42 protein-coding genes and 1 pseudogene (1 of these 43 only partly in view) are annotated in these 52,019 nt (G+C 52.2%); 26 read left to right on the forward strand and 17 right to left on the reverse strand.

The window, feature by feature from the left end; translation table 11 throughout:
* Window positions 1-475: the 3' portion of a hypothetical protein gene (locus DXY38_RS08270; RefSeq protein ID WP_170952897.1), read on the forward strand. It extends 206 nt beyond the left edge of the window; only the last 475 of its 681 coding nucleotides appear in the window; its start codon lies off the left edge, out of view; it ends in the stop codon at window positions 473-475.
* Window positions 476-498: 23 nt separating this feature from the next.
* Here DXY38_RS08270 and DXY38_RS08275 read toward each other — a convergent pair whose 3' ends face one another.
* Window positions 499-1,446, reverse strand: a complete 948-nt coding sequence (locus DXY38_RS08275; RefSeq protein ID WP_115071229.1) for a glycosyl transferase family 90 — start codon at window positions 1,444-1,446, stop codon at window positions 499-501.
* Between the two features lie 179 nt (window positions 1,447-1,625).
* Here DXY38_RS08275 and DXY38_RS08280 point away from each other — a divergent pair, with 179 nt between their 5' ends.
* Window positions 1,626-2,393 carry a hypothetical protein gene (locus DXY38_RS08280; RefSeq protein WP_136988075.1) on the forward strand — a complete coding sequence of 256 codons (768 nt, stop codon included), beginning with the start codon at window positions 1,626-1,628 and terminating at the stop codon, window positions 2,391-2,393.
* Here the strand turns inward: DXY38_RS08280 and DXY38_RS08285 are convergent.
* Window positions 2,353-3,288, reverse strand: a complete 936-nt coding sequence (locus DXY38_RS08285; RefSeq protein ID WP_136988077.1) for a hypothetical protein — start codon at window positions 3,286-3,288, stop codon at window positions 2,353-2,355. The genes DXY38_RS08280 and DXY38_RS08285 overlap by 41 nt on opposite strands.
* 63 nt (window positions 3,289-3,351) lie before the next feature.
* On the opposite strand from DXY38_RS08285, the gene DXY38_RS08290 reads away from it, so the two are divergent.
* Window positions 3,352-4,578 carry a glycosyltransferase gene (locus tag DXY38_RS08290; protein WP_115071278.1) on the forward strand — a complete coding sequence of 409 codons (1,227 nt, stop codon included), beginning with the start codon at window positions 3,352-3,354 and terminating at the stop codon, window positions 4,576-4,578.
* On the opposite strand, the gene DXY38_RS08295 is transcribed toward DXY38_RS08290, so the two are convergent.
* Complete coding sequence (locus tag DXY38_RS08295) at window positions 4,512-5,756, reverse strand: glycosyltransferase family 4 protein (RefSeq protein WP_170952898.1); 1,245 nt, start codon at window positions 5,754-5,756, stop codon at window positions 4,512-4,514. The genes DXY38_RS08290 and DXY38_RS08295 overlap by 67 nt on opposite strands.
* Before the next feature lie 75 nt (window positions 5,757-5,831).
* Between DXY38_RS08295 and DXY38_RS08300 the strand changes: the two genes are divergently transcribed.
* From DXY38_RS08300 to DXY38_RS08325, 5 genes are all read left to right on the forward strand, one after another.
* Window positions 5,832-7,421 carry a glycosyltransferase gene (locus DXY38_RS08300; RefSeq protein WP_115071233.1) on the forward strand — a complete coding sequence of 530 codons (1,590 nt, stop codon included), beginning with the start codon at window positions 5,832-5,834 and terminating at the stop codon, window positions 7,419-7,421.
* Window positions 7,422-7,634: 213 nt separating this feature from the next.
* Window positions 7,635-8,627 carry a hypothetical protein gene (locus DXY38_RS08310; protein ID WP_244279059.1) on the forward strand — a complete coding sequence of 331 codons (993 nt, stop codon included), beginning with the start codon at window positions 7,635-7,637 and terminating at the stop codon, window positions 8,625-8,627.
* A gap of 6 nt (window positions 8,628-8,633) precedes the next feature.
* Window positions 8,634-9,851, forward strand: a complete 1,218-nt coding sequence (locus DXY38_RS08315) for a glycosyltransferase (protein ID WP_115071235.1) — start codon at window positions 8,634-8,636, stop codon at window positions 9,849-9,851.
* A gap of 137 nt (window positions 9,852-9,988) precedes the next feature.
* The gene (locus tag DXY38_RS08320; protein ID WP_115071236.1) at window positions 9,989-11,707 is read left to right on the forward strand and encodes a calcium-binding protein; all 1,719 of its coding nucleotides are present in this window, start codon (window positions 9,989-9,991) and stop codon (window positions 11,705-11,707) included.
* 14 nt (window positions 11,708-11,721) lie between these two features.
* Window positions 11,722-13,998 (forward strand): hypothetical protein, encoded by a 2,277-nt coding sequence (locus DXY38_RS08325; protein WP_136988079.1) that lies wholly within the window; start codon window positions 11,722-11,724, stop codon window positions 13,996-13,998.
* A 3-nt stretch (window positions 13,999-14,001) separates the two neighbouring features.
* On the opposite strand, the gene DXY38_RS13485 is transcribed toward DXY38_RS08325, so the two are convergent.
* On the reverse strand, window positions 14,002-16,188 hold the full coding sequence (locus DXY38_RS13485) for a glycosyltransferase family 41 protein (protein WP_170952899.1): 2,187 nt from the start codon (window positions 16,186-16,188) through the stop codon (window positions 14,002-14,004).
* Between DXY38_RS13485 and DXY38_RS08340 the strand changes: the two genes are divergently transcribed.
* From DXY38_RS08340 to DXY38_RS08355, 4 genes are all read left to right on the forward strand, one after another.
* A complete protein-coding gene (locus tag DXY38_RS08340) occupies window positions 16,182-17,942 on the forward strand; it encodes a tetratricopeptide repeat protein (RefSeq protein WP_115071238.1) in 1,761 nt (586 codons plus the stop codon). The two genes, DXY38_RS13485 and DXY38_RS08340, sit on opposite strands and share 7 nt — an antisense overlap.
* A complete protein-coding gene (locus DXY38_RS08345; protein WP_115071239.1) occupies window positions 17,939-18,685 on the forward strand; it encodes a peptidylprolyl isomerase in 747 nt (248 codons plus the stop codon). Before DXY38_RS08340 ends, DXY38_RS08345 begins: the two co-directional genes overlap by 4 nt.
* Window positions 18,682-21,684, forward strand: coding sequence for a peptidase domain-containing ABC transporter (locus tag DXY38_RS08350; RefSeq protein ID WP_115071240.1), 3,003 nt, complete (start codon window positions 18,682-18,684; stop codon window positions 21,682-21,684). Before DXY38_RS08345 ends, DXY38_RS08350 begins: the two co-directional genes overlap by 4 nt.
* 85 nt (window positions 21,685-21,769) lie before the next feature.
* Complete coding sequence (locus tag DXY38_RS08355) at window positions 21,770-23,020, forward strand: HlyD family efflux transporter periplasmic adaptor subunit (protein WP_244279067.1); 1,251 nt, start codon at window positions 21,770-21,772, stop codon at window positions 23,018-23,020.
* On the opposite strand, the gene DXY38_RS08360 is transcribed toward DXY38_RS08355, so the two are convergent.
* The 3 genes from DXY38_RS08360 to DXY38_RS08370 are packed head-to-tail and all read right to left on the reverse strand — an operon-like array spanning window position 23,004 to window position 26,718.
* Window positions 23,004-24,152 carry a glycosyltransferase family 4 protein gene (locus DXY38_RS08360; RefSeq protein ID WP_115071241.1) on the reverse strand — a complete coding sequence of 383 codons (1,149 nt, stop codon included), beginning with the start codon at window positions 24,150-24,152 and terminating at the stop codon, window positions 23,004-23,006. The two genes, DXY38_RS08355 and DXY38_RS08360, sit on opposite strands and share 17 nt — an antisense overlap.
* Window positions 24,149-25,639, reverse strand: a complete 1,491-nt coding sequence (locus DXY38_RS08365; RefSeq protein ID WP_115071242.1) for a glycosyltransferase family 9 protein — start codon at window positions 25,637-25,639, stop codon at window positions 24,149-24,151. Before DXY38_RS08365 ends, DXY38_RS08360 begins: the two co-directional genes overlap by 4 nt.
* Complete coding sequence (locus DXY38_RS08370; protein ID WP_115071243.1) at window positions 25,636-26,718, reverse strand: hypothetical protein; 1,083 nt, start codon at window positions 26,716-26,718, stop codon at window positions 25,636-25,638. Before DXY38_RS08370 ends, DXY38_RS08365 begins: the two co-directional genes overlap by 4 nt.
* Between DXY38_RS08370 and DXY38_RS08375 the strand changes: the two genes are divergently transcribed.
* Complete coding sequence (locus tag DXY38_RS08375; protein WP_115071244.1) at window positions 26,717-27,895, forward strand: glycosyltransferase family 9 protein; 1,179 nt, start codon at window positions 26,717-26,719, stop codon at window positions 27,893-27,895. The genes DXY38_RS08370 and DXY38_RS08375 overlap by 2 nt on opposite strands.
* Here the strand turns inward: DXY38_RS08375 and DXY38_RS08380 are convergent.
* Both DXY38_RS08380 and DXY38_RS08385 read right to left on the reverse strand, forming a co-directional pair.
* The gene (locus DXY38_RS08380; RefSeq protein ID WP_115071245.1) at window positions 27,869-28,558 is read right to left on the reverse strand and encodes a glycosyltransferase domain-containing protein; all 690 of its coding nucleotides are present in this window, start codon (window positions 28,556-28,558) and stop codon (window positions 27,869-27,871) included. The two genes, DXY38_RS08375 and DXY38_RS08380, sit on opposite strands and share 27 nt — an antisense overlap.
* Window positions 28,559-29,413: 855 nt before the next feature.
* Entirely contained in the window at window positions 29,414-30,175 is a 762-nt protein-coding gene (locus DXY38_RS08385; protein ID WP_244279060.1) for a sulfotransferase domain-containing protein, read from the reverse strand.
* 158 nt (window positions 30,176-30,333) lie between these two features.
* On the opposite strand from DXY38_RS08385, the gene DXY38_RS08390 reads away from it, so the two are divergent.
* The 5 genes from DXY38_RS08390 to DXY38_RS08410 all read left to right on the forward strand — a co-directional run bounded on the left by DXY38_RS08390 (window position 30,334) and on the right by DXY38_RS08410 (window position 35,480).
* Window positions 30,334-31,320, forward strand: coding sequence for a hypothetical protein (locus DXY38_RS08390; RefSeq protein WP_136988083.1), 987 nt, complete (start codon window positions 30,334-30,336; stop codon window positions 31,318-31,320).
* Complete coding sequence (locus tag DXY38_RS08395) at window positions 31,317-32,417, forward strand: glycosyltransferase (RefSeq protein WP_115071248.1); 1,101 nt, start codon at window positions 31,317-31,319, stop codon at window positions 32,415-32,417. The genes DXY38_RS08390 and DXY38_RS08395 overlap by 4 nt, the downstream gene beginning before the upstream one ends.
* Before the next feature lie 526 nt (window positions 32,418-32,943).
* Window positions 32,944-33,729, forward strand: coding sequence for a glycosyltransferase (locus DXY38_RS13690; RefSeq protein WP_170952900.1), 786 nt, complete (start codon window positions 32,944-32,946; stop codon window positions 33,727-33,729).
* Window positions 33,730-33,852: 123 nt separating this feature from the next.
* Window positions 33,853-34,671 carry an ABC transporter ATP-binding protein gene (locus tag DXY38_RS08405; RefSeq protein WP_244279061.1) on the forward strand — a complete coding sequence of 273 codons (819 nt, stop codon included), beginning with the start codon at window positions 33,853-33,855 and terminating at the stop codon, window positions 34,669-34,671.
* Window positions 34,671-35,480, forward strand: coding sequence for an ABC transporter permease (locus DXY38_RS08410; protein ID WP_115071250.1), 810 nt, complete (start codon window positions 34,671-34,673; stop codon window positions 35,478-35,480). Before DXY38_RS08405 ends, DXY38_RS08410 begins: the two co-directional genes overlap by 1 nt.
* Here the strand turns inward: DXY38_RS08410 and DXY38_RS08415 are convergent.
* From DXY38_RS08415 to DXY38_RS08425, 3 genes are read right to left on the reverse strand one after another with little or no spacing between them, the layout of a single operon-like run.
* The gene (locus tag DXY38_RS08415) at window positions 35,477-37,015 is read right to left on the reverse strand and encodes a glycosyltransferase (RefSeq protein ID WP_115071251.1); all 1,539 of its coding nucleotides are present in this window, start codon (window positions 37,013-37,015) and stop codon (window positions 35,477-35,479) included. The genes DXY38_RS08410 and DXY38_RS08415 overlap by 4 nt on opposite strands.
* Window positions 37,015-38,028, reverse strand: a complete 1,014-nt coding sequence (locus DXY38_RS08420) for a glycosyltransferase (protein WP_115071252.1) — start codon at window positions 38,026-38,028, stop codon at window positions 37,015-37,017. The genes DXY38_RS08415 and DXY38_RS08420 overlap by 1 nt, the downstream gene beginning before the upstream one ends.
* A gap of 27 nt (window positions 38,029-38,055) precedes the next feature.
* A complete protein-coding gene (locus tag DXY38_RS08425) occupies window positions 38,056-39,315 on the reverse strand; it encodes a hypothetical protein (RefSeq protein ID WP_115071253.1) in 1,260 nt (419 codons plus the stop codon).
* Window positions 39,316-39,394: 79 nt separating this feature from the next.
* Between DXY38_RS08425 and secA the strand changes: the two genes are divergently transcribed.
* Window positions 39,395-42,247, forward strand: coding sequence for a preprotein translocase subunit SecA (secA, locus tag DXY38_RS08430; protein ID WP_115071254.1), 2,853 nt, complete (start codon window positions 39,395-39,397; stop codon window positions 42,245-42,247).
* An 11-nt stretch (window positions 42,248-42,258) separates the two neighbouring features.
* Here secA and epsC read toward each other — a convergent pair.
* Window positions 42,259-42,999: pseudogene (gene epsC / locus DXY38_RS08435) on the reverse strand (serine O-acetyltransferase EpsC); the annotation flags it as partial.
* A 77-nt stretch (window positions 43,000-43,076) separates the two neighbouring features.
* Complete coding sequence (locus DXY38_RS08440; RefSeq protein WP_038014178.1) at window positions 43,077-44,066, reverse strand: GntR family transcriptional regulator; 990 nt, start codon at window positions 44,064-44,066, stop codon at window positions 43,077-43,079.
* Window positions 44,067-44,169: 103 nt separating this feature from the next.
* Here DXY38_RS08440 and DXY38_RS08445 point away from each other — a divergent pair, with 103 nt between their 5' ends.
* Window positions 44,170-44,964 (forward strand): dienelactone hydrolase family protein, encoded by a 795-nt coding sequence (locus tag DXY38_RS08445; protein WP_115071256.1) that lies wholly within the window; start codon window positions 44,170-44,172, stop codon window positions 44,962-44,964.
* On the opposite strand, the gene infC is transcribed toward DXY38_RS08445, so the two are convergent.
* Together infC and miaA are read right to left on the reverse strand one after the other, a co-directional pair.
* A complete protein-coding gene (gene infC, locus DXY38_RS08450; RefSeq protein WP_115071257.1) occupies window positions 44,955-45,593 on the reverse strand; it encodes a translation initiation factor IF-3 in 639 nt (212 codons plus the stop codon). The two genes, DXY38_RS08445 and infC, sit on opposite strands and share 10 nt — an antisense overlap.
* 53 nt (window positions 45,594-45,646) lie before the next feature.
* The gene (gene miaA / locus DXY38_RS08455; protein WP_115071258.1) at window positions 45,647-46,591 is read right to left on the reverse strand and encodes a tRNA (adenosine(37)-N6)-dimethylallyltransferase MiaA; all 945 of its coding nucleotides are present in this window, start codon (window positions 46,589-46,591) and stop codon (window positions 45,647-45,649) included.
* 117 nt (window positions 46,592-46,708) lie between these two features.
* On the opposite strand from miaA, the gene gyrB reads away from it, so the two are divergent.
* The 4 genes from gyrB to DXY38_RS08475 are packed head-to-tail and all read left to right on the forward strand — an operon-like array spanning window position 46,709 to window position 49,830.
* The gene (gyrB, locus tag DXY38_RS08460) at window positions 46,709-48,676 is read left to right on the forward strand and encodes a DNA topoisomerase (ATP-hydrolyzing) subunit B (RefSeq protein ID WP_006853937.1); all 1,968 of its coding nucleotides are present in this window, start codon (window positions 46,709-46,711) and stop codon (window positions 48,674-48,676) included.
* Entirely contained in the window at window positions 48,676-49,014 is a 339-nt protein-coding gene (locus DXY38_RS08465; RefSeq protein ID WP_115071259.1) for an SH3 domain-containing protein, read from the forward strand. Before gyrB ends, DXY38_RS08465 begins: the two co-directional genes overlap by 1 nt.
* Complete coding sequence (locus DXY38_RS08470) at window positions 49,007-49,417, forward strand: CrcB family protein (protein ID WP_115071260.1); 411 nt, start codon at window positions 49,007-49,009, stop codon at window positions 49,415-49,417. The genes DXY38_RS08465 and DXY38_RS08470 overlap by 8 nt, the downstream gene beginning before the upstream one ends.
* A complete protein-coding gene (locus DXY38_RS08475; protein ID WP_115071261.1) occupies window positions 49,417-49,830 on the forward strand; it encodes a CrcB family protein in 414 nt (137 codons plus the stop codon). The genes DXY38_RS08470 and DXY38_RS08475 overlap by 1 nt, the downstream gene beginning before the upstream one ends.
* Here DXY38_RS08475 and DXY38_RS08480 read toward each other — a convergent pair.
* Window positions 49,820-50,299, reverse strand: coding sequence for a glutathione peroxidase (locus tag DXY38_RS08480; RefSeq protein ID WP_006853933.1), 480 nt, complete (start codon window positions 50,297-50,299; stop codon window positions 49,820-49,822). The two genes, DXY38_RS08475 and DXY38_RS08480, sit on opposite strands and share 11 nt — an antisense overlap.
* 77 nt (window positions 50,300-50,376) lie before the next feature.
* On the opposite strand from DXY38_RS08480, the gene mgtE reads away from it, so the two are divergent.
* Together mgtE and DXY38_RS08490 are read left to right on the forward strand one after the other, a co-directional pair.
* Window positions 50,377-51,831: a magnesium transporter gene (gene mgtE, locus DXY38_RS08485; protein WP_115071262.1), complete on the forward strand. Its 1,455-nt coding sequence runs from the start codon at window positions 50,377-50,379 to the stop codon at window positions 51,829-51,831.
* A gap of 52 nt (window positions 51,832-51,883) precedes the next feature.
* The coding region (locus DXY38_RS08490) for a sigma-70 factor domain-containing protein (RefSeq protein WP_305791123.1) at window positions 51,884-52,019 on the forward strand (136 nt) is incomplete at its 3' end.

Here is a 52,019-nt window from a genome sequence, read left to right on the forward strand (position 1 = left end):
CGCTGCTGTCTTTGCGAATCAACGTGGCCCGTACTACGACCTGTGGGCGTTGCGCCACCCGCAGCGTTGTCCGGTTGATGTGTGGCAGCAAGTTTTGGAGTTGCACTGCCGGCAGCCGCAGCTCAGTGATCTTGAATTAATCGAGCAGGCTTTTCAGCCATGGCAGTTCAGTCTTGATCCATTGGCAGCGCCTGAGCGGGTGAACAGCGCTTTTGGAGGTTTGGGATTTTATAAAATGGAATGGCTACGGCGCAATGAGGGCGCCTATTCAGGGTCGATGAGTCGCTGGATTGATCATCCCGATCGTGGCCTCCGTTTGATTCGCTGGCAGGTGGCTGAGCATGTTGCTTTTCATGCTGGTTTGCGCGCTGCTGGTGGATCGTTGTGGATTCACCCTGGGCTGATTAATTGGACAACGGCAGCATTGCCAGATTTGCGACCTGATCCATCGAGCTGGCGGCATCTTTCGTTTTGAACAAGAGGATGGGATAGTTCGCTTCAAAGTTGTTTCCCTAAATGATCTATAGCGGAGACAACTCTGCGTCCAAGCTGTTTGATTTCGTTCATTGCTAATTGACGCCCTGCTGCGGCAATCCTTTCGCATTGATCGGTATGGCTCTGGCACCACTGCAGCTTCTCGATCAGGTCGGAAAGATTACGAGCGACTGGTACAAAATGCGTGAATGGTTGTAGCTCAGAGTGATACCACTGCCGCCGGTTGCTCTCAACGCGTAGTACGCAGCTTCCGCTGAGTAATTTCCAAAGCAGGCCCCATGAGTTGACATTCCCATCAATTTCGATGAGGAAACGATGCTGGGCAAACGTCCAGGGTTCGCTGCGGGGCGCGAGCAGGCTGTCGCGATCAAGGGTGTCCTGCACGAGTTGCATTGCCTCTTGGTCGCGGCATTGCACCACGGAGGTGAGGCGTGCATCCAGAATTAAAGGATGCAATTGGCTCAGTTGGCACAGCTGGTAACGAGGGTTTTGAGGGAGCCGGCTCACAGTTAATGCTTTGATGCCCGTGCTGGAGCCACGCCAAAAGGCGATTGGCCACCTCTTCTTCCAGGCGGGAAGCGGATGGTGGCTGAGTTGGTCGCGGAAGAGTTTGTAACCCTGAGATCCAAGCGCATAGGGATCTGGCAGCAGGATTCCCGAATCAGAGGCGGCTGCGTCGAAGCGCAAACAGGTGTGGTGTGGCTGCTCGTCGTGCACTTGGATCTGGAAACGCAGCTGGGGCTTCTGCTTCCCCAGCCGCCAGGCAGCAACGCTGGCCACTTGCAGCAGCGGCTCGATCCGTCCGCTCATCCGGTAGGTGTCCTCTGGAACCACAACCAAAGGCGCCTCTTGCCCGCGCAGTTGTACGTCAAGAACAGAGCAAGCACTGGTTGGTTGCAGCCTCCAATAACGCCGATGAAGAGGGGGCCAGCTGCAATGGATGGTGCTCATGGCGGGCTCAGCGTCGTGAAATCAGGCATCCTGGAGAGCTCTTGCGCGACAGCATGAAAATCCTGGTGGCCATCGTGCATCACTGGAATCCTCAAGGCGGTGGTCGGCATGCATCGCTGCGGGCTGATCCTGAACCACGCCGGCGCGCGCTTCAGGATCAGCTACTGGCCCTAAGGAGGATGAGTCATCGGCAGGGTGTGATTGATGTGGGCGAAATGCAAGTCAAAAATGCGAATCAGGCGATTCGTCACCAGTTTGATCTGCGTCTTGTCACTGATGGTTCCAACACCGTGATCTCCCACTTGGATGAGCCCTATCGCGAGCTGATTCGAGAAGAGGTGTATGAGCCAAGTTCACCGATGCATTTAGGGTTTGAAGCGCAGAAACTGCTTGCTAAGAATCGTGATCAAGATTTTGATTTACTTGTTTATCTCGAAGATGATCTACTAATTCTTGATCATTACTTTTTTCATAAGATCATCAGCTTTACGCAGAGTTTGGGGAGTGAGCATCTCTTGCTTCCGCATCGTATGGAGATGAATTATGTGCCGTTTATGGTGGATAGATTGTTTATTGACGGGCCTATCCCTGAGAATGAACAACGCTGGCTGATCCCTGATCCATCGCCACCACTTACGATTGATTCACCGGCTGGCCGGCTCTTTTTTGAATCACCGAAAAATCCCCATTCTGGTTGTTTCGTGTTAACTCCTGAGCAAATGGATCGGTGGTGCAATCATGATTGTTGGCAGGATGGAGACTGTTCGTTTATTTCACCCTTGGAAAGTGCAGCAACGCTTGGCCTAACCAAAGTTTTTAAACTTTATAAGCCTGCTTTGATATGCGCTAGTTGGCTGGAGTTGCAACATTGGGGCACTGCATTCCGCTCATTAATTGGCGGTGTGATCAAGCCTCCGGTGAGCGAGCTCCCCGAAGCCAGTTGCTGAGTCGCACCGAGCGCCTCTGCTCTAAGCACGAAAGTTGGTGGTGGAGCGTTTCGTTTTTTTCGCTGAGGTCACTGAGAGTTCTACCCATCACTGATTCGGCTAGTTGCAGTTGCTGCCGGATCGTTTGAGGCAAATGGATGAGTTGCTTTTCACCTTGTGCTTCTGCAAGAAGCCAGGCGTGCAGTTGTAAGGCCATGGTTAAAAGTAAGGATCCATGGCTCGCGGATGTTGCTGCTGGCGGTTGATCTTTTGAGCTGTTTTCTTGGGTTGCTTCGATCTCTAAGAGTGTTTTGTGGTTACGTTCTGGTAGAGAGAGTTGCAACGCAGATTCGATTCGGTTGAGTGCGGCATCTAAATCCCAGCGCACCTGCTCGCTGTCAACGACGACGCGTTTCTTGCCTCTGCTGTGTCGTTCCATCGCCAGAGTGCTTTGCAGCCAAATCAGCAGGGCATGATCACGATTCCAGCCATGGCTGCTGCGGAATTGCTCAGCCACGTCCAGCGGATGGCGCACAACGAGTAGATGGCAGTAAGCATGGTTATTTGACTCCAACGCGCGCTGCCAGAGAGGGAGCACGCGCTCCATTCCATGCAGGCAGGCCATGGAGTATTGATCGGGGGAGGCCTGAACGAAAGCTTCAGCGAGCGTGCTTTCAAATTCGGTTGCTTGTTTGCTAGCAAAGCAACGATCGGGGAGTTCAAGAGGGCTATCCCAGCCGTTCCCCAGGCCGCTTAGTAAATCGTGCTGTGCATGGGCAAGACTGCTGGCGGTTTCGGCTTGGGCACCACAGCGTCGCAAAACATCACTGACTGCATCGGTGCCGCATTGCGGCAAGCCGAGCACGAGCAGTACGGCGGGAGTAGTTGCGAGCACAGCAGTTGCGGCGTTAACCACCAGACCGTACCGCTTCTAAAACCACCCAGCCAGCAAGAATGCTTCGCAGCGGTTATGTCAAGCGTGCGGATTCTGTTGGTCCATCAGAATTTCCCAGGTCAATTTCGCCAGTTGCTTCCCCGCCTGCAGCAGCAGGGTCATGACGTGCGTGCGATTTGCAGTCATCAGCGCCCCTTGCCAGATGGGATACAGGTCCAGCGCTATCCGGAACCTGATCTTGCTGCATTGCAGCCATCGATTTCAGGCCTGGGCTATTGGGCGGAGGGCCTCTCGCGTGCTCCTCAGGTGCGTTGTATTGCCTCGGATTGGCAACAACAAGGTTGGTCGCCGCATCTGATTCTTGGCCATAGCGGTTGGGGTGAAACGTTGTTGTTGCATCAAGTGTGGCCCGCTGTTCCCCAGGTGCTATGGCCTGAACTTTGGGTGCAGGCCTTGCATCTTGGGGTGCTTGAACCACCCGATGGGCCCGGCTTGAGCGCAGAGCAATGCGCCGATCAGCTCGCTCGCAATCAGCTCACGCGTGCGGCGCTACAGCATGCGGCTGCTTGGGTGTTGCCAACCGAGCATCAAGCCGCAAGCTTTCCGAGCGATTTGGTTTCCAAGCGCTTGCATGTGATCCATGAAGGCATAGATGCCAGCATTGCCTGTCCTGATCCGAATGCTGAGTATGTTGTAAGAGGGATTGCGATCAATAGAAGCACTCCAACAATCACATTTGTGAATCGTAATTTAGAGCGCTTGCGTGGCTTTGATCAATTCATGCATTCACTCCCAAAGATATTAAAACAACACTCTTCTGTTCGTGTAATGATTGTTGGCGACAATGGCGCAGGTTATGCGGGTGGTCAGTCAGATGGTCCGTCACTGAAGCAGCAAATGTTGGCCGAATTGGGAACACAGCTTGATCTGGAGCGTGTGCATTTTTTAGGCAGAGTGCCGTATCCAACTCTTCTAGCCTTGCTTCAGGCGAGTTGGGTCCATGTATACCTTAGCCGGCCATTTATTCTTGGCTGGAGTTTGCTGGAGGCGATGGCTTGTGGCTGTTGCGTGGTGGGCAGTGAGGGAATTCCTGTTTCTGAAGCGATTCAACATGGCAGGAATGGAATGCTCGTGCCCTTCACGAGGCCTGATCAACTTTCAAGGGTGGTACTTGATCTTTTGGCGAATGCAGCCTTGAGGGAGCAGTTGAGTGTGCAGGCCAGGCAAGATGCGCTGGGTTGGGATCATAATGTGATGTGGCCTAAATTGTCTAACTTATTTGCGTTGTTAACATCTGGCCGAGAAGCTTGAAAGAGTTGTTCGAGTTGAGCTGCTGCTTTCTCAACGCTGAATTGTGAGCGTATGCGCTGTTCGCCGTGTTGTGCGATCGAGCGCAGCTGCTCTGGCGTGAGTGTGCAGATCTCTTCCAGTATTTTGGCTAAATCTCCGGAATTCCCTGGTTTGAAGCGAAAGCCACTCACGCGATCCTCGATCAGTTCAGCAGCACCTCCCACGCCACTCGTGGCTAAAATAAGACCACTAGCGATCGCTTCTGCGGCCACAATCCCGAAAGCTTCTGGATGGACAGAAGGGAAGATTGCAACATGGTGAAGACCAAAAAAGCGTGCTAGCTGGCTGCGGGAGAGCTGCCCAAACCATTGCACATCATCTTGAAGATTGTGTTGGTTGAGATAAGCCTGGATCGCTTCTTTATAGCCCTCTTGAAAGCTATCTCCAGCGAAGGAGAGCTTGGCATTGATGCCACGTTGTTTGAGGGAGAGAAGGGCTTCGGCGATGGTATGGGGGCTTTTTGTTGCCATCATCAGGCCAGCGAAGCAGATCCGTAGAGGATGCCCTGGTTGCCCCAGGGTGATTTCGGGAGAATTGCTGCGATTTAATGGTGCTGGAAGGAGGCGTTTTGTGGCGGATGGGCCAAACAGATCACACCGTGCCCCCGGATACACCACTGGGATTGTTTGTGTCTGTAGCGCCTGATTAGCCAAGCAGTGTTTTACAGCTTCGCTCGCAGCCACCATGCGGTAATTGTTTGCCGATGGGTGTTGATTGGCTGGAAATGGTGCAGTGGTGTAACCAATGTGATGCAGGAGTGGCAGGTTGGTGCGAAGGAGTGGCTTCAGGATCTCAACGCCGATCAAATCAAGATTGCCCAACAGCACGCCGTCGTATGCAGTGGTGTTGATCACAGCTTGGATCTGTTGTTGATTGTGCTGGTCAATGTGATGCCGTGCGGATGGATCGTTGAGATGATGCACGCCATTGAGAAATGTTCCTTTTAAGTGCAAACAACGCTGCACATTCGCCTGGAGTTGAACTGACAAGCTGCTTTGGAGCAGATAAGGGGCATCACTGCTGCATACATCGAGCTTGTGTCCCCGTTGCTCTAATCCCCACGCAAAGTCGGCCATGGCGCGGCCATAGCCACCGAGCTCTTGCGGCGGAAAGAGATTGGTGATCACGAGAAGCTTCATCTGCCTTCGGGCGATTAGATCGCGATGGCGCGGTGCTCCTATGGTCGCTTGCCGATGGAATGAAGGAGAACAAACGTGCATTCCCGCCTTCCGGCTCTGCTGATGGTGCCTGATCTTTTGCCTGGTGGGGGCCCGTTGAATGGGCGCCGTTGGGCTGGTCAGCAGCTCCTCAAGCTTTGGCTCAGCTTGGCGGCTGGCCAGGAGCTTCCGCTCTTGGTGGCTGATCCTGTGGGCTTAGGCAATCAGATTCAAGCCCTTTTGCAGAGCTGGGGGGCTGCCAATGCAGTCTCAGCCAATGATCTGTTCTCGACCAATAAGGTCGAACGCTGTGGCGCCTTGATGGTGCCGGATCCTTCCATTGGCATTTGGAGTGGTTGGCGGGATGCCTTTTCAACCCCAGCAAGCTTTTCACTGATCGGTCAAATCCACACCCTCTGCACAACGGGTGCGATGGCCAGGATCGAAGAACTCACCGCCGAAAATATTCTTAACTGGGATGCTTTGATTTGCAGCAGCAACGCTGGTCGTGCTGTTGTGGAAGCTGTGCTTTCGCAGCGTGAGCAAAGGAATGCTGCACGCGCTGGTGTTGCGGTTTCACGTTTTCGCCAGCATCGGCCCCAGCTGCCCGTCATTCCCTTGCCGATGCCGGTCACTGAGATCCAACAGAAGTTGCCAGATCGGTTACGGGCACGCCAAGTGCTGGGTTTGCCTGCTGAGGCTGATGTTGTTGTTTGGCTCGGGCGTATCACCCTTTATTCCAAGGCGGATCCTGCCCCCACCTATCGAATGTTGGAGAGGGTGGCACAACAACGCGATCGCCCGCTTGTGTTTGTGGAGTTAGGTCCAGACGATGGCGAAGGCCAGGTGCAGGCACACCAGCAGCGACGCGAGGAGTGCAAGCACTTGCGTTTTCTCAGAATCGGTGGCTCGGAGCCGGTGTCTGAAGATCAGAAACTACTGGCGTTGGCCGCGGCAGATCTGGGGGTGTCTTTGGTGGACAACGTGCAAGAAACCTTTGGGCAGTCTGTGGTTGAGCTGCTTGCAGCTGGCTTACCTGTCGTGGCGAGTGATTGGGATGGTTATCGAGACCTATTGGTGCATGGGCAGCATGGGTGGTTGATTCCCAGCCGATGGTGTGCCGTGGCAGCCGATGCATCAGTGCCCTTGGGTTGGCAGCATCGCCTCGGTATGCAGAGCTATGCCTCTGTAGCGGGAGCGTTGGCCCAGCTGGTGCAGCTTGATCTTGCTGCGGCTGAAGCTGCTGTGCTCACCTTGCTATCGCAACCAAAACTGCGTCAAGCGATGGGCCGTCAGGCAGCGATTTGGGCCCGCAACCGCTTTGATCTGCCGGTTGTGGCCGCGCACTATTCGGAGCTGTTCGCTGAGCTTGAGCAACGCCGCGATTTAGCACCGCCGGAATGGCGGCAACGGCAGCCTGCGGCTTTGGGCCTAGATCCTGTTGCCTGTTTTGCAGGGTTTGCGAGTGAATCCAATGCTTCTCTGGAGTTGCAAGCAAATGCTGCACTGGACCCTTCGCCAGCATCACTCCATGTTCATCGTGAACAGCTTTGGTCCCTATTGCAGGCCTGTATTCCTCCGGCGCAACACCCTGCATTACGCCAGGCATTAGAAATCAAGCATGGTGATCGTGCCTTTTTGCGATGAGTCTCTTCCCTCCATCTCGTTGGCCGTACTGGCATCACCGCTTGATTCGGCTGCAGTGGCGCCGTTGGTTGCTGCCAACGCTCTTTTGTTTCCCTTACCTACTTTCGTTGTTTTGGTTATGGGGTCAGGGGTTGTCTTGGCTGGTGCAGATTATGCTCGCGCCATTGGTGATGACCCTGATCATCGCAGCTGTGACGTGGCGCTTAGAGCGACTTGAATTTCGAACAGCGCGCCGAAGGCGATAATCTGAAAACAATCTTTTTTGAAGCGATGGACATCGCAACGATCCCTCAGCAGTCTTGGTTTATCGCAGAGGCAGCCGCGCGAGGAGATCGCGATGCTTTGGCACGTTTTTGGTTGGCTGCTCCTGAGGATATTTTAGAGAGCCTTTGGAATTCGCCTTTGGGGGAGGCAACGAGGGCCTTGGTGCAACAGCTGCATTCTCAATTCCCATTTACACCAGATCAATTGCGTTTTCGTGATGCCTTAAGTGCGCGCTTACAACAAGGCTTAGATCAGCCGGCTGTTGTTCAGTTGTTGCTGGCCGCATTCCTGTACTCCCCTGCAGGTCAGTTTCGGATTGCCTCGGCGGAGCGCTGGCTGCCTGGATGGTTGCTCCCCCACTATCAGGCCCTCTACGAAACGTCTGTGCCGAATGGTTCGTTATCAGCTCCAGCTCCTTCAGCGGTGAGTCAGCCAGTGAATGATGGGCCTGTGCCCACACCTGATTTCGGACCTTTCCCCCAGACGCTGCAGGAGCTGATTGGTAATCGCATTCAACTCAATCGCATGTTAGGGCTGGCTAATCTTTATTATATTGATCCTGAAGATCAAGAAATTCTCCAGGAATTGGTTCTGCTTAGGCAACAATTTGCTGCAGCGATTGAGCGTTGTTCCGAAGCTGATTTGGAGCGTTTGTGGGCGACAGACTTAGGAGATCGCTATTGGGCAATGGTGCGCTCTGGTGTGCAAAAAGAGCCGATGTCGCCAGAGGATGAATTGCTCAAGCAGCGGGCCGTGCAGCGCTTATCCCCAGCGCAAGGGGGTGGCTTTCATGCTCCAGGCGCAACCAATGCTTTTCTGGTGGCGATGCTCTTTTACGTGCCTGGCACAATGAAAGTGGATGATGCTGAGCAGAAGCTTCCGGCTTGGTTGTTAGGGGGCTATCAGGACGTTTTTGCTCAATCCATTGCGACGCAGGTGTGAGATCTGTTGCGGATTCTGTTCGTCCATCCCAACTATCCATCTCAGTTTCGCCGGTTAGCTCCTTGGCTGGCCGACCAGGGGCATGAGATTGTTTTTTTAGCCAGCAACTGTGAGTGGCACGCTCCTGAACGAGCCAATTTCAGGTTGAAGGCTTATCAGCCCCATCGCGCCGGTGGCACGGAGGCGCTGCATCCCTATTTGCGGCGTTTTGAGCAGGCTGTGCTGTCTGGTCAGGCTGCTTTTAGAGCATGTGTTGAGTTGGCTGAGCAGGGCTGGCATCCGGATTGGATCATTAATCACGTGGGTTTTGGACCTGGTCTTTATCTGCGGGATGCATTTCCAAAGGCCCGTCGCGCTGGCTTATTTGAGTGGTATTACAACGCCATTGGATCCGATGTTGATTTTCTGGCCCGAGGTGCGCCGGTAGAGCCTGACAGGCAGATGCGCCTGCGCACTTGGAATGCCCAATCGTTGATCGAATTGGCAGATGTTGATTTGGCTGTCACCCCAACTGTTTGGCAACAACGTCAGTTTCCAGCTTGGATGCGCTCCCGTTTGCAAGTGATTCACGAAGGGATCGATTGGGACCAGCTTTCAAGGCTCAGGTCTGGCCTGATTACACGACCCGACTGCTTGCAAGCAGTCGGGGATGCCGAGATTGTCACCTATGTGAGCAGGGGGTTTGAAGAATATCGAGGTTTTCCGCAAGCGATGCAGGCGTTGGCCCTGCTTCAACAACGCCGCCCAAGAGTGCAGATTTTGATCGCCGGTAGCGACATCATTGCATATGGGGCTGGTCGTCAGGACGGTCGTACTTGGCAGCAGTGGGCTGAGCAGGATGCAGGCCTGGATCCGTTGCGCACCCATTGGCTTGGTCCTCTTCAAACAGAGGGGTACCACCAGCTGTTGGCCTGCAGCAATGTGCACTTATACCTAACGGTGCCGTTTGTGTTGAGTTGGAGCCTGCTTGAGGCGATGGCGGCTGGTTGCGCGATTGTGAGTAGTGCAACGGCTCCCGTTCAGGAGGTGATGCGGGATGGTCAGGAAGGTCTGCTTTGCGATTTTTATGCACCAGATGACCAAGCCAGGGCGATGGAGCACCTGCTTGACCAGCAAGAGTTGGCTAAGACGCTAGGCGTAGCGGCTCAACAGGCTGCACGGCGCTATTCAGCTAGTGAGGGATTTCATTCTTGGCTTAATGGTTTGTGCGGATCTCCTTGCTGAGCTGGCATGTGCGGTTGCCAACGCGTCTATGGATGAGTAATAATCGTTCAGCAAGACTTAATGTCTTGGACAACACACCGCCCCCTTGGTGGGTGCGGTTGTGAGGAGTACAACTCACCCACCACAAAACCTACCTAATGGCTACTAGTTACAACACCATTCTTGGCACTGATACTGCCAACACCATCATTGGTACTTCTGGTGCTGATTCGATCAATGCCTTGGAAGGCAATGACACCGTCAATGGAAAGGGCGGCGCTGACATCATCCTTGGTGGCGATGGAAACGATCTGATCATCTCTGATGCGACTGCCTCTAATGGCAGCTTTGATGGTGGATCAGGTAATGACACCCTGAACTTCTCTGTCACTCTTCAAAGTGCCACCGTTGGTGGTGGTCAAGGCACTGACAGCATTGCAATCACTGCCAACAACGTTGGTACTGTTGCTTACGGCGGAGCCGACGGTGACACCATTGTCTTGTCGACTGATTTGAATTCTGCATCCGTTTATGGCGGCGGAAGAGGTACTGCAGCAGACGGATCTGACAGTATCTCTGTTACTGGCAGCCTTAGTGCTGGTTACATCCAAGCTAATAAAGGAAATGACACCATCTCTGTCACTGGGGCAGTCCTTACTGGATCAAGTGCACGTGGTGGCCAAGGCAATGACAATGTCATCCTTGCGGGAAATACCTTACTAGGTTCAACCGTTTACGGTGATTTAGGAAGCGATACTATTCAAATTTCTGGAGCTGCACTGGGCTCTGTTATCCAGGGCGGCAGTGATTCCGATACCACTGCAGACAGCGCTGACTCTCTATCAATCAGCGGTTCCTTGAGTTCTGCCTTTGTCCAGGCCAACGCTGGTAACGACACTATCTTCATCGGTGGAATCGCTGGTAGTTCCTCCACTGTTCTAGGCGGTGCTGGATCTGACTTCATCACTGCTAGTTCTGCTGTAGCAAACAGTGAGATCTTCGGAAACAATGGTGATGACACCCTGCTGATCGGAGATTCTGATTCTGCTGATACTTTCACTAAGTCTTTGCTGCAATCCAATGCTGGAAACGACAGCATTAATGTGTCTGGTCGCTTTTTGACTAGTACCGTTCGTGGTGGCTCTGGTAATGACACCATCAATTTCAATGCTGCTTCAAACGCATCCAGCTACGTGTTTGGTGATGCTGGAAGCGATGCTCTTACTGGAGACTTCAGTGCAGGAACAACCGTATACGGAGACAATACGGATGGTACAAGCGCCGGTAACGACACTCTGAGCTTCGGTGATGTTGCTTCGGGTCAGCTTCGCGGTAATGCTGGAGACGACAGTCTTGCTGCAGCTTCTGGATCGAGCGCGACACTCTTTGGTGGTATTGGAAATGACACCATTTCTGTAACTGGTGCTTTCCAGAATTCACGTGCCTCATCTGCAGGTGTGATGACCTTCGGTGGTGCAATCGACGGTTCACAAATCGTTGCTGAGGATGGTACAAACTCCAGTATTTCGTTCCTTGGCCTTGCTTCGAGTGCTTCGCTTGTTGGTGGTACTGGTAATGACACCATCAATTTTGTGACGACTTTGGGTACCAGCGCTGGACTTGCTGCTAGCTCTACTTACTTCTTCGGTAGTAAAGGTGGTGCAGATGTCATCAATTTCAGTGCTGCTACATCAAATAGCACTTTGGTAGTTGCGGTTTCAGATGATTACGGCAGTACTGGTTCATTTACAAGTACCAATGTTCTAACTCTTGGTACGAACACCATCACCTTTACTGGTGGCGCTTCTTCAGGTCCAGCGTTATCTGGTATGACATTTATTACTGTCACTCAGGCAACAATCGACAGTCTTGGTTGATCAATCCCACTCGTTTGAGTGAATCTAAGGCTCCCTTCTTGGGAGCTTTTTTTTTGGCAGATTTGAAAATTATGAGGCGTGAGTTGCAGTCGATCTCTTGTTGTCTTCTCCAGGCTGAAGCTGGTGATTCAGGCTTTCGCCCTTCATGTGAAGATGGTTGTAATAGATGGATTGATAGCATTTCAGCCTTGCTAAAGGGTGAGTTACAACAGGCTATGGTGCACTTGTTGGCTTATCCTCCTACAGGGGGTGACCTTACTTCTGATGTTGCTGATTTCTATTGGTTATTGTGCTTGATTTCAGCGCTAATGCGTGATCAGCAGAAGCAACTTTTGTGTATAAAGAAGCTTGGATTAGTTGTTGGTTGGCACGATTGGAGGGTTTTGCAGGCCACTTCTCAGTTGAAGCGCCAACAGGGTCGGCGACCATCTGAATTTCTTGATTTTGATAGGAGTAATCTAAACGGAAATCTTTGCCCACATCTTGAATTTGAACGTATCTATAGCTTGTTGGAACTTCAAAATCTTGACGAAGCCGCTGAAAGATTAGCGAAAATCGAATATTTTGATTCCTGTGATAGTATAATTTTACAATCTAAGTTGATGTTTCGTAAGCAGAATGCTGAGGCTGCGGAGGAATTATTGCTTGCAAATATCAACCGTTGCATACCTCGCCTTGATTATTGCGAATGGTTGGTCGAGGTTTTGTTTGAACTTGAGCGTGGAGATCTGTGCCTTCCGGTGTTGAATACTATTTTGAAAGTTCATCCGCAAGCTAGTTTTTCATTGCTTGAGAGATACGCCCAGGCTAAGTTGCTTCAGCGCCAACCCGCTCAGGCCTTGAGAGTTAAATTATTAGAGCGTCTGCCAAAATTTTCTGGTTCTGTTGTCGCTTCACCAACTGTGCTTTCGCCAGCATATGATTTTCTTGGTAGAGCTGATTGGTTTGATTACTTGCATCCACTTGTTAGGAGCCTGCCAGATGTCTATGGGGCGCTTTACTCTAATGTGCTAATGCATTCTAGTAGCCATGCTTTAGATGTTTTCCCATCCTTAGCCTCTGATTTGGTTGATTTCCTTAGTCAAAAAATCAGGTCGTTTATACCACCTTTTCTATTTAGGGGATCATCGCAACTAGTTCAAACCAGAGCAATGAATAAATTTCGTATTGGCTGGATTTGTGGTGATATTGGTAATCACCCTGTTTGCCGGTTCCTTTACTCATGGCTTGTTGCTGTGCCAGAGGGATCCCTTCAGCATCAACATGTCGTTGTGACGACACAATCTTTTGATGATGGATATAGAGATCTAATCGCAAACATTCCAGATGTTCAGTTCAGTGATCTGTCATCTCATCGCACCCTCGTAGACCAAGTGAAGGCTATTCGAGACCTTAATTTGGATTTAGTTGTAGATCTCAATGGTTGGACAGGTAAAAATATTGCCACGGCATTTATTGCTCGGTTGGCGCTGGTTCAGGTAAATTATCTTGGCTTTCATGCAAGTACAGGGATTCCTGAGATGGATTGTTGGCTTGTTGACGAACATCTTCTGCCGCAATCTTCACAGCTGCAAGAGTGGCACACTGAATCTCTTGTTCGTTTGCCACGGCCATTCTTGGCCTGGCAGCCACCCGCTGCATTGCCGGAAGGCCGCGTAGAGGTCACGTCATTTGCTCATAGCAGCGAATCACCGATTCGTTTTGGTTGCTTTAATCACTCCCGCAAAATCTCTATGCAATGTCTCAAGTCTTGGGCGGAACTCATGCGCCAGGTTCCTCATGCCCAACTAGTTCTAAAGGCTTTTGCAGCAGACGATACAGGAACGGCAGAGCTGCTCACACGCAGGCTTCGGCGAGCTGGTCTTGATTTAGAGCGCGTTGTTTTTTTGCCTTATTCGGCAACACCGGAAGATCATCTCAAGCAGTATGAGCAAATGGATGTTGCATTGGATAGTTTCCCCAATACAGGCTGTACAACCACCTGTGAAGCCCTATGGATGGGTGTGCCTGTAATTACGTTAGAAGGCCGGCACTATGTGACTCGTATGGCTGCAGCTGTTTTAGCAGGAGCCGAATTGCACGAGTGGATTACTAGTTCAGTGGAACAGTATCTGGAACGAGCTGTCCAGCAGGCAGAACCCAAGCGATTGGCTTGGTTGCGCCAGAATCGAAACTCTTGGCGTGATCAAGTCCAACAGTCACTCTTGGGTGATGCGACCAACTTAATGCAATCGCTCGAGTCAACATTTGGTGAGTTGATTGAAAGCGCAATTGAGTCTCACGTCGCTTGAGCATTACATTGATTTTAGGGATGATCTGTAGTTCTCAAAAATTGATTCCAGTTGTGAGCTCACGCGTCGTGGTTGATTAAGATTTGAGTTTGATATTTTCTCAATAAGTTTTTGCCTGTCGAGATTGTTGCGGACGCCTTCCTGATAGAAATTCATTGCACATGTGAGATAGTTTTTATTGTCTATATGGATGAGTTCTGGCATGCCGGCACTCGTCAATAAGCTGGCAGATAAGCTTCCCACCATTCCTCTCCCCTGTTGGCAAATGACGGGGACTCCCATCCATAGCGCTTCTGCTGTTGTGGTCGCCCCGCCATAGGGAATTGGATCGAGTGCTACATCGATTTCGTTGTATTGCGCTAGGTGAGTTGCATGATCTTCTGCCCAAGGCAGCAGGAGAATACGCGCGGGCTGAATCCCTCCTTGCTCAAACCGTTGCCGAATTCGTTGTTGCTCAGCGGCTTCGATGAAGCTAAAACTTTTGAGGGCAAGTTCTGCATTGGGTGCTTCCTTGAGTAGATCAGACCACAAGGAAATGGTTTGATCGGAGAGCTTGCGTGCATGGTTTAAGCTTCCAAATCGGAAACAAGGAGTCGCTGTGCGATTGACCTCGGGGCATTGATTTGGCTTTGGTAATGTCATATAGCCACCCTTGATATAAGCCAACTGGTGTTGCTCGGTTTCAAGTGGATGCAATGTCTTGAACAGCACTTCGTCTCCAATCCATCCAGGCACACTTTCTAAGAAAGTAGCGCCTGGAAATCCGAGGTAACTCATTTGGATCGGTGCGGGATGATGGAGGCAAATCCCGATACGGCTATGTCCTGTGTAGCCCCCAAGTTCTACTAAAACGTCAAGCTGTTGATCAGCGATAGCACGTGCACCCATGGCGTCATGGCAGGCGCTTAAATTGAGCCAATGGTCGCAACATTCGCGGATTGATTCACTCACAGCATCCCAGTGTGGCCCGGTATGTAAACCCCAGATCTCTACTTTGCTCCGGTCATGGGTTTGAAGGACAGGAAGGAGAAAACGGCTTACTGGGTGGTTGCAGAAATCAGAGGAGAGGTAGCCAATGCGTAATCGGCGTCCTGGCCATGCTGTAGCCAGATGATCTTTCCATAGGTTTTGAAGTGCATCAGATTGTTTACGTCGCTCCCAGGCTTTGGCCAGTTCTTGACGTTTTGCTTCAGGTAAAAGATTGCAGCTTGCGGCTAGGAATTGGAGATTGAATAGGTGTTGGTCTTTGCGGCTGATTTGTTCCAGGTTGATTTGTGTCAGTAACCTGCGGGCGGCATTTTGCTGCCCCATTTCAGTGAGGCTTTGAAGAAAAGCTTGTTTAAGATCATAATGATTTGGGAACGCTCTTAGCGCTTGGCGGATGATTCGATTGGGTCGAATCGTCTTTCGTTGTCCTCGTTCGGCTGCCGCCAAGTTCAGCCAATGCAAGGGTTGATGGGGTTGTTTGGTGCAGAGCTCCGTAAATAACATGGCAGCCTCTGCCATGTTTTGTTCAGCCATCAATAATCCAGCTTCTGCTCCCTTGATCTCGAGGTTGTCGTGCTTATTATTTTCTATTTGATTGAGGATATCTCGGGCTTCTTTTATTTTGCAGAGATCTTTCAGGAGTGTAATGCGATTCGCCGTTGTGATCTGATGATCGGGGTCTAGATCCTGAGCATGGTTGAAGGCATCTAGGCCTTGCTCAAGATTGCCAAGACGACTATGGCTTACACCCAAATCAAACCAGATCGAAAAGGATTCATCATCTCCTCTGATTAATTGCGTAAAAACTCTTACTGCTGTTTCGAACTCCCCTAGTTGTAGTTTAATCCTTGCCCAGCAATGCATGAGCTCCTTTCGTTGCCCGTGGCGCTGAATGCTCTTGCTGATCAATTCTAAGCTTGTTTGATAAAGTCCAGCTTGTCTGAATGTATTGGCTGCATCGATACTCAACGGGAGGTTAAGGCTAAGAAAATCTTGGTTGTCTTGATAAAGTTGTAGTATTTTTTGTGTCTGGCCTTTTTGTTTTAACTCAATGGCCCTTTTCAGGACTATTGTCAGCTCTTCTTGTTCGACGTTGAAGGCACTTTGTGAATCAATATCAATGTCATTAAAATTTATATGTTTTTGATCTGTTAAAATATGATCTGAATTTATCTCATTCGTAGACCATTCGGCTGATGGCACTGATCGCTCCTGCAAATGCAGACCCATCCTATTCCGACGCTTCGGATTGGCTGGTTGCTTTGGCAGCTGATCCTTCTCTTGCTGATCAAGCGATTGCTGCAGCCCGCTTAGGTGGTGAGTTTTCTGCTCTATCACTCGATTGGGCCATGGTGCTCGGCTTGGCCTACTGGCAACTCCAGCGCTATGGCGAAGGCTTGTCAATCCTTGAGTACTTTGATCACACGCAGGTAAGCAATCCCCATTACTTTGCTTTGTTTGGGATGATTTGCCGTCAATTGCCGGCTCAAGAATCCCGAGCATTAGCGTCATACCTCAGAGCTCTCGAGCTTGACCCCAGCCGGCCTGATATTCATTACAACGTTGGAAATCTCTTAAAAGAGACCCAGCCAGATAAGGCGCTTTCTCATTACCGCAAGAGCTTGTGTCTCAAGGTTGATGATTCGGTTGTTTGGCATAACTATGGATCACTCTTAAATGATGAGGATGATCAGCTTGGATCCTTGCAGGCATTGAAAAATAGCTTACTGCTAAAGCCGGAGGATGCTGATGCCTGGTGCTCCCTCGGTTTAACTTTGTTTCAGCTTGAGCGTTTCTTGGCTGCTCAATCCTGTTTCCAGAAATCTATTTCGCTTGATCAAGGCCATTCGAGTAGCCATGTGAATTGCGGTCAGGTGTTGATCGAGATTTTGCAGCCTGAAAATGCGCTGTATTTTCTGGAGCGTGGTGTCGAGCTTGATAGCACTTCTTCTAATTCTTTGTGGAACCTGGCTTTAGCATTTTTATTGTTAGGCCGCTATAAAGAAGGATGGAGGTATTATGAAGCCCGTTTTCATACTAAAGAGTTCGGTGTACATAAGCCACCAACATCCGTTAATCTTCCTCCATTCCTTGAATCCTTGCCTGGACCTACTGATCCTGAGCTAATTGTTTGGAGTGAGCAAGGAATTGGCGATGGCATTCAGTTTTGCCGTTATCTCCCTATGTTGCAAGCAAGAAATATTAACTTTCGCCTACTGGCGCATGAGCATTTGATCTCTTTCTATCAAGATTGGATGGGGCTTGGTGATCAAGTCTGTTTGAAGCTGAATTCCAATCCTTCGAGTGATACTAGGCCAAATATATCGATGCTGAGCTTGCCGCATTTGTTCCAAACAGAATTGTCAACTGTTCCCTCGGCTACACCATATTTGCGCGCTCCTGGACCAACCCCATCTCATCTTCAGGTTGGCCAGGCTCCGGGAGGATTAAACGTCGGAGTCGTTTGGGCGAGTAATCCAAACAATCGTCACATGTATCGTCATAAGTCGTTGCCGCTTCCTTGCTTGATTCAGCCTTTGATTGATCTTGTCGATTTAGATTTGATTGAATTGCATAGTTTGCAGGTTGGATCTGATGTTGAGCAGTTAGATCCTTGGCGTGATCATGAACGTGTTTTTGATTGGAATGGTGTTGTTGATAGTTTTTCTGATACAGCTCATGTGATCAATCAGCTTGATCTTGTGATCAGTGTTGATACAGCTGTTGCTCATCTTGCTGGCGCCTTAAATAAACAAACCTGGCTGTTGCTCCCGCACAACGCAGATTTTCGTTGGTTGCATCAACGTGATGATTCTCCGTGGTATCCTTCCATGCGTTTATTCCGGCAAAAGAAGCGCGGAGATTGGCAGTCTGTGATCACTGAGTTGCAGGCTGCGCTTAATGGGTTGTTTATTCTTGACCTACCAGCGTTGGCGGATGCCAAACTCACTCGATGACTGCTGATATTGATTTGCTTACATCCGCTGAGCTGGATCTGCTTGTGCGCCGCTTGGATCTTTTTCAGTTGCTGTTAAAGAGGCGCGAAGAGCAGGCCATTGCTGCATTGGTACCCGTGCTGAAATCCGAGCTTGAGCAAGCTGAGCGTGAACTCCTTGGTGATTTGGATCGTGATCAGTGGTTGCAGAAAAAAGGATGGCAGCAAGCTGACTTTGAGATGCATCTCAAGCGTCCCCTTGCCTTGAAGTTATTTGCGCGTCAGCAATTTGGTCCCGGCCTGGAAGAATTGTTTTTGTCGTCTAGCGGTGGGCGTGATCAGGTGATCTATTCAATGTTGCGCGTTCGCGATCGTGGCCTTGCCCGTGAGTTGTATCTGAGACTCAGCGAGGGGGAGTTGGCCTTTCCAGAAGCAGCTCGTCATTATGGAGAAGGTCCTGAAGCTCGTGGACAGGGTGTGATCGGACCGATACGGATGAGTCAGTTGCAACCCCAGCAGCTTGCGGATTGGTTGCGTTCTCTCCAACAGGGTGAATTATCACGTGTTCAGCAATTAGGTGAATGGCATTTGATTTTGAGGCTTGAGCACTTAATGCCTTCTAAGCTTGATGACGAAACGCGGCAGGTCTTGTTGCAAGAGCAACTTGATAGCTTCCTTGACGAAAGGGTACGTCGCCTGCAAGCTGGCGAACCAGTAGAGCCTCTCCATTTTGATTCTGATCGCTTGGATAGCGAAGCTTCATGACTGATGTAGCCACGTTTCAGAGCCTGCTGAGTCGGTTCCCAGCATTTCGTGAACTTGATGATCAGCGTTTGGCTTGGTTGGCGGAGCGATCCCGCCCCTTTATTTGTTCTGTCGGTCAGGAGCTTCTGCTAGCTGATCGGATGCCAGATCATTGTTTTTGTGTTGTGGAAGGCCGCGGTCGTTTGCTGCATGAAGATCCTGGTTTGCGTCGGCCCGTCACCTTGGCTCTTTCCAAGCCTGGTGATCTAGTGGGTTGGGCCGGCTTGGTGCGGCGTAGTCCTTGCGAATGGGTGGCAGCTTCAACCACTTTGAAGTTGATTGGCTTCACTGATGAAACCTTTTATGCCTTAGAGCAGGAGAGTGAGACCTTTGCCCATTGGCTTGCGAGCAACGATTCTCCTGCTGAGTTGATGAGTTGTCTCGCCCCGGCCTTGCGCCGTCGTCCCAAAGCTGAGCCTCCAGAGCGAGAAGTGTTGCGTCGTCTCCTGCCTGGATTGCGGGTCGTGGATGCTCATCACTTGAGGCAATTGCCAGATGATGATGCGATTTGGTTATGGGATAGCCAGCCCAATAATCAGCATGTGTCGATTGGGTCTGAGGTGGATCTTGAGCTTTTGGCATCCATTCCGGTTGGAGAGCCATTGCGTTTGTTGCGGATTGAGCGTCAGTTATGGGAAGCAGAACTCAATCCCTCTTTAAAAGCTCCTGATCAATTAGCGCTATCGAGTGACATCGATCTTTGGTCGCAGGATCGCTATTCCGATTTGGCTGTTCCCGCTCCACAAGGAGAGCGTCACCTGTCGCCATCTGAGGATGAGAGTCTTGCGGCTGCGGCTTCACCTCGGTTTCGAGGCCGCACCATTCCGATCGTCACCGGAATTGGGCCCAAGCAGCAAGCGATAGCTTGTATGGAGATGCTGGCGCGTTACTACAACGCACCGTTCCGCCGCGACGTGATGGAGAGAACGGCTGCACAACTGATTGCTGAGCGCCAAGTGAGCTTAGAGATTCTCGGCAATTTAGCCGTAATGATGGGTTTTACTGGCTCCATTTCTGATATCCCGGAAGCGCAGCTTGCGCGTTTGCCTTTCCCTTGCTTTGTGTTGCTTGAAGGGCAACCCACCATGATTCATGACATCAGTCAAGGTCAGGTGAAGGCTGTATTGCCTGAATTTGGCATGGTGGAATTATCACTCTCTGATTTCATGGGTGATCAAGGTGGTGCGCGTGTGCTCACCTTGTCGCCAGGGCGAGAAACCCAAAAGCGCAAGCTTGGTCTTTCTTGGTTTGCTCCTCAAATTCGCCGCTATCGCCGCAGCCTGCTTGAAGTGCTGATGGTGTCACTAGTGCTCCAACTGCTCAACCTGGCGCAGCCGTTGGTGTTCCAGCAGATCTTTGACAAGGTTATTGGTCAGCAAAATCTAGACACGCTGTATACCCTTGGGTTGCTTTTGTTGGGAGTGGCATTATTTCAGGGGTTGCTAACCGCTGTCCGCACCTATTTGTTTGCTGATACAACCAATCGTATTGATATTGCTCTTGCTGGTGAGGTGATTCAGCATTTGTTACGCCTCCCTCTTCGTTATTTCGATCGCCGCCCCGTGGGTGAATTGCAAACCCGGCTTGCTGAGCTAACTAATATCCGTAATTTCATGACGGGTACGGCGATCACACTTCTTTTGGATGGCGTCTTTTCGATGATTTACATCGGCGTGATGGTTGCCTACAGCGGTGTATTAACAGCGGTCACCCTCGGTGTGGTTCCGTTGTTTCTGGCCTTAACCTTGGTGGCATCTCCGTTCATTCGCGCCCAATTGCGTAAAGCAGCCGAAAAGAATGCAGAAACCCAAAGTTTGTTAATTGAATCCTTGAATGGGGTGCAAACGATTAAGGCTCAGAACGCCGAAAGCACAGTGCGCTGGAGATGGCAACGTCTTTTTTCTGGTTATATGGCTGAGAATTTCCGCACCGTGTTGATTGGCACATCAGCAGCAACAGTTGGTGCCTTTTTGAATCAACTTACTGGTTTATTAACTCTTTGGGTAGGTGCTTATTTAGTCATTAAAGGTGATCTCACGATTGGTCAACTCATTGCCTTCCGAATTATTTCTGGTTATGTGGTTGGTCCATTGCTTAATTTGGCGACCAGTTGGCAAAGTTTTCAGGGTGTAGCGCTATCCATTGAGCGTCTCAGTGATGTTGTTGATGCCACAAGTGAAGCTGGTGACAACGAGATGGAGCAACTGCCGCTGCCACCTGTTGCCGGTGAGGTTGTTTTTCAAGGAGTTGATTTCCGTTTCAATGAATCTGCCCCACTGGTTGTGCGAGATGTTTCGTTCACGATTCCTGCTGGATCATTCGCAGGAATTTGCGGCCGAAGTGGTAGTGGTAAAAGCACGATTATGAAGCTCTTGCCGCGCTTATATCAACCAGACTCAGGCCGTATTTTGATTGATGGTTATGACTTGGCTAAGCTTCAGTTAGGTTCGATCCGCAGGCAAATAGGCATCGTTCCACAAGACAGCCTGCTATTAGACGGATCTGTTCGTGACAACATCACCCTTACCGTTCCTGATGCAACGAACGAAGAGATTGTGGCGGCAGCCCGTGTGGCATGTGCCCATGATTTCATTATGGAATTGCCTAATGGTTATGCCTCCAGAGTGGGGGAACGGGGAGGGAATCTCTCTGGTGGGCAACGGCAACGGCTTGCGATCGCTCGAGCTGTTTTACAGCGGCCTTCGTTGTTAATACTCGATGAAGCAACGAGTGCTCTCGACTATCTAACTGAACGCCAAGTATGCCTTAATCTTAAGAATGCGTTCGAAGGCTCTACGGTCTTTTTTATTACGCATCGCTTGAGCACGATTCGATCGGCCGACACAATTTTGATGATGGATTCTGGATCACTCGTAGAGCAAGGATCTCATCAAGAGTTGTTAGAGCTGGAAGGTCGTTACTTTGCTCTTTATTCACAACAGGAGTCTGATCTTGGCTGATTCCCCGATTCCATCTGCACCAAAAAATAATCAGCCATCTCCTGAACAGACACCGTCTGAACAGCCAGCGTCTCAACAGCCAGTGATGCCTGAACGTCCTGATAAGAAGCCGTTGCCCGCAAAGCTCAATTTTTGGGAGGGAAGCTCTGTTCATGTCAACCAAGGTCGGCATTGGTCTTCAGCCATTATTTGGCTGAGTACAACCTTGTTTGGAGCCACGTTGTTGTGGGCCTTCACGGCCAAGATCGACCAAAGTGTGGCCGTCTCAGGTCGTCTCGAACCTGCCGGCAGTGTGCGTGAAGTGGATTCTCCGAGTGGAGGGGTGATTGCTGAAGTGTTTGTCAAGGAAGGAGCCCTGGTGAAAGCGGGTCAGCCCCTGTTCACTGTGGAAGGGAAGGGGCTCGCGAGTCGGCGTCAGTCCCTAATCGATGCGCAGCGGTTGCTTGAGTTGCAGGCAAGTTCGCTCAAGGCTGTGTTGGATAGCGACGGTGATCCAACGCGTTTTGCTCCCGAACCACCCCTGCCGAATGTGGATGACCCCCAGGTGCGAGCACAGCTGGGTACAGCTCGGCAGCAGTCGCAGCAACTACGAGCCCAATTAGTGCAAATTTCCGCCCAACTTGTGAGTCGCCGCAAAACTCTTGCTTTGCAGGAGATGATTGCACGCGATTTAAAGCCGCTCTATGAGTCAGGAGCGATGGCCCGCAATCAATATTTAAACCAAATCAATCAGGTGCAAGAAACGAGATCACAAGTCGCGTCGCTGGATGAAGAGCGTACCCGCGTGATTGGCCAGGCTGCTTCGCAGCTCAATCAAGTTGATCGACAGCTATTAACCCTGAATGCTGAGTTGGTAGGAATTGGTGAGACCATTGATTACCGAACTGTGAAAGCACCAATTGATGGTCGCGTTTTTAGTTCAGAAGTGTCGCCTTTCTCTGTGATTAATGCTAATGAAGTGGTGCTTAAGTTAGTGCCGGAGAATCATTTAGAGGCCAAGGTCTCGATTAGCAATAGTGATATAGGTTTTGTGAAGATTGGTATGCCTGTTGCGGTCTCGGTGAATTCCTTCCCGGCCGGTGAGTTTGGTTATATTGATGGAACGTTGTCATCGATTGGATTGGATGTTTTAAAGCCTGATCAGGAAAGCCCCACCTATCGATTTCCTGCCCAGATTTCTTTGAAGCAGCAAACTGTATTGTCTGGTGATAAAGAACTCAATCTTCAGAGCGGCATGAGCGTTACGGCTAGCATAAAGCTGCGATCAAGGCCTGTGATTAGTATTTTAAGTGATTTATTTGTGAAGCAGCTTGATGGCCTTAAGCGGTTCCGTTAAGTACTTTTTTGTAGATTGATTCAGTTGCGTCTGTGGTTTGTTCCCAATTAAATTGCTCTAAAATCCGTCGCTTTAATCTGCAACTCCTCTGATTGTGGCGCCCAGCCTGCCAGGCTTGAGTGACGGCATCTCGGATTGTTGATGGATCAGCGGGGTCTGCATGCCAGGCATCTTGTTGGAGATACTCCAATTCATGCCCGAAGGTGCTTCCCACCACAGGAGTACCTGATAAGGCGGCCTCTAAGGTCACCAACCCGCAGGTTTCCATCCAGCTGGGCAACACATGTACTCCTGCTGCCGCATAAGCCGATGCCAACAGGTCTTGAGGTAGATGCTCAATAATCGTGAGTCGATCACCCAAAATACTCTTGCATAAATCTGCGTAGCTTGGCCAATGTTGTTTCCCGCCAATAAGAACCACCGGTAGGTTGGTATTTTTTAGCGCCCAGCACAACATGGCTTGGTTTTTAGCCGGTTCGATTCTTCCTGCTTGTAAAACAAAGGGTTGTTGGATTCCGGTTTGGTTTTGGAATGGTTTTGGATCAGCATCGAGAAACAGTTGTGGGTCCACGCCGTAATGGGCAATGTCAAAGCAGCTCCCAGTCCAGTGATGGTCCGTGCGCACGGCCTGAAGTTCCAGCCAACTGTTGGGTAGTAGGGCTTGGCTGTGATTCAGAAGCTCGCCCACGCGCGGCATGGCGGTTTGACCGTTATCGCAGCCGCCATGGGATTGCACAATGCTTCCATCGGCTAGTTGTACCGCTAAAGTCCGCTGCTTCAGTTGTTTTAGGAGTGGCTGGATCGTGTCCTCTCCTGATTCCAGCGCTTGTTGCAAGATGCCAACGCTGGCGCGACTGCCCCAGAGTGCGCGCCCGATCGAGACCCAGATGGGTGATACCACCACTGGTACTTGCGCGGCTTGGCAGCTGGCCATTTGTTGTTCGAATGAGTCTTGAACCCTGCAGTTGAACAGATGCACGATGTCGTATCCCCGTGCGTCAGGGAGATCGCTATTCACGAGAGTTACCTCATGTCCCCGTTGGTTCAGCCGTTTTGCTGTTTCGCGCATTTGAACCCCATCTCCACCACCCCATTCCCCAGCCCTGCCGTGGTTCACCAGGAGAACCTTCATGCTCTTAGTAACCCGTTCACAACCAAGTCTGCCTTGTAGAGAAGCTCATCCCAAGCATTCAGCTTGGAACAACGCAGCAGCGTTTGCTTGTGATACCAGTGCATTGGTTCAGTGGCTAAGCCCCATCGCCAGTCATGAACGGCATTCAGCAAAACAACACAAGGCACTCCTAGGTTTCCGGCTAGGTGCACCATCGCGGTATCCACGCTCACCACCAGATCGAGTTGTTCAACGATCGAGGCTGTGTCTTCCCAGTCTTGGCAATCGGAGAGTTGCGATACGAGTCCCTGTTGAATCCAAGGTTGGATCTCTTGTTGGGGTTCTCCGAGTTGTAGTGAGATCAGTTCCGCTTGGCCTCCTTTGCACCATGCCAATGCATGGCTGATCAGCAATGCACAAGGAAGAGACCGCATCTCAGAGGAGCGTTGTGCATCGGCTTCTGCTTTGCTGCCCGCTTGCCACACCAAGCCAATCCGCTTTGCTGCCCCCAGATTTGCCTTGGTGGTGCTTGTGAGCATCGGCCGCACTTGGCTAGGTTCGGGCCATGGGTTGATCGCGGCGTGCCTTTGATACAAGGCCACAGGCAATCCCATCAGCGGGCAGTGCCGGTGTTCTGTTTGCAAAGGCGCTTGATGATCATTGAGGATCTCCAGGCGGCAGTTAGCGGGGAGTTTGAGCCTTTGATGCACTAGCCGAAGAAGGGACGCACGCAGCATCAATGTGACCTGATCAGCTTTTTCGCAGGCCATTCCAATCCAGCGCAAGCATTGCAAGGCATCTCCAAATCCCTGTTCGTCCCAGACCACGAGTTCTGCGACCCACTCTCCGCGCCACAGTTGGCTCCAGGGCAGAGGTGATTGCAGCCAGATGCCCGGATCTTTGCCGAGTCGGCTCAAGAGCAGTTCCCAGTGTTTCCAAAGCAAGGGTTGTTGACGCAGCCTGGAGGTGGCCAGATTGCTGAGTTCTGTTTGAACTTGAGAACTGTGTTGGGGCTCGCCTAAATCTCGGCCGATCCAATCTTCTGGTTTGCCGGTCAGTTTGTGGCGCTGCAGCCCAAGAAGGTGGCTTCGTTCTGCTTCAGCGTTTCGGCCTACGGCATCCAAGCTAACGCCATAGTTCACATATCCCGATCCTTCTGGAGCGAGTTGCAGCACGTGTTGATTGAGCTTTAGGGCTAAGGCGATGTCGCCTTGTTCGAGGGCGAGCTGAGCACTGCTATGGAGGAGACGAGCCCAGTTGATACAAAGTTGTTGTTGATCTTGGCCTGTCTGCCATTGTTGTTGGGCGCGCCTTAAACCTCGCCACAACAACACTTGTGATTGGTGAAAGTTCTTCTGATCACGCTTCAAAATTGCAAGATTGTTCAGCGTGACGAGTCTATCTGGAGCTAGGCGTAGCGCTTCGTTGTAAGCCAGTTCCGCTTCTTGTAGGCGTCGCTGTTGTTGCAGCAAGCGTCCTTGTTGGTGCCAATTAGCGGCAGTCGTCATTGCGCGAAGGAGCGTTGTTGTAATAACGGCACCCGATCGCCGAGGCGCTCGAGGAGGCGTTGATCAAGTTGTTGGCGGCGGACCCAGAGATTGCGATAGGCCCCCAGGCGCTGACCGAGCAGCCGATCCAGCGACCACTCCTGGCCGACCCATTGATGTGCCGCCATCACCTGTTTTTTCCTGGCGTCGCGATCTCTAGCCAGTTGGCGCGTGAGTGCCATTGTGGTGATCGCGTTGGTGCCGATCGCGCAGGTTCTGTCATCGCTAGCGTCATGACCAACGCTGCTGTAGAGCTCGGGTCCAGCCACAACGGCCACGGATTCAGCAGCAGCTTCAGCCCATTTGATCACTGTTTTGCAATGCTGTGCCCTGCCTTTTTTTAAAGGCAGCAAGGCGATGTGACAGCTTGCTAGTACTTGGCGATAACGCGCGTACTCAAGAAGCGGATGTTGCTCCACCTTCATGTGGGGCGTTAGCTGGTTGGCGAGTTGGGTGTCACCCACAATCACAACGGTGAGTTGAGTGGTTTTTGTTGCCCAGGATTTGAGTTCGGAAACTAAATCTTGATGCTCCTCTGCTCTGTTGATGTTGCCTATAAACAAGCGAAGTTCTGAGCTGTGGTGTTTCTCAAGCCGGAGGGCAGGAATTGAGTTGACGCCATTTTCAACCACCAATGTGATCGGGTTGAGAGGAGCCAAGGCATGCGCTAGTGCGGGGCTAGAGCTATGGATGGCATGGCATCCCACCAAAGGGGCCATCTGGGTTCTTTGCAGCTGATGCTGAATGGCTGCGGTGAAGAGGTCGGGGTGGTCATCCCATTCTGTGAGGAGCAAGCAACCGCGTTCGCGCAGCCATTGCAGATGCTCCATCTGCCGCTCCCAACGATCTGGCAATGGTCTTTGCCAGATCACCAAGCTGTGGGGTCGAATGCAACGATTAAATAGAAATGGACGTTCGTGAATCCTGCAGTTCACCCCCCATGAGTGGAGTGCGGCAAAAGGTTGTCGGATTCGGACCTCGTCGTGAGGGCCTGGGCTGTTAATCAGCACCTCGATCTGCAGGGGGCGATCATTCAACATGAGAACAGTTTCGCTGCTGCGACCATCGCTTATGACGCCTTTGCAGCGTTATGCCGGAGAAGAGCTGAGCCCTTCTCCTCACATCATTGTGCTGGGCTCTTGCAAAGTAGGGAATTTTGTTGTGAGCACGCCTGCTCTACGCGGCTTGCGTCAACGTTTTCCCGATGCGGTGATCGGCTTTATCGGAAGTGAAGTTACGGCTGATTTTGAGAAGGCAATGCCTGAGATCAGCTGGCGCGTGTCTTGGGATTCCTCGTTGGCTAACGCTGGATTGCTACTACAGCAAACTCTGGCGTCAAAGAGAGCTCTTCATGGTGAGGTGGAGCTCGCGGTGAATCTGGATGGCTTTAACCCTGTCACCTGCACCCTGGTCCCCTGGCTGGAGCCTCGCTTTGTCGCTGGTGGCAGCCTGACCGCCAATAGACGCGCCAAATTGCCATGGGGCATGGCTCCGCAGCAGCGTTTTTTAGCCGATCCTGATTGGAACAGCCCCGCTTTTCTTGAGCGTTATCAGGGGGTGTTGGATAGCAATTACATCGCGGAATTGTTTTGCCATTTGGCTTATGTGCATCAGCATGTTGATTCCAGCCAGATTGATTTGCCTTGGCAAGAGCCTGGCTTTGATGTGCCCGAACTTTTAATTCATTGCACAACCGCGCGAAGCGCCAAGATTTGGTCGTTTCACGCCTGGGCAGAGGTAATAAAAGCCGTCACGGCTAGCGGTTGGCGAGTGGGCCTCGTTGGTAGTACTGCTAAGGCCCAGCGCGATTCTTATAACTCTGGTGATGGTGAAGAGTGGCTGCTCCGTACGACCAACCTGGTTGATCTACGTGGGAAGACGAGCTTGATTCAACTAGCAGGTGCTTGTCGCATGGCTCAGGCTGTGGTGAGCGTTGATGCGGGGCCATTACATATTGCTGCTGCTGTGGGAACTCCAACGTTGGCAGTGGTTGGCAATGATAAGGATGGAATAGGGGCGAGTCCGATTCGGTTGTGGTTACCGCGAGGTGATCATGTGTCGCGCACGATCAGTGAGTATCAATGTGATCGCTGCGATCAAGAAAGCTTTAAGAATGATGATTGTTTGTTAGAGGGACATCCCTGTATGGCGGGAATTTTAGCTCAGCAAGTGCTCAATTGGCTGCGTCCTTTAATTAAAGGAAGAAGTGGAGTCTAATCTCTTCTCTCTCTGTCGCCAATCCCATTCAAATAAGCTATTGCTACCATTAATTTTCCCCTCGAACAGAGAGTAGTCGATTCCAGAGGAATTTAACACATATGGGAAAGAGATTTGATCTTGGATTGACCATCTAACGTTTTCGATAAACCAAGCTTGCATTAAATGCGAGATGGAGCGATGATAAGCAAAGAATGTCATCCCAAATAATTTGTTATCAGTAAATTTTTTGTCTCCATAGTAATGGATTAGTTGGTCTAGTATAGGCTCCCCTTTGTAGCGGTTGGACTGATATTCGTGATTGGTTTTTAAGGCTTGGCGAACGGCATTGCACTCTTCAAGAATGGATTGCCTTGGAAAGGCATTGAATAAGCACAGTTTTTTGTTTCCAGCTGTATCGAGGATGATTGAAGTGGGATCATTCGCTGTGATTCGAATGGAAGAATCCATCCATATGTACCAGTCTGCATCGACAGATTGCCATTCCAGCATTTTGGGAACTTTCGCTTTCAATCTGGGATGCATGGCTAAATGCCGTGATGCAGTGTTTGCGTCGGTGTAGTAGGCCGTTGATACCTCAACGCTCTTTGATTTAGATTGGATGCGAAGAGTCCATGGCGGCTTTCCGCCAAAATGGGCAGACACAAAATGCATCTTAATCATGTCTGGTGTATTCTCTTTGGAAGGGATGGGGTTGCCACATGCAAATCATAGTACTGGATCGTTAAAATCTAGCAATTTGAAGGATTGGGCTTCATGATCTATAACTATGATAGCAATTAGCTTCCCTCTTGTTTGATTGGGTCTGCGACTTTGAAGCTGGCAATCTAATTTTTCATTTCCCAGTAACTGCGAAATGATTGCGCTGGATTCTTGCTTAGAAACCAGCATCCTGAATGTGGATTTGTCGCTCTATAAAATTTTTTATCTCTTGTGGGCCATGAAAAAATAATTTGTTCGCCAGTATCTGATAGATCTGGTCGCCCGCCGTCGGGATCTCCAGACAAAATCACATCCCCCTCCTCGGGGATTGTTTCGCGGCGAGGGGGGATGAAAGCGTAATACTCATCACTTAGTCTCATCATCTATTCTATCTGTTATGAGAAGTATTGCTCTAATATCCCAATGCTGTCTTCCGTTTAGTCAGCCATATCACAATCATCTACCTGCTGCAATGATCTCTTGCTTCCATGATTTAAAATATGAATTGATTTGTCTTGTATTGTGATCCTTACTTCTTGCAGATTGGCAGTATTTTTACCTGATTTGATTCTGGATGAGTATAGATTTTATGATTGAAACTGTCTGGCGCTCTGTCGTTATTTCTCGTGTCGCAACAGGTTTTGCCTTCACTAGTGATGCGTATATCCATCTATTGCGTGCTGTTGTGTCTTTCTGGATTTTCTATGGTTGTTTCTTTCAGTGCGAGAAGTTTTAATGAGCGCTTCCCTTCATTCTCTGATGAATACGGAGATCCTTCCCTTGGCGCAAATACTTGTGGTATGGAGATTAATATTTTCATGAGTTCTTTTTCAGCCAGTTGCTGCAGTCCCAATTTAGTAAAGCTTCTAATTGGCTGATTTCATGCCAATAGGTTTTGCGCAGCCTTTGGTGCGCTTTTGTGCTCATCGGTTCCTCGTAATTGCCTGTGTGTCTCTCCAGAGGCTTGATATTTTGTTCAGGATTTAATCCAAGGTGATCCCATATTCGCTTCAGGCATATGTCTGGCGTTAATCTTAGATTTTCATGCCTCAACACAAGAACTTGATCTTTGCCAAAAAAGCGCCACAAGCGCTTTATTTGTGAGCTGTAAAAGCCTCGGTCTGTGTATGAGAACACACGGTGTTGTTTTGGAAGCGCTTCACGGCTGCGTTCCTCTTCGCGCTGTAGCGCTTCTTCAAAGCTCAAGGGTTCAGCATTTCGGCTTTTCTCCATTGTCCAGTGTGAATATGCGCGTTCTATTGGATTCCGTAATACCACAATCAGTCGCATTTTTGGGTTGTACGACCAAATACGTTCTGGTGCAGCGTCCCAATACATGCTGATTGGGGTTGCCTCACCCCATTGTTGGTTTGGTAGCGCATTCGCGAACTTTGAGTGAAGTTCATTCCAATTAGCGTTTGGCCACGATTGCGTCTCATCATCAAAGAAATGAAGCTCTTTTTCTTCTGGCAGGAATATTTCTGGGTGTTGGCGCAGATAGGCTGCTAGTGCCGTAGTGCCACTTTTTTGAGCACCGCACACCAGAAAAGCTAGCTTTTTGTCCACGACGTGAGTCAAAGCCAAACCACCTTAACTGCATTCCCGGCATACAGCTCTAGTTGATTTATGCTCCTCTTGTCTCGGCTGTTTGTTTGGTGTTTGTCACTGGTTGCCACCGCTCAGGAACTTCCTTAGTGGCTTCGCTGATGCATGATCTTGTCGTTGACGAGTCATCCATGGCACGTTCCGGTGATATTGACATACAACTTGATAACCCTATGGGTTTTTTTGAGTCTGAGAGGCTCGTAGACACGAACAAAGAAATTCTTGAGCGGCTTGGTGGTAGTTGGGAGTTGCCTCCCTTACTCCCTACGCGATGGGAGCAAAAACCGTTGCTTCATTGGCTGCATCAATTTAGAAGCCGATTTTCTTCTTATGCCCTCTCCACTGCTTGGGTCGATAAGGATCCACGTTTGTGTTTGACCTATCCCGCCTATCTTCATATTCTTCTCAAGAGAATCCCTCTTGTGGCTGCTTTCAGGGAGCCACTGCAGGTTGCGATGTCTTTGTACACTCGCGATGGATTAAGTATTAATCAGGGTTTGGCTCTTTGGATGATTTATAATTTTCATTTGGCAGCTGAGCTTTCTAGCGATGATCTTTTTCTGCCTTATGATATTTTGCTGCAAGCTCCTGAAGTTTGTTCCGGCAGCTTAATCCAAAAGAATGTCTATCAATTTCTTGAGCGTTGCTATCATCCAAGGCCTGCTGATCAAGACTGGCAACGGCTGATTGATTCCTCTATAAAGCCTGAGTTGAATCGATCGAACGCTGTCTTGATGTCTGAGTCTCGGCTTCGCGTAAATACATCGTTGCTTAATTGCTGCCAACAGCGCTATGACCGTACCTTGGCAGCAACTGATTGGTTGAACGAATTTGTCAATCAATTCTCTAATCTCCCTCGTCCTGTGTTGGATGAGGTTGTTTACGAACAGATTGTTTTGGAAACAAAGTCAGTTGAATTTAAGTCTGTGTGCGATCAGCTAGAGAGTGATTTGCTGGCGGCAGATGAGTTGCTCGTTGCGCGCTCTGATCAACTTCAATCTTTGCAAGAGGATTACTCCCTGCTTAAGCATAAGTATCTTGGTATTCAAGCTTCAACAAGCTGGAGGATGATGGCTCCTGTTCGCTCCTTGATGGATCGCTTTAGGTTCTTGCGATGATTCAGCTTCTGCGCGAGTATCCGCCTGGCCATGGTGGAGTTGAGCGAATTGCCCATAATCTTGCTGTGGCCACTGGTGGCATTGTTTTTAGCCTTTGTCGTAACCATTCGCTTGGTAGAGACCCTTTGCCAGTGTCCTATCAACGTTGCCAGTTGCGCAGTCTGCCCTTGGGGAAGTTTTTATTGGTGTTGCCAAGTCGCACTCTTTGGCAATTGCTTGCTAGTCGAGAGCCGCTCCTTGCCCATCAACCCTGTCCTACGGTTTTAGCCTTATCTATTCTTGCAAGAGTAGTATCTCCTCGTCGCTCAATATCTTTTTATTGGCATGCATTTGTTCAGCGACGCTCTGGTGTGAGTGGCTTCTTAGAGCAGATTTACCAGCAACTTGCCTTTCGTTGGTTAGCGAGATTTTCTGTGATCACCACTTCCCCAGTCCTTCGTGATTCCTTGATTCGGGCTGGCTTGCCTAGATCTTCTGTTTCTGTTTTGCCATGTTCTTTGCCAGCACAAATTGAAAGCCTTTTGGTTTCCGATCGTTCGAAGAGAAGATTGACTTCACAAGGACGTGTAATCTTTATTGGTAGGCTCGATAGTTATAAGCGTGTTGACTGGTTGCTAGATGCTTTTCTGAAAACTTCATCTGCCAGGGTTCTTGAGATTCTTGGTGATGGACCGGACCGTTCTCGTCTCGAGAAACAAGCTTTACTTCATCCGCGTTTTGATCAATCCATTCGTTTTCATGGACGTGTTAGTGAAGATCAGAAGCGAATTCTTTTGTCTAACTCAGACCTTATGGTGTTGCCTTCGAATCGATGTAATGAGGCCTTTGGGATTGTTCAGCTTGAGGCGATGGCGAGTGGCATTCCTTCTTTGGCTTTTGATTTGCCTCGATCTGGTATGCATTGGGTTAGCGCCTTGCCAGATCTTGATTGGACAGGACTTCCAGACGATTTGTCTTTCGTGATGGAGAAAATATTGTCTAACGACTTGCTTTTTTCCTTGTTGTGTCGTCAAGCCTCTGAGCGGTTTGATGAGATGTTCTCTCAGGTTGTTTGGCATCGTCAGTTGTCAGTTGCTCTTCAGTCAGTTCATGACTAAGGCTTCTACTAATTTTGTATCTTCTTCCTTTGTTGATGATCAAGCTGCATCATTGGTTTTACAAGCATGGCGATTAAGCGGCAGGGATTCTGCTGAAGCGGTTCTTGCGAACGTGCTTGTTGATTCCCCTGAGATAGGTGTATTGCTAGGTGAATTGCGATCTCGATTGGGCAATGAGCCTGGTCCGAGGTTGTTGATCGATGGTCTTTGGTTTACTCGTGCTCATGGAGGGATTTCTCGTGTATGGCAGCAAATCTTGTCAACTTGGCAGCTTTCTGGTCTGATTTCGCCTGAAGCCCCTGTGGCATTAATTGATCGCGATAGTCATCTTTCTTTGACCACTGCTTTCCCAGGTTTAGAAGGATCCCTAGTGGATCCTTTGGACCCGCAGGCGGTGTCTGAACTTTTTTCAGAGAATGCTTGTATCGCCCACGATTGGAGGGCAGATGTTTTCTGTTCAAGTTGGATTAGCAGCACCGGCTCTATTTCACCAGCATGTTCTGAGCTGGCACTAGTTCACGATTGCATGCCTGAGCGTTCTTCTGCCTTGCCAGCGGGTCTTCGGGACCAACGTCGTTGTTGGTTGAAGGGTGCCAGTCGGTTTTTGACCGTCTCATCTGACACTGCCAATGATTTGAATCAATTGCTGCGTTCCTCTATCGGCACCACGGAGTGGTGCCATTTGGCTCCTGCTTCTGTGTTCGCTGAAACGTTTTCAGCTGAGGGGACTGAAACTCTTTGGTTGCGTCTTCAGAAGCGCATTGGTCTTCGTGGACCATTTGTGTTGTTGCCTGCAACCAGCGCAGTTGGCAGTTATAAAAATCCCGAATTTGTCGCGGATGCTCTCTCTCACCCCGGTTTGACTTCAGTTGTTTTGTTGCTTTGCGGCATTGCTGCTGATCAGCGCTGTCGTGAATTGGAGTCTCTCTTCCCCTCATTGCGCGGCCGTGTCTTTTCGTCTGGACTCTCTGATCCTGAGTTGGCTGTGGTTTACGCGCGGGCTTTAGCCGTGGTGATTCCGAGTCGCATAGAGGGTTTTGGATTGCCAGCAATTGAAGCCATGGCTGCTGGTGGCTCAGCACTTTTGGCAGATTCTCGTGGTCTTCGTGAGGCCGGAGGTGAGGCGGCTTTGCGCTTTTCCTTGAGGGATTCCCGTGAACTTGTTGCAATGCTTCAGATGTTGCTTGATCCGTCGAGCAGTGATTGGCTCAAGCGTCGCCTAGAGCCTCGTATTGAACAACGACTGAACCGCCTGAATCCCGATCTGTTCGGTCTTGCTCTTCTGGCTCAGGCACGTCAGGCTTCCTGTTGAATCCAATGTGATCGATCTCTACCTGCTGATCCAGTACTGAACTCTGAGGTGCAGGTGTTTTGAGTGCGCAAAGGCTGTAATGTCCTCCCGGCACCTCCCACTTCATACGCAATCATCTCGGCTTTGGCATCCGCTCTCCCAGGTGCGACGCCGCATCACTCAATCCAGCAGTCTGGGAAGCCAGAACCGCATCGTCCACCTGCGTTGGAACTTGAGGATGTGCGTCTCGACATCCCAGTCTTCACTACAGAAACGCGCAGCCTCAAGGCGTCCTTAATTCGCTCTGTCACTGGCGGCAAGCTCAGTCGTCGCGGGGGTGGCGCAGTCGTAACGGCTTTGCAAAATGTCAGTTGCACGATCCGTGAGGGAGAACGGGTGGCGCTGATCGGCCACAACGGGGCAGGGAAGTCCTCATTCCTCCGCTTGGTGTCAGGGATCTATCAGCACACCGGTGGGCGTTTTGAAGCCCATGTGCCCGTGTTTCCGATGATTCACAAGAGTTTTATTACCAGCTCTGAGCTCAGTGGAATGCAGGCGATTAAGGCGCACTACCTGCTTGTGCATGGCAAGTTGCGTGGCTTTGATGCTTTCTGTGATGACGTTGTCACGTTTTCTGGGCTTGGGGACTTCGTGCAGTTGCCTGTAAAGACATACAGCCAAGGAATGGCGGCGCGGCTTCTCTTTGCGGTACTAACCGCAGGAACCCATGACTGCTTGGCCATGGATGAGGGGTTCGGTGCAGGCGACAGCAGCTTTTTTCAGAAAGCCCAGGAACGCATGCATGAATTTTTAGCGACCGCAGGCACCTTGTTGCTTGCGTCCCATTCCGATCCCTTGTTGCGCCAGTTTTGTCATCGAGGGTTGGTTTTTTCGGAAGGCAGCATCGTTTTTGATGGCCCGCTTGAAGATGCCCTGTCGTATTACCACCGCACCTCTGATTGATGACTGTTTCTGCTCTGATGCGCCGTCGATCAGTTCGCTCCACCTTGCGTGAGGCTTGGCGCTTGCGACGGGTGTGGTGGTTTACCGCTACAGCACGAACCAAAGCCAGATTTGCTCGCACATTCCTAGGCAGTTTTTGGTTGGGACTCTCAAACTTGTTTTCGATCGCGGTCTTGGCTCTGGTCTACGGAACGGTTTTTAAAGTTCAAGATTTCAATACCTATGTGGTGTATCTGGGGATCGGTTTGGTTGCTTGGAACAGTATTGCTGCTGCGGTGGGATCGGCCCCTTCGCTGTTTGAGCACAACCATGCACATGTGCATAACACTAGTCTCAATCCTATTTTTTATACGCTTGAAGAATGGGCATTCCAGGTCCAAACTTTTGTGCAATCTTTTTTGATGGTGTTGTTGGCATTAAGCTATTTTCAGCATGATCTTTTTCTTAACCTGATTCTGTTTGGCTGGTTTCCGCTGCTGAATCTGTTTCTATTTATTTACTGGTTTCCGATGATGCTTTGCTTGTTTGGGGCGCGATATCGAGATCTCTATCAACTAGTTCCAATTATTCTCCAACTTGTATTTTTGTTGTCGCCTATTCTTTATCAAAAGAAAAATCTTGGGGCGATGGGTTGGACCGCCAATATCAATCCCCTTTACCGCATTTTGAGTCCTGTTCGACACACTTTGATGGCCGGGGATGTGCAATGGCTCGTTTGCTTCGGGTTGGTAGCAATTAATTTGGTTGGGATCTGGCTTTCCGTGAAGCTCTTGAATAAAGAAAGGCCTAACTTGCCATTCCTTATTTAATCTAAGATCGCTTCTAAGTCAGCTTGTAATTGATTGTAGAATTCATTACGCAGCCTCTCATAGCGACCGATCCTTCGTTTTCGTTCTTCCGCAGGTGTTTTCCAGAGATCGCTGTTTAATCCAGCTAGCGCTTGCATGGCTGCTGCCCAGCTCCTGCTTTTCAGAGTGTCGAGCGTAATCACTGAGTCTTTGAAATCTTGAATGGCCTGAATTTCAAGGTGTGATTCACAATCGCTGGCAATGGTGGGCATGCCTAGGCATGCGCCATCGAGCACGGGGATTCCAAAGCCTTCGACGAGGGATGGACTCACCAAGCAGAGTGCATTGAGATAAAGATCGAGCTTTGTGCTCTCGTCCACATAGCCCGTCAGTAAAATTCCTGGTTCGTTTTTGACGATATTTTTAACTGCTTTGCTGTAGTCATCACCTTTGAGTTTTCCTGTTACACAAAGCTGAATGCCCAAACTGCTGAGATCGGATTCGGCATAAGCCTGAGCCAAGAACAGCAGGTTTTTTCTGGCTTCCACTGAAGAGTTAAACAGAAAGTAGCGAAATGGACGCAGCCCTTTGCTGCGTTTTCGAATCGGTTCATCCATGGGTGGATGTTCGTCAAACATGCTGTTGCTTGGGCCATCATTGCGCAGCAGATAGCTCACTGGCTTCATGTCGCTGACGCGCTCTGGGTCTGCAGTAAGCCAGGTTGGAAAGCGCAGCGAGGGTGGTTGAACTATGACGGCTTGCCTGAGTTCGCTCGTGCTTTCTTGTTTTGCTTGCTTGATATGACGATCAAATTTGGTCGCCGTGGATTGAGACACAAACAGCCTTCTTGCGGGTAAGCAAGCTTGCAGCCGATGACTAAACATCAAGGGATCTTCGTTATGGGCGACGAATTCCAGGGGAATGAGGTCATGCACGGTTTGCACAAATGACGGCACTCGATCAGGTGTGATGTTGAGAGGGCAACTCGTGAGCAAAACATCAAAGTCACGGAGATCGATGCGGACGGGGTGTTGCCGGCGCAGATTAGCTGCAAGTTGTGTCGCTAAAAAAATGTTTGGTGCACAGACGATGCCCTCTAGATCTTTCAGGTAACTCAGGCGCTCCATGCGCGGGTACGGGCTGTCAAACAGCTCATCAAGCCGAAATTTGCGGAGATTGTGCTGGCGATAACGTCTTGGTCGTCTCAGCAATTCAATGATCAGGCTGAGGCCCTTGCCCAATCGTTTGGCAAGTCTGGCGAATGCAAATTTGCGCTGGAGAAGGGTGGCTGGCTGTTGATTGAGTCCGTGGGCAAGGGCATTCAGCACCTTTGCGTTTCGGATGATCTCGCGATTTGTGGTCGCAAGGGTTTTCAACCCCGAGCGATTGAGAGGCTCATGAAACTCCGTAAGCAACCACACATGTGCGCCGGCGCGTCTGAGGCAGTGGATCAGAGCTTTGGTATAAACCGCAATTCCACGATGCTCGCTTTGTTCAAGGTCGTAGGCCGTGACCAGCACCTTTTTGCCGGCAAGCTTTGCTGATTGACGGTCCATCAGCTTTCCACCTGTTGATCACTTTGGAGGCGTTGCTCCAGTTGAAGCCGCTGGAGCTGCAGCGCGTGACTGTTATCGCGCCAGTGCCGCAACTCCTGTTTCAGAGCTTTAATTCCATCAGGAGAGGAATCAACTTGGTTCTTTTCCCCATTTAGATATCCGAGTATGGAACTGATCTGCTTGCCTTCTTGCTGGCGATGAGCTTCCAGTGACCGCAAGGCCTCGGCTTCAGCAATGCTTGCCGCGAGCTCCTGGCGAAGTTGAGGTTTTTTTGCAGATTCCAAAAACTCACGGTGAAGCTGGCGCATGGTGCTCATATCTTCGGCATTGCCCTGCTGATTAGGCATCGTTGCGCGCGTGCTTTCTGAGTCATGACGGCCGCTGAAGTCGGGGCAGTACCAAACCTCCAATCCAAGTTTCAGGCGCAGGTCAAGGCAAAGACCCACGTCTTCCCCACAGACGCGATAATCAGTTCCGAAGCGAAGAGCGTTGAAGTGTTCGCGCCGGATCAGCATGATTGCCCCCGTAACGGCTGGTACCGGTCGAGGGGCCCCTAAAACGAGGTGATGTTCGGAAGGGACTTGTCGATCCAATTGATGGTATGGAGAGTGACGGCTGTCGAACAGAATTCCTGCATGCGTGAGCAATCCCTTCCCATCGCGCAAACGTGCTCCTACAAGGCCGATCTCCGGTCTTGATTCAAGGCATTGAATTGCCCCATCGATGCTTCCTGAATCCAAAATGACATCGTCATTGATCAGTAATAACAAGTCCCCGTTGGCCTTGCCCGCCAACCCGTTCATGTTGCTAGCGAAGTGATATGGATCTTTTTGTGCAATCAGTAATTCATATCCAGACGTATTTTTAATTTTCGCTTCTTCGTCCTTGCTGCCATTCCAGGAACACAGAATTTCGACGCCGAGGCCATTGAGAGTTGTGGCTGAGGCCAAACTACTCAGCATTCTGTTGAGCAGTGCTGCCGTTCTTGAGACCACCAGGATCGATAGGCGCATCACTGTCCATTTGCTTCAAGGACTTTATCAATGGCGTAGGTAGCGGGATCGGATCAGTTCTTCCAGATCATGTTTTATGTCACAGTCTTCCTTCTTCAAGTGTTTTTTTAATTCGCATAGGGGTATCGGGACGTTGGGATAGGGGCGCAAGTTGAACAGCACCTGCTTTTTTATGAGAGGACAGCCGCTTTTCAGCAGCGATTGCCATGCGTACAGGCTGAGATTGATTCCGCGTGGTTCGCGCACCTCGAAGCGAGCGAGCTCGCTGTTGGTGGAGCTGTCTTCCAAGAGCATCCCAACAACGGAATGTTGCGCCTCAAGGCGAACGCCAGCTCCTAACAGTGCTTGGCTCAGGCCGAGCTCCCCTGTATTGATTAAATCGTCCTTGCTGCCTGCGAGATCGAATAAGCGCCAAAACTGCTGCCAACAGGTGTGTCTTGTGAGGGCTGAATTGGCGAGAAGTAGATATGACTGCAAGTGATATGTGTCGCGTTCGATCGAATCGGTGATCCCGTTCAGTTGAGGAACAGTGCTGCGTTGGCGAGAGGTCATCTCTGCAAGGACTTCAACGAATTGCTGAGCTCCTCCGACTGGCAACGTGCTGTCATTGGCGAGGGCGAGGTGAGGACGTGTTGCGACGACGTCTTCGCCCTCCGACAACAAGCAGCAGAAATCGCGATAGGCCCCCAAGCAAAGCCCAATGTTGGTTCGCAATTGAACCGCGATGTTGTGGCGTCTTAGTTGCTTCAGCACGGATGGAGCCAGCCTTGAGCTGGAAACCACCACCTGCCAACCCTGGCCTTGGACCTCAAGAAGAACTGCCATCCAGCTACGCGGAATGAGTCCTCGGCTGTCGTAGTGATGCCAAAAAAACAACGGTGCGCTTGGCTGCAGTCTCAGCTCCTGGATCAGTCTGTCTGGGGCTTCAAGTCGTCCGCGGTGATTCCATAGAGCCTGAATTTGCTGCTCTTGTTGTTGCCCATAAGCCTTTGCAGCTTGCTGCCAAGCATCTGTGGCTTGAAGAGCCGTGAGCAGCTGGTTCGCTTGTGGATCTGAAGTGGTCTGATCGCCCGCCACTGCTGCCCATAGCTTCAATTTCGGATGAAGTCTTGATAGATCAAGGCCTAAGCGCTTCCCCATTCGCAGGCCTTTCGCGAGTAAGGGGCGACTGCTCTGAAGACGCCTGAGGGCTGCAAAGCTCACCCGCGATGCGCCTGGTTCTACGGCTTGGGAGCTCAGCGCAAGGCTGAGTTGCCTCAGATGCAGTGCCCGATCGAGAGCTGCCATCGCGTGACGGTACGGATCGCCGCAGTATCTCTCTTGAAGAGCGTTAGTAAACTCTTTTGCAGATGATTTGGCTGATTCCATGCTCAAGCTCCTGCTGGGTGACCCCAACGCCCGCAAGCTGAAGCGTTATCAGCCGATCGTGTCTGACATCAATCTGCTCGAGGAGGAGATTGCGCCGCTGAGCGACGACGATCTACGCCGCCGCACGTCTGAGTTTCGGCAGCGATTAGAAGCGGCCGGCTCACTGGAGAAACAAAGGCCCCTATTGGACGACTTGTTGCCCGAGGCGTTCGCCGTGGTGCGGGAAGCGGGCAAGCGGGTGCTGGGCATGCGTCACTTCGATGTGCAAATGATCGGAGGCATGGTGCTGCATGAGGGGCAGATTGCCGAGATGAAAACCGGTGAGGGCAAAACGCTCGTTGCCACCCTCCCTAGCTACCTCAATGCGCTCACCGGCCGTGGTGTGCATGTGGTCACGGTGAATGACTACTTGGCCCGCCGCGATGCGGAATGGATGGGGCAAGTGCATCGATTCCTCGGCCTTTCGGTGGGCTTGATCCAGCAAGATATGACGCCGGCTGAACGCCGGATTAATTACGGCTGTGACATCACCTATGCCACTAATTCAGAGCTTGGCTTTGATTATTTGCGCGACAACATGGCTGCCGACATCAATGAGGTGGTGCAGCGCGAGTTTCAGTATTGCGTGATCGACGAAGTCGACTCCATCCTCATTGATGAGGCCCGTACGCCTTTGATCATTTCGGGCCAAGTGGAACGGCCTCAAGAGAAATACCAGAAAGCTGCAGAGGTGGCGAACGCCCTGGAAAGGGCCGCCGAAATGGGCAAAGACGGCATCGACCCCGAAGGTGATTACGAGGTGGATGAAAAGCAGCGCAGTTCCACACTCACCGATGAGGGATTTGCCAAAGCTGAGGCCCTCATTGGGGTGGCTGATCTCTACAACCCTCAGGATCCATGGGCTCACTACATCACCAATGCCCTGAAGGCCAAGGAGCTGTTTGTTCGTGATGTGAATTACATCGTTCGCGATGGTGAAGCGGTGATCGTGGATGAGTTCACCGGCCGGGTGATGCCCGGCCGGCGTTGGAGTGATGGACAGCACCAGGCGATTGAGGCCAAGGAGGGCCTAGAGATTCAGCCAGAAACGCAAACGTTGGCGTCGATTACTTACCAGAATTTCTTTCTGCTCTATCCCCGTTTGGCCGGGATGACCGGTACCGCCAAAACAGAGGAAACGGAATTCGAAAAAACCTATTCCTTGCAGACTGCCATTGTTCCGACGAATCGTGTGCGCGCCCGTCAGGATTGGGTGGATCAGGTCTACAAAACCGAAACGGCGAAATGGCGTGCCGTCGCTAAAGAAACCGCGGAGGTGCATAAACAAGGCCGCCCCGTGTTGGTGGGCACCACCAGTGTTGAGAAAAGTGAGCTGCTGAGTGCCTTGCTTGCGGAGGAAAACATCCCCCACAACCTGCTGAATGCCAAGCCGGAAAATGTGGAGCGGGAGGCTGAAATCGTGGCTCAGGCCGGTCGGGCTGGTTCTGTGACGATTGCCACGAACATGGCGGGCCGCGGCACCGACATCATTCTTGGGGGCAACAGCGATTACATGGCGCGCCTCAAGCTGCGTGAAGTGTTGCTTCCCCGGCTGGTGCGGCCGGAGGATGGCCACCGGCCTCCGGTACCGCTGCAGCGCAGTGCTGAGGGTGGTGGCGGTTTCTCCGAATCGGCGCCAGCGAGTGGTCCCCACGGCAATGCCCCGAGTGAAGCTAAGGCGATTGGCAACCTCTATCCCTGTCAGCTCACGGAAGAGACGGATCAGGCGTTGGTGGAACTAGCCAAGCAGTTGGTGAAGGCTTGGGGTGATCGCGCGCTGAGTGTGATCGAACTGGAAGATCGCATCGCCACGGCAGCGGAGAAAGCGCCCACAGAGGATCCTGAGATTGCCCAGTTGCGTGCCGCCATCGCCCAGGTGAAAGGCGAATACGACGCCGTGGTGAAACAGGAGGAGATGGGCGTGCGTGAGGCTGGAGGCCTGCATGTGATTGGCACGGAGCGTCACGAATCACGCCGGGTTGATAACCAGCTTCGCGGCCGTGCGGGCCGCCAGGGTGACCCTGGCAGCACGCGATTTTTCCTGTCGTTGGGTGACAACCTCCTGCGCATCTTTGGGGGTGAGCGTGTAGCTGGGTTGATGAATGCCTTCCGGGTGGAAGAAGATATGCCGATTGAATCGGGCATGCTTACGCGCTCGCTTGAGGGGGCACAAAAGAAGGTTGAGACGTACTACTACGACATCCGTAAGCAGGTGTTTGAGTACGACGAGGTGATGAACAATCAGCGCAAAGCGGTGTACACCGAGAGGCGCCGCGTGCTTGATGGCCGTGAACTGAAAAAACAGGTGATTGGTTACGGCGAGCGCACGATGAATGAGATTGTTGAGGCCTATGTGAATCCAGACCTTCCCCCTGAGGAATGGGATGTCTCGCAGCTCGTGAGCAAGGTGAAGGAGTTTGTTTACCTGCTTGAAGATCTCCAGCCTGATCAACTTCAGGGTCTGTCGATGGATGATCTCAAGGCCTTTTTGCAAGAACAGCTTCGCAATGCCTACGACCTCAAAGAAGGCCAGATTGAGGAGTTGCGTCCAGGCCTTATGCGAGAGGCTGAGCGTTTCTTCATCTTGCAGCAGATTGATACGCTCTGGCGTGAACATCTACAAGCCATGGATGCTCTGCGTGAATCGGTGGGATTGCGGGGATATGGACAGAAAGATCCTCTAATTGAATATAAAAATGAGGGCTACGATATGTTCCTGGAAATGATGACGAATATGCGCCGCAATGTGATTTATTCGATGTTCATGTTTCAGCCCGCTCCACCCGCAGCAGCTCAGACCACCACGGCGTGATGGGCTGAGGATCAGTCCCCCAAAAACTCAAGGATTTCCCGATCCTTGAGGTTTTGGGACTTGCCTGCACTCATTTCGCCCATAGGGCGGCCAGCAGACACGGCTTTCAGGCAGCTCTGCAATTCGCCCACCTGATTTTCCAATTGATCAATCCGCTCCATCAGGTTGCGGATCACATTGGCTTCCGCATCCGGCAAGGCCGAGTGCGCCAAGGGGTTGATGCGGACCCCGCTCTGGTGAATCACCCGCCCAGGGATGCCCACCACCGTGCAGTTTTGCTCCACGTTGCGCACCACAACGGATCCAGCGCCGATTCGGGTGTTAGCACCCACTTCAATGGCCCCCAGCACCTTGGCGCCCGCTCCCACCACCACGTTGTTGGCGAGGGTGGGGTGACGCTTGCCGTGGTCCTTGCCCGTCCCGCCAAGCGTCACGCCTTGATAAAGCAGGCAGCGATCGCCGATTTCGCTGGTTTCCCCAATCACGACCCCCATGCCGTGATCAATAAACACGCCACGGCCGATTGTGGCGCCTGGATGGATCTCTACCCCGGTCATTCCTCGCCCCAGCTGGCTCAGCAGCCGTGCCGGCAACTTCAGGGGCAGGCGGGAACGCCAGAGCCGATGGCTCAGCCTGTGCAAGCTGATTGCTTGAAAGCCTGGATAGCAGAGCAGGATCTCCAGGGGCCCACGCGCTGCAGGATCCCGCTCGCGGATGATCGCAAAGTCGGCCCGAATTTGATCAAGCATGGCCTTGCTGCTTTGAGCCTGTGGCTAATGCGCTCATCATCTCGTGCGGGCAACCCTCATCGCGGCGGATGAGTGCCCGATCAGTGGCTGACCAGGCCGATTTCTTTGCGCAGTAGCTCGATCGTGTCACCACTGAGGTAGCTCTCGGCGCAGTGCACTTGGGGCATGCGCATCAGTTGGGAGCGGTTTTGACGCAGGCTTTGCTCCACCAGCGGCATGCTGGGGCGATCACAGAGCACGTGGCTGGAGGCGCGTAGAAGGGCCAACAGCCGGCTGCCGATATCTGGGGTGGCCGTCATCAGCAGCAGGTCATTGCCGCGCATGCTGTGCAGGATCACCTCCGCGGCTCGCAGGATGCCGGGGCTGATGCTCACCAGGCCCACGCAGCTGCCTTGGCGGAGCTCCTTGAGCATTCCTAATTCCGCCTTGAAGTCATTGAGATCCACGGCCACAGCGCGCACGCCGTGCTTCTTGGCTAGTTCTTCGATCGGTTGGAGGAAGTACCTGCTGGTGACCACTGTTCCATTGCTGGCGTTTTCGAGCACGCTTTCGAGCTCTTCCATCGGCACCACTTCCACGGGCACGTTGATGTTGGGTTCGAGTTCTTCTGCGATCAGCATCGAAGCGCCAATGTCTTCTCGCGGAGTGCTCACGAGCACCCGGGCGCCGCAGCGCAGGCGCCAATCGATTTCACGGGTGAGCAGTTCTCTGGTTTGCTGCAGGGTGCAACCCGCGTTGAGCAGGCCATCCACGCATTTGCGCACCTCTCGATCGAGATCGGTGACGCCACGATTGCGGATATGGGGCGGCGTTCGGATCTCCCGTGGTTTCTGTTGATCGCGCACGTAGATCCCAGAGCCTGCCATCGCTTCCACCACCCCATCGGTTTCGAGCTGGCGGTACACCTTGCTGATCGTGTTGCGATGCAAGCCTGTCTGCATCGCCAGCTGTCTCGTACTCGGAAGACGGTGCCCAGGCGGGTAGTGCCGGGCGGCGATCGCGAAACAGATCTGGTTGTAGAGCTGGGTCGATGCCGGTATGTCGCTTTCCTGTTGGATGTGGAATCGCACGCCGGTGGACCGGATTGATGTGGCCACCTTAAGGACTGGACGGCTTGGTGACAATTGCTGAGCTGATTCTTGCCCCGATCTAGGGGCTTATCTTCATGCGCTGATGTCTATGTCTTCTTCTCTTCCTCCTTTGTGGCCCGAGCCATCGCCAGGCTCCTGGCAGATGGTGAACACCGGTCCGGTGCCCTTGCGCTGCTGGTGGGCGCCCACCAGCAGCGCGAAGCCAGCAACCCGTGCCGTGATTGTGCTGCCTGAGATCTTTGGCCTGAATCGTTGGGTGCGGGGTGTGGCCGACCGCTTGTCGGCGGCTGGTGTCCCTGCCCTAGCGATGCCGCTGTTTGCGCGCACGGCTCCAGACCTTGAGTTGGGCTATGACTCCGAGTCCACCCGCGAAGGTCGGCGCCATAAGGACGCCACGAGCACCGAGGGGATCCTTGCGGATGTCCAAGCCTCGATCCATTGGTTAAGGCGGACCCTTCCAGCCAGTGGCCAACCGCTGAGAATCACGGTGGTGGGCTTCTGCTTTGGGGGACATGCCGCTCTACTGGCCGCCACCCTCGCTGATGTGCAAGTCAGCTTGAATTTTTATGGGGCAGGAGTGAGCCGTGGGCGGCCCGGTGGAGGGCCCCCCAGCTTGGAGCTGCTGCCATTCGTTCAAGGAGAGCTGCATTGTTTGTGCGGCAGCATTGATGCCCTGATCCCAAGCTCAGATCAGCGGGCGATTCAAGCGGCGTTACGAGCGGAGGATCCCACCGGGCTTCGTTTGCGCTACAGCCTTTTGGAAGGCGCTGATCACGGCTTCATGTGTGAGGCCCGTGATCAATATCACCAGGCCTCAGCGAGGGAAGGCTGGCGATTGTTGTTGGATGCAGCGCTATCGGATGTAGCTCAGTCTTGAGTGCTGATTCGACGAGCTGGTGAAGGAATCGTTCGCACCGCGTTATTCCCCGCGCCTTCTTCCTTGTCTTTCTTCAAGAGCGGCGCTTTGCGGGGTGTGAGGAACATGATCATGTTGCGGCCCTCGCGCTTCGGGGGCTGTTGCACCTCGGCGGGCTCTTCCAGGTCTTTGGCCATGCGGCGCAGCAAGACCTCGGCCAACGCGGTGTGCTGAATTTCTCGACCTCGGAAAATCACCGTGCATTTCACCTTGTCTCCCGCTTTCAGGAAGCGCTGCGCTTGGCCGATGCGAACGTCGTAATCGTGCTGGTCGATCTTGTAACGCATCTTGACCTCTTTAACTTCGGTCTGATGCGATTTTTTCTTCGCTTCTTTGGCTTTCTTTTCTTGCTCGAATTTGAATTTGCCGTAGTCCATGATCCGGCATACCGGCGGATCGGCTTTCTCGCTCACTAAAACGAGATCAAGCTCGCGCTCACGCGCAACTTCTAATGCTTTTTCCCGGTCGATCACCCCAAGCTGCTCTCCGTCTGCGTCAACAACCCTTAGCTGTGGGTAATTGATGCGGTCATTGATGTTGGGGAGCTCCCGGACGGGGGCGCGACGGTCAAAGCGAGGACGTGGAGGCATTCAGTGTTGTGAAGGACTGCTGATGGAAAGCGGTGCTCAGCAGAGATTGTTCTTCAGCCTAGACCTGCTTCGATCAGGCTCATTGCTTCGCTGAGCGCATCCTGACCTGTGAGCCAGTGGGGGCTGTGTTGGCGGCGGAACCAGGTGCGTTGACGCTTGGCGAATTGCTGGGTGCGCTTGGTGGTGATGGCGATGGCTTGCGCTTTGCTCAGGCCTCCTTGCAGCACCTCGAGTGCTTCGCCATAGCCGATCGTTTTCAGCATGGGAAGGTCAGACCCATAGCGCTGGCTCAGCTGCTTCGTTTCTTCAATCAAGCCCTCCTGATAGATCTGTTGGGTTCGTTGGGCGATGCGCGATCGCAGCTCCACGGGGTCGAGTCCGAGCTCCAGCACGCGCCAGGGCGGCGGATTGCTCGACTGTTGATCACTCATCGGTTTGCCGCTGGCGTACAGCACCTCTAGAGCGCGTTGGGTGCGAACCGCGTCTGCGGGGGCGATCTTGGCGGCCGCTTGCGGATCAGCTTGTTGGAGGAGTTGATGGCAGTGCGTTTGCCCTAGTGCCTGGAGTTGGCGGCGTAGCTCGGCTTGAGGAGGCACCGCCGGAGGCTGCAATCCCTGGGTGAGGGCCTTCAGATATAGCCCGCTGCCTCCGGCCAGAAAGGCCACTCCTCGATCCTGGAGAACTTGGTTCACGGCCGCAGCGGCCTCCTGCTGAAACTCCTGAAGGGTGATCGGTTGATTCGGGGAACGCAGGTTCAGGAGGTGATGGGTCACGCGCCGTTGCTGCTCGGCCGTGGGTTTGGCCGTGCCGATATCCATCTCTCGGTAGAGCTGGCGAGAGTCGATGTTGAGGATCTCGAGCTGGAAGTGCTCAGCAATCTCCAGCGCGAGCGCAGTTTTGCCGCTCGCCGTTGGGCCCACCAGGGCCACCACAAGGGGAGCCTCTGCGGTCGTCGCAAGCTTGGATGGGGTCCCTATTTCAGGGCTGATCTGATTCATCGCAGAAACAACGGGTGCATCCCCTTTAAAAATGACGCGTCAGAGGCTTCTACGAGCGCCTCTGGGATACCGGTGGTAAGTTGAGGATGAAAAGGTGGCTGGGCCTACGACGAGCGCATGAGCGAAGCCGCAAAAGTTCAAGCTGCCTACGGCGCTGAACAAATTCAGGTTCTTGAAGGCCTGGAGCCGGTGCGTAAGCGCCCGGGAATGTACATCGGTACCACCGGTCCGCGAGGGCTGCATCACCTGGTGTACGAGGTGGTGGACAATGCTGTGGATGAAGCCCTGGCTGGGCATTGCAACGAGATCACGGTTGTTCTCGGAGAAGACGGCTCAGCGTTTGTGAGTGATAACGGCCGTGGAATCCCCACGGATGTTCATCCCCGTACAGGGAAAAGCGCCCTGGAAACCGTGCTCACGGTGTTGCACGCCGGTGGCAAGTTTGGGGCTGGTGGTTACAAGGTTTCGGGTGGTTTGCATGGTGTTGGTGTTTCCGTCGTTAACGCGCTGAGCGAATGGGTTGAAGTCACCGTGCGCCGTCAAGGCCAGGTGCATCGCCAGCGCTTCGAGCGTGGTGCCGCCATCGGCAGCCTTGTTTCAGAGCCCCAGCCTGCTGAGGAAAAGGGGGTCACGGGCACCAGCGTTTGCTTCAAGCCCGACCACGAGATTTTCACGGTCGGCATTGAGTTTGATTACTCCACGCTCTCGGCCCGTTTGCGCGAGCTGGCTTATTTGAATGGTGGTGTGCGCATCGTGTTTCGCGATGAACGACAAGCTGCCCGGGATTCAGAGGGCCAGCCCCGTGAAGAGCTGTATTTCTACGAAGGTGGAATTAAGGAATACGTTGCCTATATGAATGCGGAGAAAGATCCTCTTCATCCAGAGATTATTTATGTGAATTCGGAAAAAGATGGTGTCTCGGTGGAAGCGGCACTGCAGTGGTGCGTTGATGCCTATTCCGACAGCATTCTGGGTTTCGCGAACAACATCCGTACGGTGGATGGCGGCACGCACATCGAAGGTTTAAAAACCGTTCTCACACGCACCCTGAATACGTTTGCGAAGAAACGGGGTAAACGCAAAGACTCCGACTCAAATTTGGCTGGCGAAAACATTCGCGAAGGGCTTACCGCTGTTCTTTCGGTGAAGGTCCCCGAGCCCGAGTTTGAAGGTCAAACAAAAACGAAGCTGGGGAATACCGAAGTTCGCGGCATCGTTGACAGCTTGGTTGGAGAGTCGTTGAGCCAGTACCTGGAATTCAATCCAGGCGTGATCGACATGATCCTGGAGAAAGCGATCCAGGCCTTTAATGCGGCGGAAGCAGCTCGCCGGGCCCGTGAGCTGGTGCGCCGCAAAAGCGTGCTGGAGAGTTCAACGCTGCCTGGCAAGTTGGCCGATTGCAGCACGCGAGACCCTTCTGAATCTGAGATCTACATCGTGGAGGGAGATTCTGCTGGAGGATCTGCCAAGCAAGGCCGCGACCGCCGTTTTCAGGCGATTCTTCCCTTGCGCGGAAAAATTCTCAATATCGAGAAAACGGACGACGCCAAGATTTATAAAAATACTGAGATTCAAGCTCTGATTACGGCCCTTGGCTTGGGGATTAAGGGTGAAGATTTTGATGTTAAAAATCTTCGCTATCACCGGGTTGTGATCATGACCGATGCGGATGTGGATGGGGCACACATTCGAACTCTGATCCTTACCTTCTTTTATCGCTATCAAAAGGAATTGGTTGAAGGTGGATATATCTATATCGCCTGCCCTCCGTTGTACAAAGTGGAACGCGGCAAAAATCACACCTATTGCTACAACGAGCAGCAATTGCAAACAACGTTGGCTGGATTTGGCGAGAAAGCCAACTACAACATTCAGCGGTTTAAGGGTCTTGGTGAAATGATGCCCAAGCAATTGTGGGAAACCACGATGGATCCCTCCACGCGCATGATGAAGCGGGTGGAAGTGCAAGACGCGCTGGAGGCGGATCGCATCTTCACGATCCTGATGGGCGACAAAGTGGCTCCTCGTCGTGAATTCATCGAAACCCATAGCGCCGATTTGGACATGGCCTCCCTCGACATCTGATGCGCATGTCGACAGCGGTTGTGTTGCGTTGGAGTTGGCTGCTTGGCGTGGCCTTGATGGCACCTGCGGCCTTGCCCGCTGGTGGTGCTCAGCGGCGGCTTCCCCCCTTGCGCCGGCAGGAGGGCAAAGGCCCCCTCCTCAGCGGTGATAGCTGTGTGTTGCGCTCCAGCCCTTTGGTGGAAGCTCCCGCTCTGCGCCGTTTGGAGTTAGGCACTCCTCTTCAGATGTTGCGCCACTGGCGAGGAGACGATGGCCGCGATTGGATTCAAGTTCAGGTGTCTTCAAGCCAGGGTTTGCCAGCTGGTTTTCAGTCGATTCGCGGATGGGTGCATGGCTGAAGCCTTCACGGCAGGTCAGGTGGTGCTGGTGGGGATTGGCGCCATTCCTGGTGCGTGGCTTCGTTTACGGATTGTCAATCACTTTGAGCCGATGGTTCCCCGCAAGCATTGGGGAACCTTTGCCGTGAATCTCGTTGCCGCCTTTGCCCTCGGTCTGGTGCTTGGCCTGCAAGTGAATGATCCCTGCGCAACGTCTAAAGGCCTTGCCGGGCTGACCTTGTTGGTTGGAGTGGGTTTTTTCGGCAGCCTCAGCACGTTTTCCACCTTTGCTGTTGAGTTGCTCAACACTCTTAAGCAGAGGCATTGGCTGGAAGCTCTGCTGCTCGGCGTCGGTTCGATCCTGGGTGGCTTGGTGGCGGCTGGCCTTGGCTATGGGCTTGGCTTGGCCGAAGGAGGTCTCTGATGCCGCAGCCTTCTTCTATTCCCACCAGCACCGATGCCGCCACGCATCAGCTCAGCTTGCGGAAAGACCTGAGCGAACTGCTGCTCGTTGCTCTGGGTGCCGTTCCTGGCGCTGTGATGCGTTGGCAGGTCGGGGCTCATCTGCACGACAACAACGTGATTGTGAACGTGCTCGGTGCGTTCATTTTGGGTTGGCTGGTGGGGCTTCCTCTCCGTCCGAAACGTCAGCTGTTGATCGGTATTGGTTTCTGCGGTTCGCTCACCACCTTCAGTAGTTGGATGGTGGACTGCGTGGTCTTCATCGCTCAAGGCGACTGGTTGGCTGCTCTTGGACTCATCGGAATGACCCTGGGGCTGGGGCTAGGTGCCGCAGCCCTGGGTGTCGTCGCTGGCCGGAGCTTGGTTAGGCGTTAAGGGCGGCTTCGATAGCAGTTTTTAGTTCATCGGAATCGGGCTCAATGCCGCTCTTGAATCGCGCGATTACCGTGCCGTCTTTGCCGACGAGGAACTTTTCAAAGTTCCAAGCCACATCGCCTGCTGGCTCTGTTTTGTTGAGGGTGGTGTATGGCTCCGTGGTGCTACCGGTGGCATGCACTTTGTCGAACAGCTCAAAGCTGGCGTTGTAAGTGGTGGAGCAAAAGCTTTTGATCTCCTCTAAGGACCCGGGCTCTTGTGCACCAAAATCGTTGCAGGGGAAGCCCAAAACCTGTAGCCCTTGAGCGCCATAGCTGTCTTGCAACGCTTGAAGGCCGCTGTATTGGCGAGTGAATCCGCAGCGGCTCGCCACGTTCACAATTAACAGCACCTTGCCGGAATAGGAGCCGAGTGATTTGTTGGCGCCGTCAGGGGTGTTGACGGACACGTTGCTGATGTTGGGAGCCATAACGATGGAGGGTGCAATCGGCGCCGACGATAACCGGCTGCAGACCCACTTAGAATCGGAGGGGCTGGGCGGAAAGCATGGAAGAAGCCCACGGCCGCAGTGGTGTGAGCGTCACGAATGATTTGGTGGCTGAGGTTGTCGCTCAGCAACTGGAGTCGATGTTGTCCGTTGGCAATTACGACGGCGTCAAGTTGCTGTTGGCACCGGTTCAGCCTGTCGATGTGGCAGAAGCTGTTGGCTGCCTTCCAAGAACGCTTCAGGCACTGGCCTTTCGCCTGCTCGGCAAGGACGAAGCGATTGAGGTGTACGAATACCTTGAGCCAGCCATTCAGCAGAGCTTGTTGGAGCGGCTGCGTTCCAACGAAGTGCTGGAGCTCGTGGAAGAGATGTCACCCGATGACCGGGTGCGCCTGCTTGATGAGCTCCCGGCCAAGGTGGTTCGCCGTCTTTTGGTGGAGCTCAGTCCTGCCGAGCGGCGTGTGACCGCCCAGTTGCTTGGTTATGCCCCTGAAACGGCTGGCCGTTTGATGACCACGGAATACATCGATCTCAAGGAATTTCAAACCGCTTCGCAAGCTCTCAGCATCGTTCGCCGCCGTGCACGAGAAACCGAAACGATTTACAGCCTCTATGTCACGGATGGGCAGCGACACCTCACCGGAATTTTGTCGTTGCGAGATTTGGTGACGGCTGACCCCAGCGATTGCATTGGTGATGTGATGACGCGGGAAGTGGTGAGCGTTGGCACCGACACCGATCAAGAGGAGGTGGCCCGAGCGATTCAGCGTTACGACTTCCTGGCCGTGCCTGTTGTGGACCGGGAACGTCGTCTTGTGGGGATCGTCACGGTGGATGACGTCATCGACGTGATCGAGCAGGAAGCCACCCGTGACCTCTACGCCGCTGGTGCGGTGGAGGCCGGTGATGAGGATGATTATTTTCAGAGCAATTTGTTCACCGTGGCGCGTCGTCGCGTGGTGTGGCTTGCGGTTCTGGTGATTGCGAACGGCTTCACAACCCAGGTGATCGCGATGAACGATGCGGTGCTGCGTGAGGTGGTGATGCTTGCGGCCTTTATTCCTTTATTGATTGGGACCGGTGGAAACGTGGGTGCCCAGAGCTCCACGGTGGTCATTCGTGGACTGAGCACCCAACGGATTCAACCCTTGGGCCCGTGGCGTGCGGTTGTGAGGGAGGCGCTCGCCGGTGCCTTGCTGGGCCTTCTGATGCTTTTGGTGGTGGTGCCATTCGCTTGGTGGCGTGGCGATGGTCCGCTTGTGGGGATGGCGGTTGGCATCAGTTTGTTGGCGATTACCACCTTGGCCGCCACGGCTGGTGCTGCCTTGCCGTTGCTGTTCAACCGCATGGGCCTCGACCCCGCCCTGATGTCAGCCCCCTTCATCACCACAGCCACAGACGTAGCGGGCGTGTTCATTTATCTGAAAACAGCGGAGTGGTTGCTGCTCCATGCACCCCAGTTGCTCGAGGCCACGAGTATTTCTACTCATTTACTCGCTTCGCTCGCTTTCTGAGAGTTCGTTTACGTTTCTTAGGGTTACTCTTTACAGAACTCAATGAAGCGTCATGGCTCCTGCTGCTGCTGTTGCTTCCCGCCCCGCATCTGCCTCCACCGGTCGCGCCTCTGGCGCTGAAGTCGATTTAGTCCGTTCGTATTTGCGAGACATCGGCCGAGTGCCGTTGTTGAGCCATCAGCAGGAGA

Origin of the sequence: Synechococcus sp. UW179B (assembly GCF_900474245.1) — a bacterium.
Lineage (GTDB): Bacteria > Cyanobacteriota > Cyanobacteriia > PCC-6307 > Cyanobiaceae > Synechococcus_C.

Coding starts and splice junctions, on each gene's coding strand:
- DXY38_RS08275 (WP_115071229.1), bottom strand. CDS start 1,446: ATGAGCACCATCCATTGCAGCTGGCCCCCTCTTCATCGGCGTTATTGG.
- DXY38_RS08280 (WP_136988075.1), top strand. CDS start 1,626: ATGAGTCATCGGCAGGGTGTGATTGATGTGGGCGAAATGCAAGTCAAA.
- DXY38_RS08295 (WP_170952898.1), bottom strand. CDS start 5,756: ATGAAGCTTCTCGTGATCACCAATCTCTTTCCGCCGCAAGAGCTCGGT.
- DXY38_RS08320 (WP_115071236.1), top strand. CDS start 9,989: ATGGCTACTAGTTACAACACCATTCTTGGCACTGATACTGCCAACACC.
- DXY38_RS08340 (WP_115071238.1), top strand. CDS start 16,182: ATGGCACTGATCGCTCCTGCAAATGCAGACCCATCCTATTCCGACGCT.
- DXY38_RS08345 (WP_115071239.1), top strand. CDS start 17,939: ATGACTGCTGATATTGATTTGCTTACATCCGCTGAGCTGGATCTGCTT.
- DXY38_RS08350 (WP_115071240.1), top strand. CDS start 18,682: ATGACTGATGTAGCCACGTTTCAGAGCCTGCTGAGTCGGTTCCCAGCA.
- DXY38_RS08355 (WP_244279067.1), top strand. CDS start 21,770: ATGCCTGAACGTCCTGATAAGAAGCCGTTGCCCGCAAAGCTCAATTTT.
- DXY38_RS08360 (WP_115071241.1), bottom strand. CDS start 24,152: ATGAAGGTTCTCCTGGTGAACCACGGCAGGGCTGGGGAATGGGGTGGT.
- DXY38_RS08365 (WP_115071242.1), bottom strand. CDS start 25,639: ATGACGACTGCCGCTAATTGGCACCAACAAGGACGCTTGCTGCAACAA.
- DXY38_RS08375 (WP_115071244.1), top strand. CDS start 26,717: ATGAGAACAGTTTCGCTGCTGCGACCATCGCTTATGACGCCTTTGCAG.
- DXY38_RS08370 (WP_115071243.1), bottom strand. CDS start 26,718: ATGTTGAATGATCGCCCCCTGCAGATCGAGGTGCTGATTAACAGCCCA.
- DXY38_RS08380 (WP_115071245.1), bottom strand. CDS start 28,558: ATGATTAAGATGCATTTTGTGTCTGCCCATTTTGGCGGAAAGCCGCCA.
- DXY38_RS08390 (WP_136988083.1), top strand. CDS start 30,334: ATGGCACGTTCCGGTGATATTGACATACAACTTGATAACCCTATGGGT.
- DXY38_RS08395 (WP_115071248.1), top strand. CDS start 31,317: ATGATTCAGCTTCTGCGCGAGTATCCGCCTGGCCATGGTGGAGTTGAG.
- DXY38_RS13690 (WP_170952900.1), top strand. CDS start 32,944: ATGCCTGAGCGTTCTTCTGCCTTGCCAGCGGGTCTTCGGGACCAACGT.
- DXY38_RS08410 (WP_115071250.1), top strand. CDS start 34,671: ATGACTGTTTCTGCTCTGATGCGCCGTCGATCAGTTCGCTCCACCTTG.
- DXY38_RS08415 (WP_115071251.1), bottom strand. CDS start 37,015: ATGGACCGTCAATCAGCAAAGCTTGCCGGCAAAAAGGTGCTGGTCACG.
- DXY38_RS08420 (WP_115071252.1), bottom strand. CDS start 38,028: ATGCGCCTATCGATCCTGGTGGTCTCAAGAACGGCAGCACTGCTCAAC.
- DXY38_RS08425 (WP_115071253.1), bottom strand. CDS start 39,315: ATGGCAGCTCTCGATCGGGCACTGCATCTGAGGCAACTCAGCCTTGCG.
- secA (WP_115071254.1), top strand. CDS start 39,395: ATGCTCAAGCTCCTGCTGGGTGACCCCAACGCCCGCAAGCTGAAGCGT.
- DXY38_RS08445 (WP_115071256.1), top strand. CDS start 44,170: ATGTCTATGTCTTCTTCTCTTCCTCCTTTGTGGCCCGAGCCATCGCCA.
- infC (WP_115071257.1), bottom strand. CDS start 45,593: ATGCCTCCACGTCCTCGCTTTGACCGTCGCGCCCCCGTCCGGGAGCTC.
- miaA (WP_115071258.1), bottom strand. CDS start 46,591: ATGAATCAGATCAGCCCTGAAATAGGGACCCCATCCAAGCTTGCGACG.
- gyrB (WP_006853937.1), top strand. CDS start 46,709: ATGAGCGAAGCCGCAAAAGTTCAAGCTGCCTACGGCGCTGAACAAATT.
- DXY38_RS08465 (WP_115071259.1), top strand. CDS start 48,676: ATGCGCATGTCGACAGCGGTTGTGTTGCGTTGGAGTTGGCTGCTTGGC.
- DXY38_RS08470 (WP_115071260.1), top strand. CDS start 49,007: ATGGCTGAAGCCTTCACGGCAGGTCAGGTGGTGCTGGTGGGGATTGGC.
- DXY38_RS08475 (WP_115071261.1), top strand. CDS start 49,417: ATGCCGCAGCCTTCTTCTATTCCCACCAGCACCGATGCCGCCACGCAT.
- DXY38_RS08480 (WP_006853933.1), bottom strand. CDS start 50,299: ATGGCTCCCAACATCAGCAACGTGTCCGTCAACACCCCTGACGGCGCC.
- mgtE (WP_115071262.1), top strand. CDS start 50,377: ATGGAAGAAGCCCACGGCCGCAGTGGTGTGAGCGTCACGAATGATTTG.